Genomic DNA, 52061 nt, shown 5'->3' on the forward strand with positions numbered 1-52061 from the left:
GCGCAGTAACCTTGGCAACAGCCATCGGCACCTTTGTCTACTTCACCAGACGCAAGCAGACGACAGGCATGGAATAAGGCAAAAGGAAAAAAAGCTAAGCGAAAAACTTAGCTTTTTTCTTTTGCCCTTTTTAATAGCTGTCCTTCTTAGCATTTTATGTCGATTCTATCGAAAATAATTGTCCTATTAAAAAAGTAGAACTACTGAAAAAATCAGGGTTCTACTTTTTTAATTTTTGTTTAGATTAGTGATGCGATAATTTAATCAAACCAATAAGAGCTAATCCTGCAATAGCTGTGCCAACTAAGCACAACATTTTTTGTCTTCGTGAGCCTACTTTGGGTAAGACTACTACATCATTATTATTGCTATAATCATAATTTTCCATTTTTTACCTCACAATAATAGATCTATCATTCTTTTTTGTTGTTAAAGAATTCATTTCCTTCCAAGTATACGGTTTTCTCAGAAATAGTAAATGCATACTTAAGTTTCTTAGAATACTCCTCATCCTTAATTTCGATTGAGGAAATATGTCCTTTTTTGTAATTTACCTTATTTTTCTTTTGTTTAATATACTTCACTAAAGGTTTAACAGCTTGGACATAAGTATCGAAAATATTAGTATCCAATCTAACTACTTTGCCATCTTTAGCAAAAGTGATTTTAGTAAGCTCGTAAACTTTTCCTTTCTTCATCTGTTACCCTTCATTATTCCATAGCAATCTTCGGTTTTAACAGCTTAAGTATGCATCCCCTTTGCAAAAAAGTCTTTGTTATTCCATTTTGATAGTTTCTCCTAGTAGCAAATGTAGATTACAGCACTAATTACCACAACATAAGCCAGCATCATTGAAACTAAGCTAGCTTTACCTTTTAAAAACATTGCACCAATTCCAAATCCAGTTGCTACAATCAAAGAAATAACTAAAAAAATCAGCATTAACTTATTCCTCCCTATTTTGCTTGGATTAAGCATAATTTAAAGTTTTTTTGAGTAAAATGCTGATTATTTCTAGTTCTAAGAAAATACGCAAAAAGAAATAGCGTCCATTGCTGAACGCTATTTCTTTTTAGAAAAATTTTTAATTAAATAATTTAACATGTCTCTTTCAAAACATGAATAGCTCGAATATGATTCAAGTATTACTTATGTTATCAAAAATTTTATATTTTGTCAACGTTCAAATCCCTTGAGCCAGTTAAAGTTACAACTGCTAACCTACTCATTTTTTTGTTCTAGTATCACAAATAACAAGCCAATATTTAATAGGTTAGATATTGAAAAAACTGCATTAGAGAATTGGAATACGTCTTTGATTGGATCAAAACCAAGTATTTGCTTGATAGATATTCCGAAGACCCCTGCAACTAGATAACAAACTAATGTGAGGGATATGACTGATATGTCTGCCATTACATAATTTGTTACCATCTTTTTGAAATTTGCCTTTTGTGTTGCAAACAATAAATAACATCCAGTAATTAACAGCATTACTGACAGGAGTCCCAATGTAATTCTAGTTATATTGAACATTACTGGTAAAACATTTTTTGATAATAGATCTACAAACATTTTTTACCTCTTATTTTCTAAAATTTAGCTTTCTGTTTTTAGTAAGACTAAGAAATAGTGAATCATTAATAGGTGCATCGTGAAGAACGTGAATCCGCATTGCTTGTTTACAAATCTTTTCTATTACAGCAGGAGATAAGCCATCTGTTGCTTTTATTACGACAGTACTTGGCTCATAATCAACTTTCCAGCGTTGCATGAAGTACGTGATGAACTTACTACGATCAATACTTTCACTTGGATAACGTAGAACTAAATCAAACCTTCGTTTAATTGCAGGATCTATAATTGAATCCAGATTAGTTGCACCAATGATATAACTACTTGTATTTAGATTATCCATCCCTTTAAGGATTGTATTGACGATTTCATTGTATTCACGGTCAGCTCCTTGTGAAGCTAACGTCCTTCTTGAAACTAGCGCATCAAACTCATCAAAAAAGTAAACTCCTGGTTTTCCTGGGATTTCTTCTTCAAAAAAATACGTTATCATGTTACCTGTCTGCCCCATTTGACTACTAATTAACCTAGCAAAGTTAATCTCTTTAAGTGGCAAGCTTAATTCACTCGCTAACACCTTCGCAGTCAGTGTTTTTCCAGTACCAGGTTTTCCTAGCAACAAGATTGTATTAGTATAAGTCAATCCATATTTAGCTAAGACATCCCTCTTCTGTCGTTCTAAGACAACTTCTCGCAATTGATCTTTCAATTCTTTAGGAAGAATCAAATCATCAAAGCTTAAGCTAGGCTTTTCATACTTAATTAATCCCTCATGAGTTTCATTATTAACCTGCACATCATTGAGCCAGTCCATAATTTGTTTAGCTTCGTAGGAATGTTTTCTCTTTTTAAGATTATTAGCAATGCTTATTGCTACTTGTCGAAAATGGTCTTTATCGCCGTATATTGAATCCTGAATAAGATCCATTGCTTGTTTAGTCGTTGGCATAGACTTATTGTATTTCCTTTCATTTTTGCTGTTGCAACTATTATAGTTAAATTGAAAAGCAATTTCTGGTTTTCTCTAATTGATTAATTATTTTCAAGTACTAGTATTTTGAATAGTTGGTATTTAAAAAGGCATTCCGTAAAGGGATGCCTTTATTGTTGTTTTTGAATTTATTATTGATTTTCATTGTGTTTAAAAAAAGGAACTACAAATATGCCTAATAAGCTGATTAAACCAATGATCTTTATTCCTCCACCTATTAAGGCAAGTGATTGTGCAACAGATATATCATTGATTGCTTTAACTAGCACGTCCAAGATAATGCTTGCTACCGTGCAAATTAACCAGATACTAATTGCAATTTTGCATTGCATAATGTACTTCTTATCTATTTTGTTTAATGTAAGTATGCTATATATCTTACGAGCCATCATAATGCAAATAGCTGTTGCTACTGTCATAAACAAAGCTAAAGTAATGTTAATCATCGTCTAGTTCCTTTCATCTATTCTTTGTATCGCTAATTAGTAGCTTATCATTTTCACAGTGCCATTTCTGTTTTTTTGAGAAATTCTGCAACTGCTTTTGGAATCTCTTATACTAATGGAAAAATCAGAAAGGATTTAGGCAATGACTAATTTTATCACTCGCTTGTTTAAACAAGTCAAAGACAAAGGCAGACCTACATCTTTAGAACATGATAGCTATCCTTTCCCCAGCTTGTGCTTAGGTATTTCAAAAAAGTCTGAGGAAGTAAATCAACCAGCTAAGATTTATCTGCCTAATATTCGGACTAAACGTGCTAGACAGAATCAAATTATTTTTGCTAATGCACCTAGTGAAGCCGAAACACGCTTGTTGCGTAAATTTATTAAGCAGGATATTAAGTATCAAGAATACTTTCATTCTAATTATGATCTTTTAACTCACAAGCAGGACTGGACCAATAAGATTGGTTTTCAAACCAAATTTATTAGTGGTGTAACCGTAATTAGTCCCGATCACAATATGACTATGCAAACTTATCGTGATTCGATTGAAGCTGGCGTTCCTGAACGGGATGTACATATTTTCAATCCTATTAAAAAAGGTACGCCCACCCTTGATGTTATGAGTCTGCCTACTAATGAAATTGTAGACTTCCTAACAGGTCTTTTTAAAGACAAGAACAGCTTACGCCACGATTGGCTTACCTATCTTGTAGGGCTAGAAAAAGCGTATGCGGAATTAGATAAGCGTTCCCCTAATTTCACTGATTTGTTAGAATTTTTCCGTAATCCTGCATCAATTATGGACATTTGTCATTATGTTGAAGATAACCTAGATAAGATCAACAAAAGTAAGTATCAGAAAGTAATCGATGATTTAAGGAATCATTTCCATTTAGGTGACGCTAAGCAGAACGACATTAATTTTGAAATATATGATGTGCTATTCCATTATCAAGATGAATCTAAACTAGGCAGATACTTGTTTAACGAAAATACTAATTTGATTAAGCTCAATTCAATTATTTAGCATGGCGGTATTTGCATTTTTGAATTAGCTTCCAGCGAATTAGGCATTAAAGACGCTAAACTCTGGTCTAATCTTGTCAGCATGGCACTTCAATCCGCTTTAACAAAGCGCAGAAGTGGAGAAGCAACTCAATTACCAATTTACTTATGCAACTTTGACAACTATTTATCTGATTCATGGATTAACTTAATTAAATCAGCAACCGATTACAACTCTAACATTACACTTAATGTTGCTTCTCTCGATCGAATGAAAGATCCTGACAGTATCGACCATTTACTTTACTACTTCCCTGTCAGGACTATCTATGGTGACATGAAGCCTATATCAGAGGATTTCATTAGAAAGTATGTTAAATATTTCATTACCAACGATCAGTTTGATATTAAGTCACTAAAGCGGATCATCACGAATTTGCCAATTAATACAGCTTTTACTCGCTTGAATATTGATGAGTTTTGTCTAATCCATCCCGTTAATCAATAGCAGAAACGTAATCTTTTGCGGCTGACTTGGAATTATTAAGCAATTGGTATTTTAGTTCGCTATACTAAAAATAGGAACTAATAACACGAAGCAGGTGCAATTATGACATACTATCAAGCTCTTAGAAGCAAACACTACATTACGTTTGACAAAAAGTACAAGGTCTTGCAAGAAATCAGATACAACAATTACCAATTTGAATCTAGGTTTACAGTCACCTCTCGTTATAGTCAAAAGCAACACGTTAGCGATTGGTTTAGTTCAAATCCTAATGATGGTATTGAGTTTATCAATACGCTTTTAGAACAGTTTGATTTTCTGCAAAACAATCAAGAAACTTTTCCTATTGTGGAGGTCACCTACAAATTCAGAAAGCATCGTGTCTTATGCAGTAGTTATGTTCTTAGCAACAAAGTTGAAGTTAAGCTCTACGATCAAATTGAAATTGCAATCGTCAACTATGAACATGCTTTGCAACGCAGAGATCATTTACTGCTCTCTACTGGTGAAAACTCCCTATCTGTTCCAACATCCAATATTCTTGCAATCTTAGAAAATTAAAAGGCATCCCTTTCAAATGAAATTATCCATCAAAGGGATGTCTTTTTTGTCGATAAATTTGCAGAATTGGCTTCTGTAATTTGATAAAATAATGATGTACAGAAAGTTAAATAAGCGGTGGTACTTTCATTTCTGGGGGTGGTGCCAATGGTGTATTAACTATTGCGACAGAATCTTTTGAAAGGAGGTACATTTTGCTTCATGACAGGCTTTCTTCTGTCTGTCATTGCTGTTGTCAATTTGCTTTGTATCTTAGTTGCAAGTATGACCTTGCTTACCAAGAAACTAACAAAGTGGCTCAAAGCCTTAAAAAAAATGATGACAGCGTTCCACGATTTGTGGAAAATGTAGGGCAAACAAAAAAGCCGTGATAACTTTGGCGAGTTGAATCGGCTTTTTGTTTGATTTAACTATTGCCACCGCCCTTTTAGCGGCTCTGTACAGAAAAGAAGCATTGCACTGCTTCTCTTTTTTATTTACATTTGTATTTTAACTCATTTTAAATTTCAGTTCAATTTTGCTTCTTTATTTTTAATGTTTATTTGCATTTTCTTTCGTATGTTTCGCTACTTTTGTATGTTTTATATTTTTAATATTTTCATCTATTTGGAGCAAACAACATCTATTCATTTTTCCAGCGTATATTTAAATTAACAACTAAATATTTGATAAGCAGGTGATTTTTATGACAGAAAAAGCAAATAAATTCTATGCTGTTAAGCGTGGACGTATTATAGGGGTCTATCGCTCATGGGAAGAATGCAAAAGTCAAATTGAAGGCTTCCCCCACCCTATATTCAAAAGCTTTGAAAATGTTACGGACGCTCTTGCCTACCTAGATTGGAGCAAAGAAGATAAGATGAAATTTATTAACAGTGGACGCAAAGGTTATTATAAGGACCGTCCTGGTGGTAAAGGTAGCATGAGCTTACAAGAAGCAATTTCTTCTATTACCCAAAACGCAAAAAAGCCATCTTGACTAGATTGTCAAAATGGCTTTTTTCTATTTTAAGCTTTTAAGATTTAATGATTTCCAATTTGAATTTTTAATATCTAACATCCTTAGATTTTTAATAAACTGATCCATTTCCTCAATACTTAAATCTTCTACTAGAACGTTTCCTTGATTGTCAATTAAAGTATATCGTTCTGATTCAGAGATGGACTCACTGTCGTCTACATCATGTTTTTGCCAAACTGAATCCAAATCAAGATAATCAGTAACGGATTTAACATTTTGGAGTTCCTTATCTGTCACATCTTCAATGTCACTAGAATAAGTTAATACTCTTTTCCACTCAATGCTAAGATGCAAGCCATTCTTTTTTAATTCATTGATTTTCATATTTTTTCTACCTTCTACTCCATTTGCTATTATTTCGCTAAAGCCTTACTTTTGTAAGCGTATGTCATTCTCCAGTTACCAGCGCCGTAACCGATTCTCAGTGTTGGAACTTTTTTGCCATGACGAATCTTTTGAATCGGTAAGAAATAAGTGCCATTACCTGCCCCTGCTAACCAGCCATCAGCATTAAATCCAATAGCCCCATGTTTATGGATTGTTTTAGCCTGTAACCATTTAGCGCTGATTTTCTTTGATACCCGATAATGGTTCTTTTCGTCAGCCCTAATTAATTTAGCAGACATTTTATTAAATTCTTTTGCTGGCAAAATCTTATAAAGCTTTTTACCGCGAGAAGTATGAGCTGTAATAACCAATTTCTTGATCGTACCATTTTCTTTGTAATACCAGGTACCACGAGTTTGCTTAGGTGTGACATATGGTACTTTAGTACCCCAGGAAATTGCTTGTACCTTCGAAGCTCGCATCCCTGTTAGACCTAATCCCATTAGAATAGTAAATGAAATAACTATCAATTTTTTGTTTTTATGCATGATGAACCCCCTCAATCTTTTGTTGAATTACTAATGTTAAGAGTAATATTATCATGTCAAAATGGGCTTTTCAGATTTTCTCTATTTTTAAACAGGACCATATTTTTGCCTTTTTAGTAGAAAAACTCGGTCTTGACAAAAATGGCCTTGACTATGTTTCAATTTCAAATACCCTACCGCCCATCATTAGATGGATGGCAGGGTATCATCTTTTTTCTCATTTAAACACATCATTCAACAAGCGTTAAGTGGTCGCCCCCTGCGCCACAAATAGGGCAATGAGGATTGTCTTCTGCTTTTAATAGATCGAAAAAATCAATATTAACGGTATTATTGCAGTTGTCGCAATCAAATAGCATTGAATCTTGCCCGTGCTTAGTAATCTTCTTAATATCTGACATAATTTTCCTTTTTTTTCAATGATATATGCTTATTTTCGCTTAGAAATCCTTCTCGACTTCATAATGAGCTAATTGCTTGTACTCGTAACCACCCATTTCATTTATACTCATCGTGTATATTGAATTACGCACTTCATCTTCAACATACATTACTTTTTGACGAGGTATTTTAAAGGCTTGAAAAATGGCAATAAATCCTTGTTGTCGTTCAAGGTAGTTTGTATTGACAGTACATTGCTTTACATCTGTAATTGAGTCAATTTGAGGAAGGTTTTCGAATACGCCATCATGCCATGAAGCCTGTTTTGCAATTAATTCCTGTTTATATTTATCTAACAGCTTTTCTAATCCCTCAATAGTTAAATAGTCTTTCCATACAATTCCATTATCTACGAAGTTCTTAAGTTCTCTTTCACTATTCACAAGATTTTCGTAATGAAAAATCGTATTTTTATCGTCACTACCGATCTCTTCCCACGTAATAAGACTATCAAATAAGATTGATACGGCTATTTCACGTTGTTGAATTGCTTGATACTCATAACTACCCATGTCAGTATTTTTTAATCGCAAGTCACGCTTTTTGACCAGAACATCATATATCATCTTTCTCAACTTGTTCTTGCCTAATTCAGTTAGATATTGATTCATTTTGTACCTCTTAATTAGTCAATTATTTGTCAATTCAACATGATATTACATAGATGGTATTTTTGCAACGTTGATGATCTTTTCTGATTGCTTTAACCTTCGCTCGATGTTTCAGCAGTTTTTTCTAATTGTTGTTCCTTTTTCCTAAAAATATGTTCAACAATTAATCCACTCCAAAAAAAGACATTGCAGAAAATCGTTGCCGCAAAATCAAAGTTAATCCCATAGAGGTGAATAGTAAATAACCAATAGATCATCCCAAATATGCCAACTAAAACCAAAAAGAAGCCATAATAATAGCCAAGAACGTAGTTCCGTTGCTTATTTTGATACCCTTCACTTTTAAAGGTCTTCCACTTTTTTGTTTCAAACATAGTTTACTCCTAGTTTTTCTTTTAACTTCTTAGTCAATTTATCAGGATTACCCTTCTTAGCATCTATGAGTAGCAAGTACAAGCAATACCGTGAAAACAATCGCTTGTTACTGTGTAATACATCTACTATTTCAGTGATTAATTGATCTAATTTATCGTACTGAACTAGACAGATCCAGTGCAAGATTTTTTCTTTGCGCAGGTAAGCTTTTTCAGTTTGAAATTTAGGCTCTGGATCAATTAATACTGAATTCCAATTTGCATCATCTAGTCCGTCAATTTCATCAATTATTTTCAATTTTTTCAACTCCATATAGTTTCGTTTCTTCACTTATAGGTTACAGATTTTCAATGGAGTTTTTCTGGTTTACTCAAAAAGCAAGTTTTTCTGTATTTCGGATGGATTTTGGTATGTTAGCGTACAATTATCTTTTGTCTTAACTAGAATTGCATCATCAGACACGTTTTTGCCTAAATCAATCCAAGAATAACCAACTGATTGTGCGGGGTGATTATCATTATTATTGAAACTTTCAGCATGCTGGTTTAATAATTTAAACCATTCTTCTTTTTCAACAGGTAAGGTAGTCAGCGATGCATCACCAAGGTCAACCTCATATTTGCAGAATTTACAATCTAATTGATTTCCATCAATTGTTTCCATATGCAAACTATCATGATTCTTGTCAAAAGCTTTAAGTCTATGTGTATCGTTAAGAACTCCTAGAAATTTTAGAGCTAAATCAGTTGGAAAAATATCCAGCTGATAACCATGTAATTCATTTTTCTTATCAAAAGTCATGTCAATTAAATCATTAGCGTAAAATGCTGATTTTACTGGATTATCTTTAAAATCAATAGGTGAATCAAAATAATCTTCACCACAAAAGATAATTGGATGTTCATGATAGGTTAAACGAATATCTAAATGTACTGCTAATTCAGCTAAAATATCCTGATTATGCTTAACTTTTAGAGCTTGCTTTTGCTTGTCTGTTAATGGATATAAAACAGGCTTGCCCTCTTTAGGATCACACAATAATAAACGATCATAAATTAAATTATAGTAATGCATTTTTTATCTTCTTTCTTAATTATTTTCTTGAGTGCATATTATTACACACTGGTTAGTTTTTTCTTGCTTATAGTTTATAAGATTTAAGCGAAATTCTTATAGTTCACTCAGAAACAAGCTTTTTTCAGTTTCAAGTTTTTCTGTATTTTGGCTAAAAAAGTATATATTCTTAATTAGCTAAAAATAAGGAGTTGAAAATATGCTAAAAAAGTTACTGAACCTATTTAATTCTAAAAAAGATAAGAAAAAGGAAAACATCGCTCACGATTATAAAACGGTAGATCCCACGCAAAAAGTCAATAAACTAGATGCTAAAGTTGATTCAGATTTTGCTGATGAAGATGCCTTTATCGGGGATGCAGGCAACAAAGATGAAAATAAAATTATTAAGGACCGTACAATTCCAAAAGTGTTATTAGTAAAAGACCCTGCCATACGCAAGACATGGTTAGAAACCATTGTCACGCATGATCTTAAGACATTTCGCAACAAAACTAACCCAGATAAGAGCCATCCACAAGGAGTTATTATTCTTTCGCCAAATAAAGTATTGCTGAATAACCTGTTAGATCAAGCATTGCATGTAGGCATTGACCGCAATCAAATTCATCTAATTTTTCCTGAGCTTGAAAATACTTGCGGTATTGATCTTTGGGACGCACCTGTCGATCAAGTGGCTCATCGTTTACGCAAACTTTTTCAATTTAAAGATTGGGCCGATATTTCAATTCTAAATAACTACTGTACCCTTTACTGTTTAGTTAGTGATCTAAAAAAACAGAAGACATCAATGAATGGCTTCTTGCGCTTTTTACGCAAAGAAGAACTAGTTGCTAATGCAGTAAAAGACGTTAAGCTTAATTTTATTGATTGTAATTCTCTAGCAGAAATGGATCATCTAACAATTTTATTAAATGGTGAGAAATCCCTTCATGTAGTAGATGATAATGTGCGCCAAAATACTTATGATCGCCTTTCACAACTGATTATTTGGTTTGAGACCATGCTACATTCTTATGAAAATCACAAAGAGGATACCATGCAAACTAGTTTGGTTTATAAGGTTATCAAAGTTATTAACTCAGTTCAACGAGTTGTGGCCAAGCCATTTTTCAAAAATTTATTTTTAAATAAAAACACTGTTAGTTTTCTTAAATTGCTTAGTCCCACTGAAAAGACAGGTATTGTTTTAATTCATCTACCCGATTCTGCTCCCTATTTAGGAGAAATTCTTGTTAGCACGATTTTAAGAGACCGCCATGGCTATGAAGTTACGAACCCCAACTTAAACTTTCCACTTTTACCGCTTTATTTAAGCAATTGGGACAAATATGCGTCCCCTGAACAGCTGGTTTGGCTAAGTGAAATGAAACATGAAATCTCCTTAACTGCATCAGCAAAAGAAAAATTCAAGCTATCTGAGCATATTGCTAATCCACTGACTGATATACTTTGTTATGTTGATAAGCAAGGCTTGAATGGCAATAAGGTAGAAATTGATTATCCATTGCTAATCAAGTCTGCTAAAGTTACACCAAATAACAAATGATGCAAAAGGCTACAAATGATAGCCTTTTTTGTTTTGGAAAACTTCTCATGGAGCATTTTTGGCAAAATAGGATTTTTCAAAAATTCACTTCATTTTTCGGTATGATTTTTGTAAATGAAGTAAAGGGTGTGACGTTTTTTGGATAATTATGATGATAAAGACTTTGAAGAAAATGAGGACGAAATAATGCCACAAACCAGGTTAGGAAGAAATCATAGAAAACAGGGCTTCTGGCATTATTTTGGTCGTTTCTTATCTTGGTGCTTTCTTGTTTTGGGTTTGCTTTTTGTCAGTGGCGTAGGCGTATTTGCCTACTATGCTAAAAGTGCCCCTACGGTCACCACTACTAAGTTGCAAGCAGGTGGCTCTTCTGCTCTTTATACCAATGACGGTAAATTTCTGTTATCGCTTGGTTCTGATAAGCGAAACTATATCCGTAGCGACCAAATTCCGCAACAGTTAAAAGACGCAGTACTATCTATAGAAGACAAGCGTTTTTACAATGAGCCATTAGGAGTTGATCCAATTAGAATTGCTGGCTCGCTCGTTGCCAACATTAAAGGTCATGATATCAGCGCAGGAGGATCAGGAATTACCCAGCAGTTGATTAAGCTATCGGTGTTTTCAACAGACGCATCACAGCGAACCATTCGTAGAAAAGCCCAAGAAGCTTGGTTGGCTATGCAAATTACTCAAAGATATTCTAAAGAAAAAATCCTAGAGTACTATATTAATAAGCCTTATATGGGCTACAACAATTATGGTATTGGGACTGCATCTAACTATTACTACGGTAAACATATTAATCAATTAGATCTCTCTCAAACAGCAATGCTCGCAGGGATGTTAAATGCTCCAACTAGCTATGACCCGTATCTTTATCCCGAAGCAACTAAAAACAGACGTGATACTGTCTTATATGCAATGTACCGTAATAATAAGATTGATAAGCAAACTATGAATCGGGCAATGGCAGAGCCGATTAATTACGGATTACGCCCTCGGCATACTAATAACGATCACTCGCAGAGAAGAACAATTGACGATCCATATATCAAAGAAGTAGTTAGTGAAGCTAAAGCTAAAGGCTTTGATCCATATAACTCGAATTTGAAAATCACCGTTAACATTGACCAGAAAGCCCAAAACGAGCTTTACGAACTAGCTAACAGCAATAAGGTTCCATTTACTAATGAAAAAATGCAGATTGGAGCAACTGTGGTTGATCCTTCTAATGGTCACGTAGTTGCGATTATTGGTGGTCGTCACCTGCCAAAAGTAGCATTAGGGTATAACCGTGCAGTGCAGACTGGGCGTTCCACTGGATCATCCATTAAGCCAATCCTAGATTATGCCCCTGCTATTGAATATAAGAACTGGTCAACCGCAGAAATCTTATATGATACGCCTTACGTCTACTCTGGAACCAACGTGCAATTATATGACTGGGATAATACTTATCAAGGTGCAATGACTATGCGCTATGCCCTAGAACAATCAAGAAATGTACCTGCTGTTCGCACTTTGCAGACAGTTGGCTTGCAGAAGGCTTCCAAATTTGCTAAACAAATGGGAATTAATATTGAAAAAAGTCAAGGTCTCTCTGTAGGTATCGGGGCTAATGCTTCTACTTTGCAGATGGCAGGTGCTTATGGTGCCTTAGCTAATCAAGGTGTTTATCATGCGCCCCATTTTATCTCTAAGATTGAAACTCCTGACGGTTTAGAGCATCTCTATGATAATTCTGGTGAAAGAGTTATGAAAACCTCAACTGCTTATATGATTACCGATATGCTTAAAGGTGTTATTAGTAAAGGATCTGGTACCAAAGCTCAAATACCTAAACTTTATCAAGCAGGTAAAACAGGTACGGTTAAATATTCCGACAGCGAACTTAAAAAATTTCCTAGCTACGCAGGAACCCCAAAAGATTCTTGGTTTGTCGGGTATACTAAGGATTACTCTATTGCAGTTTGGACTGGCTATGATAACCTCAGAGACGGCAAAATTTCTGGCAACGGCGAAAACTCCGCCCAACTCTTCTATAAATCAGCAATGCAATGCCTTATGAAAGACAAGGTTAATTCCGATTGGCAAAAACCCGATACTGTCGTAGCACAAAAGTTTGCTTCCGGTCGGGCAATAACTAACGAATTGTATGTCAAAGGTCATACTCCTAAGCCTCCTAAAATACCTAAAAAGAAAAAGAGTGATGCTCGCAGGATCATCATGGGGAGAAATCAAGATAATCAGAATGAGCAAAGAACTCAGTCACAACAAGGAACTTTGCAGAAACACTACATTGTTAGACGTGACGCTTATGGTAACTTGCATTACTACTATTACTACACAAGGTAGCCAAAAAAGACCTAGCAATTTGTACTGAGACGTAAAAATTAGACAAACATTTATTCTAGCTGACTAAGGCTTGATTCCGATATTCGATCGGGGTTAAGCCTTTTAGTCTGCTCTTAATCCTTTCATTGTTATAGTATTCAATATATTCTTCAATTGCTTTGGTTAATTCATCAAGGCTATGGTATTTATATTCTTGGTCATAGAACATCTCTGTTTTAAGCAGGCCAAAGAAGTTCTCCATTAAACCATCATCCAATGAATTACCTTTGCGTGACATGCTTTGAGTAATGCCATGAAGCTTCAAAGCGCGCTGATAGGCTGGACTTTGATATTGACACCCTTGATCGGTGTGGAAGATGCAGTTATTGAGTGCCTTCTCTTTGGCAAAAGCCTTATCTAGCATAGTCATTACTAAATTCATGTCTGGATGACGAGAAATGGAATAAGAAACAATATCACCGCCGTAGCCATCAAGAATTGGCGATAAATAGAGCTTCTCGCCATTTAAGTGAAATTCAGTGATGTCAGTATACCATTTCATATTAGGCAAAGGAGCAAAGAATTTACGGTGAATCAAATTAGGAGCAATTTTGCCAATTGTTCCTTTGTAGCTAGAGTATCTACGCTTATTGCGTCTTCTACCTTTAAGATCAAATTTATGCATCCAATAGCGAACAGCACGATCAGTTACTTGATATCCTTCTTTTCTAAGTTGCATCGCTATTCTACGATAGCCATAACGCCTTTGATGATAGTCAAAGATTTCTTTGAGTCTGGTAAAGAATTTTGGCTTTTTAACCGTTGGGGCTTTAGATTTGACTACTTTGTAATAAGTGCTGCGAGCAATCAAAGGCAAGTCTTGGTTTTGTGCTAGAGTATCAAAGATATAATCCAAGCTTATGCCGAATTCTTGCCTTAGTTCAGTGATTGCCTGAGCTATTTCTCGTGATGTTTCTGATCCAAGGCGCTTAGTTTTTTTACGTAAGCATTCACGATACGCAATTTCAAGTTTTCTTCTTCTAGTTGCTTGATCCGTTTCTCTAAATCCTTGCGTGATGGGTTGAGGTTCTTGTTCATGAGCAGGATGTCGTCCTTTCTTCTTGATAACGACATTATAACCATTTTTCTTGTATTCGCGAATCCAATTGCATAAGATGCCATTACTTCTTAATCCTAGCTCCAGTGATAAATCAAAAATTGATTTTTCGCTCGTTAAGGCCTTAGTAATTGCTTCTTCTTTAAACTCTTTAGTAAATCTAGCATTAGGCTGATCAAAGATTTCAATACCGTATCGATCAATTAATCTAATCATATATCTTAAACTACTTAAATTCATTTTTCGTTCAAGAGCAATCTGATTAAATGACTTATTTCTTAATTTCCAATCATTATAAATTTCTAATTTTTGTTTTTTATTTAATTTAGACATAGTAAAAGCCGTAAAAGTGTCTAACTTTTACGGCTCACTACAATTAAGCTAGATCTTTTATTTTGACCTATTTTAGTGTACCTAGAAAGTTTGATCTGTTCTTGTGAAATTATCCCTATAATTACAGAAAAAGCATCTAAGGAGGATTATATGAGCATTCAAAGAGTTATTTTAGCTGATTTTTATCAGCAAGCACCCCAATATTATCACGCAACATTCGATCACTTGTCCCATACTAAGGCCGTTTACGGCAAAACTATACCAGTAGCTTTATTAAAAAATATCTATCTAGTTGATTCTACGGATAATCGCTTAGCAAATATCCGTGAAGATACTTACATTGACCAAGACGGCAACCCAATTATTGCCGATCATTGTTGGGTTCAGCTTAATCAGGCATGGTTCAACCTCCCCCACGAATTACTCCAAGGGGATGAAATCTATTTTAAAGCAGATGTTGAACAATACAATATTACTAGGGATGATTTAGCTAAAAAGCGCAAATTGATCTGGGAAAAAGCCAAGCAACTAAATGATGGTATCTATTCTGCTTGGCAAGGATCTAAACACATGTACCACGGAGTACGGTATCAAAGTGCTTATGAGCAAATGCGTTCACACATTCAATCAAACAATGAAATGGCAAGATTGCAACAGCAAAGCATTCCAATGGTCGATTATACTTTAGCTAATTTAAGTGACATTCAAGTTGCTAAATACCTAAATTGTACTGAACAGCGGATAAAATACAATTATAAACAATATCTCAAGCAACATTCAAAATATAGTGGTTGGTTAATTGCTCGCAGTAAATCGTTTGCACAAACTGGGCAAATTTTCTAATTGTCAAGTCAATTTCTTAATTAATACTCTATTCGTTCTTTTTTCTTTTACTCTGTAAATGGCGTGTTAGTTGTCTTCATGCTTAATATTGTAAAGGTTTTAGTGTGGGTTTTATCGGTTTCAGAAGAATTCCCCAAAATTTCAGTAATCTCTTTATTATTAGATCTGTAAACTTTAATTTATTTTAAAAAGAGGTATTTCATATGAAATTTAAGCCAAGAAATAAAAAGGTTTTAGTTCGTTCAACTGCCGCTTTGGGTGCTTTACTCATTTGTGGTGGCGCTATTACCAGTTCACCTTTGGTTATGCACGCTGATGACACTACATCAACCCATACCGAAACGGTTGCTCCTACTGGTACAACTCTTGATAACACTAAGTGGACTGCTGTTGACAAGGCTAAGACGATCACTCGTACAATTCACTATATTGATGAAGACGGCAAAACCGTTGCCCCAGATGTAGTTGAAACTCACACTGGTGAAGTATTTACTACTAAGAATGGCGATCAAACCGTAAATCGTGCATTTACTATCGTTAATGGTGTTGCTACCAATGTAGTTCCTAAGTTTGCATCAGTTGTCTCACCATCTGTTCGTGGCTATAAGCTTAAGAGTACTCAATACTCAACTATCCCTGAACAAGGTTGGTCACTTGATGGCACTCAAACCAAGGACCCTAAGACTGGTTTCTACTCAAACCTTTCTCAAGATGAAGTAATTAACGTTGTTTATACTAAGGACCCTACAACTGCTCTTAAGGATGAAGTCCCCGTTCCAGGTTATACAGTTCTTAATGTGAAGAACATGACTCGTACTATTAACTACGTTGACGAAGAAGGCAACAAGCTTGCTGATTCTGCTGTTGAAACTGTTAAATACGAAACTGTTGCTTCCGATAAGTTAACTCCAAAGGAGCAACAAGACGAAAAGAACCAAAAGGTTGCTGTTGTTCAAGTCCTTAGAGATACTAATGGCAATGTCACCTCAGAGAACACTTCAATTTTGTCTACTCCTGCTTACAAACTTAAAGATGTCAAATCACCTAAGATTGCAGGCATGAAGTTGCAAAACAAGAAATTTGCTACTCTTACTGGTCAATACATGTGGCTAAGCGATCAACCATACGTACATGCAACTCTTGACAATGGTTTGCCACAATACATGACCCAAGACGAAATTGTGGATGTTATCTATGTCAAAGCAGACGCTAAGGATACTCAGAAGAACAAGAAGAACAAGCAAAGTAAGAAAACCAAGAACTCTGTTGCAGGTGCAGTAGACAAGAATAACAATGGTGGTTCTGGTTCAGACGCAAATTGCGATGGTAAAGATTCTGGTTCGGCTTCAACTGGTTCTAGTTCAAACGCAGGCTCAGGTGATGTGGGCGGTTCTGGCTCTGCAGACGTAGGTTCTAGTGATATCGGTGGCTCTGGCTCAAGTGCAACCTTACCTCAAACTGGTAACAAGAAATCATCATCAGTTCTTTTAGGTTCTGGTGTTGCTTTAATGCTTAGCTCAGTTGCTATGGCTTGGGATGGCTTAAAGAGAAAGTTCCTTCACTAATCTTTGAATCTTGCACCAATACTATATCAGCTATACTCCATCGGCTTAAAAAAGGTACTAAAAAAGGATGTGCTAATTATGCATATCCTTTTTTTGCGTACTATTCGTTCTTTTACTGTTATCAAAGATCTTTTCTAGTCTTTCTCGCAACCATCACGTCCTTGTATGGCAGTACTGATGGAAGATAAGTAGCTAAGCAAAGAATTAATTCATTCAGGCTATCACAGCTAAAATTTAGATCATCAATGTTTTCACAATGTTTGTCTGACCATGACACATAACTAGAAACAGTGTAACGTTTAGGAAAAAGTTGAGAATAATCATGAGTTTCATCAATTCTTGGCTTTGCAACACCTTTATCATTGATTTGCCAAGTACCGTTAGCTACTTGATCGTGAGTTTCTGTTGAAAAATAGATACCTTTTTGTCGATAAAGCTCTATTACCTGTAAGGCTATATTAAGTCTATTCTTTTTAGCAATTTCCCTAAAAAATTGTGCAATGCCTTTTCTTTTATCTAGCAAAGCTTGCTCAAGCAATTCAGAACTAACATCGTCTTTTTCTAATAATAGAAATGCTTTTTTTAGACTTAAATCAGAAATTTTAGTTGTTTTTTTATTCATATTTTTTGTTTGTTTCAAAAATTTCAAATTGTTTACGTCTAGGCCCATTGCCTTTTCTAAAGTATCTTCTTTATTCATTTCTATTTCCTTCGTTACATTCGTGAACTTTACTGCTATTTAATCGTTAGAAAATAATTTCTTTCTAGCATAAAACTGATAAATTTCAATAATACTTTTAACAGCTTTGATTAATGTCATATCACTAGTCTTGTTCAATTCAACCTGCAACTTCAGTTTATCTGCTTCATTATCTTGACAGTAGATATCAACCTCAAATACATTAGGCTCTGTTTTATAAATAATGGATAAGTAGCTGTTTTTTGCATTAATTGGATATTGGTTGATTTTAAAGTTATCCGATAGCGTATTCTTCAATTCATCTGTCATTTTATCAAGTATTTTCATAGTTATTTTTCCTTTTTTTCTCGTTTTATTCGCAAGTTTTGCCATTTAACATGTTAATTTTTTGCTAGCTCACCAAATATTTTTTCATACTCATCTCTAGCCCATTTATTGTACATGCCAATGTAATCTTCACCTGGTGTATCTAAATGGACATTATTTTTAATCAAAACATAGCCAATCATCAATCTTTTAGTACTAGGTAAAGGAATATAAGTATGGTCTCCAAGGATTTCTAAACCCTTAGGATTGGTCAGCTTATAGTCCTGTTTAGAGAATCCATGTCCCTTATGATATTTTTTGGCACGGGCCACAAATTTAAGCTCTTCACCATGTCTTAATTCACCTAATTTACGAAAATCAGAAGTGTAATTAAACCACATGTGATCGGCAATAATATTTTCATCTTCATCTTGGATATTGGCTAAACAAATGGTAGGAGTCATCTCTCCATTTGTATGTCTAAAACCACAACTGCTATATTGAGCCGTATATTGCTTATTGCCTGCCTTCGCAATTAAATCATGTTTCAATTCTTTTCTCATTATTCATCATCCCTTTCATTCTCCAAAGCTTTAGCAATTTCCGCTAATGCTAATGGATCAGTAATTAAAATTTTTCTCATAGCTTTGTCAACTGGTTTATCGCCAGGGAGTTTTTGCTTCACAATTGTTTTAATAGCTTGTATTGATAAATTTGGTCTGTCACCTAGTATTTGGCTTTCATAGCGCTTATCAGCCATTTTAGCTAAGTTGCTGATAACTTCCCACTTTCCTGTTTTAAAGCGCTGAGGGTTCTGTTTTAGCCCAATCAAGGTTCTTTTAGGTACTTTTACCATTTCTGACATTTGATCCCATGTAATTCCGTTTTTAACGTGATTATTAACAAATCTCTCTGCCTTATCGGCATCAGAGCCACGTTCTGTTCTCCAATTTTTTTCAGTCATGTTGCTTCCTTTAATTGAAAATCCTAATAAACTTTGTAGCTTTAGTATAATGCAGAATGAGCCATTTGTCTACACTTAATTATCTTTTAAGATACTTTTATATCGTTTTATTATATTTGTATTTATAATTGTGGCTTTATAGTCGCTTAATATATCATTTAAGTTCTTATTTTATGTATATTATTATCTTTTAAGATAATTTGCTGTTGACTTTAGATTAATATGATCGTATTATGTATTTGTAGCAAGTATGAATCTTGACTGCAAAAGTTTAAGCATTATTTTTATAGGAGGAAAAACATGGACTTTCCATTATTTGAACAACTAAGCAATTTGACTAATTCGGTTATCGCCACTAAGCCATTGAGCTTAAATAAAAAAAGAATTGCATCCCATCCAAGTGCATTTAAACGTTGGTTGAAGAATAATTCCGATCAATACATTTATGCTAAGGTCTGCTCTCCACAGAGTGTTTTAGTGGAGAATAGCTATGAAGTCAGACGCTTATGCCTTAAGATTTACTTATCCGATAAAAGCACGGAAGAATTAATGCGCATTGCATTAAAGGAGAAGCGTAGAGTATTGTTTACTAGACCCGCCGATCTGGTAATCACTGACTTCAAAACAAATTATGCTAAAGATAGTAACGAAATCGAGCTTACTCATGCAGATGATTTCTTTTTAGATTGCTACTACGCATCGCAGTATGCAGATGAATTAGAAAATAATCTGCCTAACATTCCTTACTTGAATGACAATGTTCAGGCACAGGCAAACTAGGAATTAAGCACATAACAACAAAAAGGACTACCAGTCGCTAGGTAGTCCTTTTTTGGGCGTGTTTTTAATTTTTACTTTTAAAAATATTATAGTCTTTTTGTATCTTTGCGTGTTTTTCCTTAATAAGTAAGAAAAATGTCACCTTTGCTTATCCATTGCTTACAAAAATGACCAATTTAGTTTGTTCATCCACGAAGCATTTAAAAAATCTAAAAATTGCTCCCATTTAGTAGGTGTTAAAGTAGCATAATATTGATTCTGATTATTCAGTATACTTTGAACAATTTTGGGCTCATTAGTCAGCTTATAATTTAGTGCATCCCGTAAGCTAGATACTTCATCATCATTGAGCGTACCTTCACGCTCTGGATGTAGCAGAAACTTAGCTAAGTTATTGCGTTGCTTTCGAGGATAGGTATTGGGCAAACGAAGTAGAATACTGTCGTCTTCATCTTGACGTAAAGTTGCTCCTAGAATATTGGCAACTACCTGTTGCAAATTTCTAAAGCTCTGCTTGCTAAAAGTGATTCTAATTTGTTCTGCTCCGTCTGAACTCACAGCTATAATTACTACATCTTCATTCATAAATTTCTCCTTCTTTTGAGTGAATTTGCTGTTTTTTTGTATTTTTCAAAAATTTTTCTAAGTTTTTCTGAATTTGGCATCCATTTCTGATAATCTAAAACTATAAGAAATTAACAGAGAGGTGATCTAAATGTTTGTCTTTTTTTGGAGCTTAGTTGGAGCTGGCGCAGGTGCATCATTAATCTATGGTTTATTTGCATTGGGCTTACTGCTGTACAACCCAGACCTTTATCACACTATCGTTTCAACAATATGGTTTATAGCAATAGGCAGTTACCTTTTGATTGAAGCATTTATTCACTTGTCGGAACATCATGAGAAAAAGGTACAAAGAGAAAAAGAAAAGAATAAGTATCATAAAATAATCTGAAACTTAGCAAGCACGATGATTGATTCATCAGTGCTTTTTTGTTACCTACCTTTTAGAGAATCGCACATCGTTATCTTGGTATTCATCTGGATCCTCTGTTGGCATTTTTCCAATATCATGTTCCATCATCACATGACTCAGTGCAAGCCTAATCCCTATTTCTTCTAAACTACCCATGCAGGCTAGCTTATAAGCTACATAACGTAAAATTTCGTCATTTAAAAGCATTTGCTTTAATAGCTTATCTCCGAAAATTGGTCCAACGGTATCGTTAGGTTCCAATCCATTATCAATGCCAATTCGTTCAAACTTTTGTAGAAAACGATTGAGTGAAATCAGAGCAACATAATTGCGAAATTCACCATCAAATATTTCTATGGCAATACTTGGATGTAGAAAAGAACGGGTTTTCACTAATCTAAAGTACAAAAGATTGCCATCAAAAGTAAACTTGCCTACTCGTCTAGAATACCAACCATCTCCCAGTGCTAACCACTGATACTCAAAGTCATCGCCAGGAACAATTTGAGCTTTGGTAGCAATTTGTTTAGCAATTTTCTTTCGTTTTTGTCTTCGAATAGCATCGTAAAGTGGGGCAACAGCCATTAAGAATTTATCTTTAATCGTAAAGTTCCCTACTTTAATTTTTATTTCTTTGGTTTGCTTTGATTTGGTCATTCCTAATCCCCACCTAAATTACCATGAGCAGACTTTTATACTTAGAACTTTTGTGAGCATAGTCATAAACCATGCCATAAAGGTCTGTTACTCGATTATGAAATTTCTGATATGCATCTTGTGTTGCTTTTTGCGCATCTTTACTAAAACTTTTAAGGACGTTTTGATATTGAGCAAACTTACGTTGATACATTTTTTGTGAATGAGAATCTTTTGGCATCTTAGCATATGCAGAGTAATAGCAATGCAATAACAATAATTCCAATTCCATCGCTGATAAAGAATCCAAATATCGATACAACTCGTCAACAGTATTACTGCCACTCAAAGTATTCATATAACCACTACTTTCTCTTTCTGATTATTGTCAATTTCATTTTTCATGGTTAGATTGTATTGCTTTTTGCCTTTAAATTTAGTTTTACTCCAATCTAGTATTTTTCTAATTTCCCTCGCTTTAGAAAAAAGCCACTAAATCTCCTCTAGTTCCTTACAATTAAAGGCATCAGAAAGACTAAAGAGGTGAAAGTATGACAACTAAAGAAATGGTAATTGACAGTTATCACAGTAGCAAAATGACAATGATTGTCACTATTCTAGGAATTATGGCAATCGCATTATTTGATCTAATTTAGTGAGGTTAAAAATGAATCAGAACAATAGAATAAAGACTTGGCTAAAGAAAGCAGGCTTGTCATTAGTAGCGACCATTGCCGTAACTACAGTGCTTACTGGTTGCTCTAACAAACTAACTAAGCCCTACCAATCTCAAGCTTATCAGCAGGACAATGTTCAGAAAGCTTCTCCTGCTCCACAAAAAGGCATTGGTGGGATTACCAAATCTCAATATCAAGAGTTAGCCAACTCCAAATTTAAGAACGGCACGTACGGCTATATTGCCATTAACAACAACAAGTCAACCTTAAATCCAAAGAGTTGGAAGACCAATAAAGTGATCTATCAAAACTTAGATAGACTCAACCGTACGTCTTCATCAAATACTGGTTTTTTAGAAAAGCGCAACTTGGCTAACGGCTCCTTGCGAGTAAGGCAGTATATCAATCCAACTGGTTGGCATTACAATCATGGCGGTAATCAAATTTATAATCGAGGACATTTGATTGCTTACTCTGTTTCCGCAGGAATCGACAAAAACGGTCAATACAATCCGCAAAATGAATCAGGCGATCAAAATAATCCCAAAAATCTGTTTACTCAAACAGCGTACTCGAATCAACAGCTTCAAACAATTTACGAAACTAAAATACGCAATGCCTTGAAAGCAAATAAAAAAGTAATTTATCAAGCAACGCCTGTTTTTAAAGGATCCGATAAAATGGCAGTCGGTATTAACCTACAAGCTATTTCCACTGATAAATCACTAAACTTTAATGTCTTTATTTACAACGTACAACCTGGATACAGATTTAATCTTGCGAATGGTCGGGCTAAACGTGATTTAGATATGAGAGTTAAACAGCTTCCGCCAGCCTTGCAATCTCACTACAGCAATGACCATCAAAAACAAAACAAAAGCGATTTTAATCGTTTTAGTCGCAAACATAATCTCTACCGTCAATATAATGACAAGAACAATCACGTAGATAGTCGTGCCAGACGTGACGCTAAAGCCTTTGAGCATCAAGAATGGGAAGAAGCCAAAAAATTCGGTAAAAAACAATGGCAAACGGGTAAATCATATTTGAATAAGGCTCAAAAATGGCTCAAATCCGATTATGATCGGCAAAAGCAGGAAAATAATCGTAGAAATGAATACGGTCGCTACAAATAACGGAATTTTAGACATACAAAAAGCATTCGCACTTCTGCATTGCAGTGTGAGTGCTTTTTACTGTTCGGTATTAATTAGGCGATTGCTTTTAATAATCGTATGTATATCTTTAATAGACGGTATTTTGGAGTTGATTGGGGTAAAGCTATCATTCAATTCACAAAAGTAATCAAAGCGAGGTTTAAACTCAAAATAAATTGGAGTTGGAATTCCTCCGAAACGATTTTTAAGCATACTTAAACGTATAACCTGGCTAGGTTGCATTTGAGTTAAATTAATTCCTTCTTGAACTATTTGACCCCTATCTTTAGATTTTTTAGCATCTTTTAGTTGTGCTTCAAACCATTCTCCAACAGTTTTATTGAAAAACTTGTTGTATTCAGAAGGCGCATTCGTAATCTTGGTATGATCGAAATCATAGCTCATGGTCATAATAGCTTCCGCTGAGTAATCAATATCTCCTGACTCCTTAAACGCAGTCATACCTGCATGCAAATCAGTATATGAAGCTCGATTGTAAGAACTAATTACAAATACTGGAATTTGAAAGTCTCGTGATATTATTTTCAAATCCCAGATGGCATCTGAAACTCGTTGCTTAGCCGTTGATTGTGAAAGATCATCGCTACTTTGTAAAAGCTGTAAATAGTCAATAAATATTACAGGCTTTTCTCCAGTACGGGAAATAAAATTTCTGATATCTTCTTTGACTTGACTAACAGTAGGTTTCTTGGTCATATTATCTTTCAAATGAAGATATGGCGAAAGATCATTGTACATTTTTAACCCATTTATAAGGGCTGTCATGATCTGTTGTCCAGATTTACTTCCCCAAGTTAAATTCCAATGTCCTTTATAAACATTGAAAAAATTAGGCAACTGTTCAAGTGGATTAGCTTCTAGAACTTCATTGTAAACTTCACCATAGCCACTCAATTGAAAAGCAAAACGATTAACTGTCTTAGCAATCATTTGTTTAGCAGACATCTCAAGTGCGTAATAGAAAACATGATGTTTAGTCTGTGCCAAATAGGTTGCCATTTGCAAAGCCAATGTCGTTTTACCTAAGCCTGGTGTTGCACCTAACACATAAAGTTCATTATTGATTCCGCCACCTAAAATAGAATCCAATTTATTCCATCCTGTCCGTAAAGATGGCGCATAGCCTTGAAGAATCCAATCAAAAAATTGTTGAGCTTGATTATCTGGATTTAGATAAGTATTAATAATTGCTGATTTAAAAGCATTAGGATTTAGTTTTTTACTTTCTTCAAGTGTCTTTTGTTCCCCACTGCTTGCCAAGCTAACTGTATAAGCATTATATCCGTTGGTTCTTAACGTACTTTCAATTACATCAGAGAATCTTTCGGCATCATCTTTATCTAATGCAATTAAAAAAGTTGGATTATAGTCCACAGTCTTTCTATGTTGATCTATAACAAAACTTTCGAGCCGTTGCTTAACTGCTTCCGTGATTTCATCGAGATTCTTAGGAACACTATTGTTATTACTAGTTTTTTTATTCTGTACAGCTTGAATGTCATTTAAGAGCTTTTGAGTTACATTTGTATTTTCAACGTCTAAATTCAAACTATGAACAGAAATTGCATCGAAGATAGCCTTCCTTTTGCCCCTATTATCATGTACATCAGATATTGCTTCTGCATCTTTTGCGGTACTAACTACATAGATAGCTCCGTGCGGATTACTCAATCCTTTATTTTCAACCATTCTTTTTTCTCGCCCCAGCTTTTTTACCAAGAAGGTGACTCATCATCAGAGTTTTTAATAGCATTATTATTTAGCTCTTGAGCATTCTTTTGAGTCTCAAGTTCCTGTTTTAATCTATCTTTCTGATCCTGTAACTTTTCTATTGTTTCTAACAATTTTTGAGCGTAACTGCTTTTCTTAAAAAGTTCACTACCTACGTCAAACTTCGATAAATCCATATTTCTAATATTGATATTTTCAAAGTTAGGCATAGGATTTTCTTGTTCAGGAAGATCCAAATCACGACTCATATCAAAAATTTCAGTTTCTAACTTAATCAGCGATTTTCTTAAATTATCAACCCATTCTTGATTAGATTTTATTTGTTGCTCGATTAAATTATCAGAATTCGGTGCAACTTCCAATCTGTCGTATTGAGTCTTGAACGTAAAATAATAGCCTAGGATTTTTTGCCTTCCCCTATTGCCTGTCCTACTTTTACCGATGTCTTTAGGATTAGTTATAGGACATGCCTTAATATCCTCAAATAAATGTTTTTCCTCCAATAAATCTATTGCTTTTTTAAAGACTCTTGATTCGATATACGTAGGCTTTTTTTGATAACTCTTGGGAACCTGAAATCTAGCAATCACGTCTTTCATCGAAAGTTTTTTGGTGCGTCCTATTTGTCGGTATTGACGCAATAGTAGATAAAGTTGAGTAGCAACATAATTTCCCGTTAATGAAGCTAAATCATATGTTAACGTTTTATTATAATTTCTTTCTAAGTTCGTTAATAACGGAATTACTTTAGTATTTAATTCTATTCTTAATCTTCTAGTTTTTTGATTGTAATCGACTTCACTAAAGAAATAAATCTTGGTCCAAGCTTGACCAGTAGTTAGATCAATCGTTGTTTGCATATCATCAAATAAAGTTTTTAAAGCTTTACTTAAAGACATATGCTTTGTAGATTTAAAATTAACGGCTTTCATAACTTCTTCACCGTCTAAGTCTAACGTAGCTTGTTTTTCTTGGTTGGCATCAGAAATTATGATATTAAGAAGTACTTGACTGTATTGATGTCCGCTTTTTGCGAAGTTTGGATAAATGACATCTGTAAGTTCATTTCTAAATTTAGCCACTGCATATTTGTTATAAGGTCGCAAATTTTCAGATACTATTTTAGTGTTATTTTGCTGTCCAGACTTCTCGTTCATAATTAACCCTCTTTTTCACCAAAATGGTAAAATTTTCTAACCTAAAAATACTTTTTTAAAGTACTTTGAAAGATTTTAAGTTAACTCTACCCTTTTTTGCATGCAAAAGCAAGGTTTTCCTCTATTTTTGTTACTTTATTTGTGCATCTCGTATTATTATACTCATATTTTGTTATCCATTTTATTATTTTTCTCCTATTATGTTACTTTAATAGTTATTTTCCTCCTATTTTGCAATTTTCAAATTGCTATTTCTTTCTATTTTTAGCTATATAATTTGACTGTAAACATAGTATATTTAGCGGATTATTTTTCTCCTACTTTGTTACCTTTTTTGCAAAAATTTTAGCAATATGACCTCACAAATTGTTACTTTAATACCCGATTTTCCTCAGCCTGAGTTACTTTAATGCCTGATTTTCCTCCTATTTTGTTACTTTAATGTTCTGTATCCCTTGTGGCAGTAAGGATGCAGAATCCCTAAAGGTCCTTTAAAGGACCTTTAAAGGAAGAATGGGGGATGTAAATTTAAGAATTACCATCCCCCATTTCTAAATATGCTATTTAGCATTTCTATTTTTAAGCATCAAAAAACTGAAACATTAGCGTTCCAGTTCGTTAAAGTTTAAGCATTGAGTAAAAACATGAAAGACATGAAGAATTACTCAGTCAACTGAAAAGTTGACTCTTTTATTTTATCGTATTTCAGATAAAAAGACTAATTGCATAGATAATCATTTTAATTGTGTGTTGTGTGCATAATAATTGCCATTTTACTCGATAAATTAAATAATAAAGCGATAGAGCATTTTTTCTATTTTTAAAAAAATGACTTGGTCTTCTTTAAATTTGCTAAATTACTAACTGTTAAAAATAAATACAAACAAAGAAGGGTATTAGATGTCGAGAAAGCAAGCAAAATATAATAACGAGCATAAGAATCCTAAAGGAAAAGTTTCTACGGGTAGTTTAGTTAGGACCATTGCTAAACGTACAGGGGTTACTCAAGTAGATACCGATAAAGTTATAAAAGCACTGATTGCACAAATTCAGATGGAAGTTTTCGATAATAACAATCAAGTTTCATTAGTTAATTTAGGTAAATTTTGGAGAAAAGAAGTCAGGCCTAACAACGATGAAATTATTAAGCGAGTTAATTCAAATAAGAAAATGAAGCCAAAGTATGCTCTTACTTTTCGAACTAGCGCGAACATTCGTCATGAGCTTGCGACTAGAGTAAAAAAAGATTCTGATTCACTCATTTAAAACGTTTCGAATGCTTAAATAATTTAATTAAGATCAGCTAATTGCTGATCTTTTTTTGTATCAAAAAACCGCCTAGATAAGTTCTAGACGGTTGACTTTAGTCTTCATATTCTTCGTTTTCTACCCTAGTCCATAATTCATTAATTTGTTTTCTAAGTCCATATCCATAGAACATTAACAAACTAGCAACGAAAAAGCCAAAAAACAAATTGATAATTGTTAAAAATAATAAAGTATCAGAATACGGCCAAGAATAATAATCTAAGCAATGATTACGATAAAGTACAGCACAACCGAAAATGCAACTAGTTAATCCTTGTACTGCTAAGATTGAAAATGCGCCAAATACTGCAATACCGATTGTAATAGCTAATAGGCCATAGCCAATGTCCAACCATCCAGAGATTTTCATTATTTTGACCAATCGAATATTGTTCTGATCCATTAAATCGTAGGCTTCGTCTTTATTCACTTTGACCACCTGCTTGATAAAAATGTTTCCACTGTTTGTCGATATTATATTTGCCTTGTTCTGTAGTATTACCAGTCCACCAGAAGACTTTTACTACTCCTAAAACTTTATTGCGTGGTACAAAACCGAAATAGCGTGAGTCATTTGAAACACTTCGATGGTCTCCCATGACAAAATATTGCCCTTTTGGAACGGTTAAAGTATCATTGTTAGTTTTCCAATCATTTTTTTTAGCCAGCTTTTTGAGATTCCAATTACCGCCGCTCTTATTCTGTTCTTTTTTAGAGATATAGCTTTGATCGATTGGTCGATCATTAACGTAGATTGTGCCTTGACTACTAGTAACTTTATCACCAGGCATTCCGATTACACGTTTTACGTATAATTTTTCTGATGCTAATTCAGGATCTACCCCATAAGCATTAAAAACAATTACAGATCCATGATGAATGGGCGCTGTTTTAAAAGCCCAGACCTTTTCACCATTTTTTAGGTTAGGTTCCATTGATGGTCCATCTACTGTAGTTGGCTTAGCCACTAGTTGCGTAAAACCGATAGCAATGATAATAACTAGTAAAGGCATCCAGACCCAACTCCAGATTTTTTTAATTGTCCCCCATGGACTACCGTATGACATACTTAAAGCCCCCTTGTTTTTATTTTATTCAGTTGTCTTTACTAGCTTATCTAATTGGTCTTAATTATGTGACATTTCTTGATTTTGCTAAAAATGCGTTATGAATCGAAGAAAAAATTTTTATGTTGTGCTTTTTACTTTTAATTTAGTTTTTCCTACGTATCTTTCGCCACTTTTTAGTGTTTGCTTAATTTTGGATTGTAGATTTTGGCCTTTCTGAACATAAACGATTTCTTTGCTAAAAATCAGCTATGATTATTAGCAAGAAAGGACACACGGACATATGAATGAATTAAATCAAGAACCAAGTATTAAAATTTATAATCCACAAGATCCTAAAGCGGATCCTAACCCTTATGTACAAATAATTGATGAAGACGATGAGCCATATTCAATCGAGGATTGGGTAAAGATTGTTGCTAAAGATTGTCACGGCAAAGACATTAGTGATCGAGTCGTGTATGATGCAAGTGCAGTAGACTTCACTAAGTCGGGTGATTATCCTGTTGAAGTTTCAGTTATGGATGATAATTACAATATGGCTTCTGCTGTTTTTGTTATTCATATGCTGTCACCCAAAGAGGTTAAACAAGTCGAAAGTGGTGAGCCGCTAAGACGAGAATCAGAAATAGAGCGTGAAAAAAAGGCTTTAAAGCGTGAAAAGCTTATTGATCGTGCCTTTGGCGTTGGCTTAATCATTATCATGATAGTTTTTTGTGTTTACACTTACCTTGACGCATTTTAGGGAGGATTGACAGTATTCATGGATATTTGGTTATCACTGATATTAACGTATTTATTTTTTATCCTCTTCTGCTTCTTAATCCCATGGCAGTTTAGCTATTTAATGCATCCCCCTCTGGAGTTGCAAAAATACGCAGGACAAAGCAAGTGGGATAAGTTTAAGTATTTGTATTACAAAGATACTTTAAAATTGCTTGGAATTGGATTGCCAGTAGTTACGATCCTAATTGTTTGGATGAACGTAATTACAATCAACTTTAGCTGGCGGATTGCTCTAACGACATTAGGTTCGATTATGCTTGGCACAGTAATCATTATCAATCAAAAAACAAAAAACAAATAAAAGCACCCTGTTTGTGAATGCAGAGTGCTTTTTGCTTGCCTATGCTTTTTGAAAGCGATGTTTGAGCTTACTGAAAATATTTGTTTTGGTCTGATGTAGCTGATGCAGTTCTTTTTTCAGCAAATTGTTTTCCATTTTTAGTTTTTTATCTTTGATATAAAGCTCTTTGTACTCTTGGTAAAGCTTGCTGGAAATAGTAACTGTCTTTGCCTTTTCAGGTTTTAATTTGGGTTTGATTCCTTTAACCGCATCAACTGTTTCTTTGGGGATGTCACCTTTTCGAGCTTGGTAAGAAGCTTTTACATCATAGTAAAGGCTTGCCAACTCTTCGTCTGTCAACTTAACTACTACTATGCCATTTTTTCCGTTAATGGTGACTAAAGTCTTTTTTAAATCTGGTTGATATTGTAGAGCGATTGGACTGATTCGTTTTTTTGCCATAAAAATTCCTCCTTGCAAGTATTTTAGAGGATTTTGCATATAGGTTTTTATTTAATCTGGATTGTCACAAATGCTATCTAATTAAGCTTTTATGACATTTTAGAGGAAACTCTAGTGACCATTTTGGCTAATTTTGAGCAAGTCACAAATATTTTTTCAACTTGGTAAATTTATAACTGTAAAAAATCATTAGCATATTTTACGGAGGTTTATTTCATGGCAAACTTTTTTGGAAATATTTTTGGTGAAAAAGATAAGCATAAGCGTAATGAAGATTCACCAGTAGAAAGCAAGAAAGAGAATGGTAAGGACATTAAAGTTCCTGCAGGTCTTGGTGGTTCTACCAAAATGGCAGAATTGTTAAAGGAAGATAGCAAAGGCACTAATAATGACGTTAAGCCAACCGTTGCATCCCCAGAACAATCCAAAGCTGATTCGGATAAAAGCAATGCTGATAATACCGAAACTGCTAAGAAAGCCAGCACCGATAATCATGACACAACGGTTAAGAAAGATGATAAGCATGGTAAGACGGTTTCAGTTCAAGATGAACCTGACTTAAAGCCTAAACCAGCTAACAAGCGTCCAGAAAATCCGACCAAACCAATCGTGGTTTCATTTACTTATAAGGGCAAAAAGATTAGAAATGACTTTATTTTTACCGATAAGATGGGAACTCACTTGAAGCTATCTGACTTGCCCGAAGTTAAAGGATATAAGCTTAATTTAAAAAATGAACTTAACTATCAAATTGGCAGAACTATTCAGCATGTTACCTTGCATTACTTAAAAGACGAGGTTAAGTACGATTTGATTCCTGTAACCGAGGATTTAAAACCAATTAATCCTAAAGCAATTCGTCACTATGAAGGCAGACCAGGAACAGAAATTTCTGCAACTAAGTTTCCAGTTATTAAGGGTTATCGTGTTTACACTAGTCGTAAATATGAGGTCCCTGCTGATGGCAAAGATGTAAAAGTAGTTTATACGCCAACTACTCAGACGATTCATCTAATTTATCAAACGATTAAGGGTGAAGTTCTTGGGACTAGTACTAAGAGCGGCAAGACAGGAGAAGCTTACAGCATTGATCCTAAGAAGCGGTCTTTTGCAGGCTATCAATTATCTAAGTTACCCAAGAACTTAAAAGGCACCTTCCCTGCCGAAAGCATGGATATTACGATTGAATATGAACCAATTTCCAGCAAGATTGAAGTTAGCTTCCTTGATGAAAGTGGCAAGCCAATCCATGCACCAATGGAGTTTGAAAAGAAATACAAGGACGCATATCACATTAAATTGCCTGTCACTGATGGTTACGAATTAGTAAGCAACCCATCTTTGCTTAACGGTTTTTACGACAGAGTAACCAAGCACATTGTCTTACGTTACAAGCGAGCAACAGCAAAGTTTAATATTAATTTCTGGTTTGATAAGGATTTTAAGCATAGTGCAGGCGATCCTCGTCCAGTTTCAGGTCGAGTTGGTGATCCATTTGCTGTACAAGTTCCTGAACGTGAAGGCTACACGCCAGACAAGACTGTTGTTAAAGGAAAATTCAGTCCATATGATAATCCAGATGTAGACGTGGTTTACTCTAAGATTCCTGCCGAAGTTCATATTACTTTGGTCGATGAAGCTGATCGTCCTTTGCCAAATCAACCACAAATTGTTAAAAAAGGCTTTTGGGGCGATTACTTTGAAACTGAATTACCAGAGATTCCAGGCTTTAAGCGTCCGATGAAGGTTTTGAAGAAGAAATTTTATCGGGCACATCAAGCCGAAGAAGTACATTACGTAGCTCAAGAAGTTAGTCTCGTTGTTAATTACATTGATAACAAGACCAAAAAGCCAATTGATGGCTACCCTGCTTTCCAAAAACCAGGTCTTTCGGGGACCAGTTACTCAATCGAAGGTGAAATGATCGATGGTTACCGTCTGATTGGTTTGCCAGACAACGCTTCTGGTGTTTACACAGCTAAGCCAATCACTGTTAACTTAATGTATGATCCAAATCCATCAGAAATTGTTATTCACCGTGTAGATTCAACCTTAAATCCAATCCGCAAGACGGAAATCCGTTCAGGCTATTATGGTCAAACTTATGATATTAAGACTGATGATATTCCAGGTTTCAAATTTATCTCTGCTTCTGATGATCTTAAGGGTAAGTTCCCTGCTTCCAGACTTGATCTTTACCTCAATTTTGAAGCGGCAGATGTGACCTTTACTTTTGTGCCAGTTGACCAATTTGGTAAGCCTTTCGGGGATGAATATAATATCGTTATTTCTGGTAAAGCTGGACAAGAGTTTAGTCATGATATGCCCGATATTCCAGGCTACTTAAGTACAGCTACTGAAATTTCAGGCAAAATCAAAGCTGAATACCAAAACGAAAAAATTATGGTTCCATACAAGCCAAAGGACGAAACTATTACTGTTCATACTATTTACGCAGGTGGCAATAAAGACGGCATGCATCCATTCCATGACTTTACTCAACCTGGACCTGTTGGCAGTACATTCAAGTACGAGTCCCCTACTCTTCCAGGCTTTGAAGCAAATCCTAAGAACATCTCAGCTAAGTTTGCTCCAGAACCTCAAGAAGTGACAATTGTCTACACGGTAAAACAAGAAGAATACTTGATTCAATTTGTTGATCTTAAAGGTCAGCTTGTTGGTGGAATGCCAAAGGCTAAAGGCTATTACAAGGAAGCTATCAGTATTGGTCAAGCAATTCCTCGTGGTTTCCATCTACCAGATGGCGTTGATTCTCATGTTTATCTTGATGGCAGTGGCGACTATCGTGTACAAGTTATCCCAGACCGTTTAACTATTGAATTGATTGCTCAAACTGTTGACGGTACCGATTTAGGCTCACGCAGACAAATTGATGGTGATTACCACGAAGTTAAGACAGTTAATGCATTGCCAGTTCCAGGCTACACCCCTGTTAAAGGCGATAAAGTATCAATTAAATTTGAACTCGGTCAAACTACTTATCCAATTATCTATGAACCAGAAGACCGTACTTTGACAATTAGCTACATTAACGCCACTACTGGTAAATCAATTGCCGAGAAGAAGATTGTTCATGGCAAGTTTAACGGTGAGTATGACGAACGTGCTAAGCAGATTCCAGGCTTCGTTGCAATCAACCGTACTCATGAAGCAGGTACTTTTGGAATGCAAGATATTGAAATGGCATTCTTATATCGTGCATCTTCTGATGATTTAAACCGTGCAATTACTCCAATTGAGGAAATCATCAAAGAAAATCAACAAGCCAACAATCGGAATGCCCAAGCGGTTGTTCAAGCAACTCGTGTGCCAGAAGTAGAAACTCCACCATACGATAGTAACGACACTGTTCCATCTGCTCAACTTAAGAACACTCATGTTGAACATGTAGCAAATACTTTGCCACGACAACCACAAAGTCCAAATACTCCAACTTCAAATAGCGCAGTCCCAGACTATTACTCAAATAGCCAAGATGATCCTGCTATCAATCAAGGAGCTTCAAATTTGATGAATAAGCTTTACGGCAAACAATATTCTGATAATGGTCAAGATCAATAAAGGAGGGATCCCCATGAAAAGAGCGATTAGACTAAGTGGGGATGTCTACTCTATTGCAAGTTTTAGTAAGGAGTTTGGCTATCCCTATACCAAAGTCCTAAGCTTGTACGATCAAGGTTATCGGGATCAAGAGTTGGTAGATAAATTAAAGTCAGAGCAATTGGTCATTGACGGCAAGACTTTTAAATCATTGTTGCAGGCATCCCAATATTATGGGATTCCACCCACTACCTTTTATCGCTATGCAAAAAAAGGTAAATTGAAAAAACTTATTAAACGCAAGAAATTGCTTGATAAGTACGACCTTAATTAGAAATGAAAAGCATGGTCTTCATTTGACCATGCTTTTTTGTCCTTTTTAGAGAAAACGAGATTTGATTCCTATTACTACAGTTTAGTTTCTGGGAATCATGGAACTTAAATGGTCTGCATTTCTTGTTCGCATCCTTTCTGTTTTGTATGTTTTGGGGATGCAGGCAGTCCATCCATTTATTTCTATTTCATATCCTTATTAACAAAGCAAGTCTGTCGTCTTCTCCATAACGATGGATTTGCTTTTTTACTTATGATCTTCTTGCTGGATTAATTTGAAAGCCGTAGAAACGCAATCTCAGCATTCATTTTTAGCTTTTTGAAAAAGCATGTAATTGCTTTTAGTTTTTGTTAGTTTAGAGCTGTGCCACTGAATTTAGCCTTTCAAAAATAAAATTATTTTATTAGCAAAACAGAATAATTTCATTTTTAGGGCGGTGGGCACAATTAACTTTTTAAGAAAAAGACTGAAACGTAAATTATGGGGACTAGCCTTATCGGTAGGCGGTTTCTTTATTATCATCATTATCATTATTGTTTTCTTCGCAGGTGGAGCTATTTCCGAAGAAAGCAATGGTGGCGATTGTAGCAATGATTCCACCTCTTCTAGTGTTTCGATTAAAGGTAGCAACGGGGCTTGGACGCAGAAAGGAACCAAAGCCTATAACACTGCCAAAGCTATTTTTAATTTTTTGGTGCATAAAGAAGGATTCTCGGGTGCAGGTGCCGCAGGTGTAGTAGCTGTTGTCAATCGTGAAAGTGGTTTTAATCCATCAATTTCTAACCCTGCAGGTGGTGTAGTTGGTTTATTTCAATGGGGAGGCTGGAATGGCGATACTAGAAATAGTGATCGTATTCACTCTGGCGGCATTATCCATTCATCTAAAGATCTTACCGTAAGTAAAGAATTGAAATTACTTGATTATGAATTGCATCACGGTTATGAAAGAGCAAGAAGTACAGTTGGACGAGCTACGGATCCTAAAAAAGCGGCCGAACAATGGTCTCTGCTTTATGAAGGCGTGTCCTTGAGTGATGGTCAAACAAAAATAGATCAAATTCATGGGGATGCAGAAAGAGCCTACCGTTTATTTGGTGGATCGAAGTTCAAGGCTAAAGGTAGTCTACTTGGTAGCGGCTCTAAGACTGCTAAAGGTTCATCATCGGAAGACTCTGGTGATGATGAATGTGATGATGATGCAATCGGAAATGGTGGTCCAATTTTAAGTCAAGCTAAGCATTTAATTGGTTACTTTACCTATGGTGCGCACGGAGTCTCTGGGTATGGTGGCTGGAAGCATCCTAACAAAAATGGTCAAACGGACTGTTCAGGTTTTGTTTGGCTCTGTATGAAGCGTGCAGGCTATGATGTTGGCAACGATGCGTTCTCTACTCCTGATATGGAACGAGATGCTAGAGGTCCGCACAAATATCTTAAACAGATTAGCCCTAAAAATGCTAAGCCAGGAGATGTAATTATCATGAATGTTGGTGCAGGTTATGGAGCAAGCGGACATACAGCAGTTATTGCAGGTAAATATCACGGCTATCAAACTAAGATCATCGAAATGGGTGGAGATAATGATGGTCATGTTCATACTTCTAATATTCACGATTCTTTCTTAAGTTTGATTCCTAATGCTCGGATCACTTGGGCTAGACCTGTCAAAAGAAAGTAAGGTGTTGTAATGTGAAAAGACAGCAAAAGCAAAAAGAGCCTAAATCTCCTCTTTTGTATTTTGGCATTGCGATTGGGTGCGTAGTGATTTTTGGGATTATTGCTTTAGGTATTAATTCCTACCGCAATTCACAGGCTCAAAAAGCAAAGCAGGAAGAACAGGTTCGACAAGAAAAAATACGTAAAGAAAAAGCTCGCCCTAAATTTAAAACTTATCAAGCACAAGATGATTCTGGTAGCGATAAGTCAGAACAGCTTACTAAAAAACAAGCCACTAAACGGTTAAGTGCGGATATTAATTACGGTTTTAAATTAATGCAACAAACAGATGCATTAGTTGGAACTAAAATTACGCAAAAGCAGTTGTCCACTGCACAAAGAAAAAATGTTGCTAAATATTTTGATTCACTGACTGTATTTAACAGCTTTAATCAAGCAACAAATATCTCTACTGCTTCGGGACAAAATTTTTACGGGCAAAATGGTCATAACAAGACCTATAAAACATCCAAGCAAGGTGACCCCTACCGTGTTACTGGCGGATCAGTTGAATACAATGGCAGTTCTTATAATGACTATATATTTGATGTCCTGCTTCAATACAAGGCAGGTGCTTACAGCAGTAAGCGATGGTTGACCATTTACGTTGATAAGTCAACGGGCGTTATGACTCAAGTCAAAATGAAAGGTAATCAAAATGAGTGATAGGTATTCACACAAGCGACCGCAGAACAATCTGCCTAACATAGTAATCATTGTCACTGTTGCATTAACCGTATTGATGATTATTGCTTGCATTTACATGTGGCATAATTCGCAGAAACAGAAAGCTTTAGCAGAGCAATATGCTAGACAATACACACAGTTACAAGAAAAAGAAGCAAATTTAAAACCTGACGTTACAGCAATTACATCAGGCAAATTTGACCTGCAAGGATCAGAAAAATCTTTAGCTAAGGATTATACGGTCTTAATTAAAGCCCTGTTCGGGGATGCATCGGCAAAAGCAGTTAAGAATGCGGAAAATAGCTATCTTAATCATTTTGGAACAGATGGTTGGCATGACCTCAAGGAGATTGCCTTTGCTAATCAAAATTCATTAGTTGCAACATCAAACTCTGATACTAAAATCACTTTTAAAGATTTTAGCTTGAAAGATCAAACCATCAAAATTGTAATTTATACACGTTTTAGTGTTCCTAAATCTAAGTCATCAGCAGGCTATGGTATTGCCTATATCACAACGACCTATAATTTCAAAACTCATACAGCCAGAGATACAACTGTACAGAGTTCATTTGCAGATGATAATTAAGGCGGTGACTATTTATGACTTCTAAATGGACGAAAAAAAATATTTCTATTGAATTTGTATTAGCTACTCTGTTTGCATTTTCTCTCGCCCTATTCTTTATTTTTTCCAACTCAAACAGTAAAAATAAAACTCTAAATTTAGATCAGCAAACCAAGGTTGCACAAATAAAAATGCAGATTGATGATAAACAACGTCAGCTTAATCAAGAAGCATATCAGAAAGCTCTTGATGATCCCAGTCAAGTGGTCAAGATGAATGTTCGCCAGATTCAGGCTTCACAATTAGCTAAGACCCAAGCTAACAAGCTTTTTCCGATCTTGCTTAATTTTTCGACTTCTAAGGAATACAATTCCAGAGCTGATAAATCTCAAAATTTAGTAACTGAAAATGTTTTGCAGAATAAAAATCTGTATGGCTCTGATTATTCAGATGGCTCTCACTATGTTGACGCATCGGGGTATCATTCCAAGCTTGACAGCGTAGAAATTTCGGATGGCTTGCTTAAAGGCAATGAGTTGCCAGTAATTATGAATGTTAATTCAATTAATTGGTTCTCAGGTCAGCATAAAGGACAGACTGGTGATATTTATGTAGGTACTTTTGATTACCAAACGCATAAGTTCTCACAATTACAAATATTAAACAATCTTTACCGTGGTAATTTGACCGTTAACCAAGGACAATAGTAATTTTTAAGTTTTCCGTATTTTTCAAATTTTTTAGCTTAAAATCAGGCTAAAAATCCTATTTTAAGAAAGAGGTTTGATTAATATGTTATCTATCGTTTGTCGAATTATCGGTGTGTGGTTTGTCGCTTGTGCGTGCCTCCTATTCCTTTTTTGCTTTGCGCAAAGAAATAAATTCGATTTTCAAGATGGAAAGAATGCTGTTCAAGAGTTGTCTATCTTTTTTGAGATTTGGCTTCCCTTAAACCTAATCGGTTTTTCAGCATTCTTTTTTGCTAATTTAGGGTAAAAGTATGCAGAATGTAATTACAGTTTTAAATGCTTTGTTTTTAACTATTGGTTATCTGGCAGGTTTTTTGGGCCTGCCAGTCATTATTATTCTCAGCTTGACTTATATTTGTCGGGACGCTGAACGAACATTGGACCGTACAGTAACTCCTAAAGCGGAGATTTACTTTGGTTTTATTGGCATAATGATACATGAAGCAAGCCATTGGCTTTTGGCTAAAATTTTTAATCATCAAATTATCGATTGTAAGTTGCTAGTTATGCCATGGGAAGTTGATCTTTCTCAGCCCCACCCTCAGCTTGGTTATGTGCGTCACGCTTATAGCGATCGTTCATTTTATCAGATGGTTGGCAATGCCTTCATTGGTACGGCACCGATATACGGTTGTACAGCCATCCTGTATCTAGTTTTTCGCTTATTTATGCCCCACCTATTTAAGTTTTTGACGGATACAACTAGTTTATTACTACATCAGCCCAAATTGATAAATAGCAATTATTTGTTAACTTATCTTGGTCAAGTAGTCTCATTTACCCCTAGAAGCTTATTTTTGGCTTTTATAGGGTTTTTGCTGTTAATCAATATAACTTTAACTGGATTTGATTTAAGCGACGCAGACCTCAAAAATGCACGTACAGCAGGGATGTGGATTTTAATCATATTAGCTATAGTTATTTTCCCACTAGTTGCAAGTGGCATGACTAGTTTTCTTAATTTTTACTTAATTGCTTTTATTTCATGGCTACTCACAACATTTTCGTTATCCCTAGTAATAGCAGTCTTAGTAAATGTTGGCTGTCATGTGTTGCATTTTTTCACAAATTGAGCCTAGGTCCCATAAATTAGTAACGCACTTTAGAATTAAAAATGTGCTTAGAAAAGCATGATTTTTTAATTTCAAAGAAAGAGGCAAAGACTTTATGAGTATTTCAAAAAATATCACATCTTTGACTGGTGCTACACTTGCAGTTGCCGCAGGTGGTCTTGCTGTCGTTAATACTCCTAATATGAGTATCGTTGCTCATGCGGATGAAACTCACGATCAGAATGTCTCTACTGATCCTTCAGTAGGTGATAATCCTGTTCAAGATCCAACAAAAGTGTCAACTATTACTGACGCTTATAATGATATTCAAGGTGATACTGCACGTGATACCAATCAAATGCAACACTCAAGTATCGGCTGGGAGTACCAAGACCCTAATCAAGCGGCCGAATCATGGAAGGCTCCAGATGATACCAAGGTTGAACCAGGCACTGACAACACTCAAACTGATTGGAATATTGCTACTGGGACTAACGGTAAGAGTGCATCAGATACTTCCTATGATGTAACTGGAGATTCTTCCGAAAATAAATTTAATCCAGGTAACATTAACCTTTATGGTGTAAGTGCTGTGTCAGACAAATCTGCATCAGTTCGTGAAAATTGGCCTGCAATCGAAAAGGCTAACATGAACTACGATGACTTTATTGCTAACTATGGATCATATTGGGGTCCTATTTATTGGGGTTGGTATTCACACGGCTACCCATATGCAATTCCTTATGCTTATCCAGGCTACGGTTATGGCTACGTAGGTGGCGGTGCTACTACTGTTGTGAATAATAACAACAACAACAATAATAATAACAATAACTCATCAAACAACAATGGACTCAATAGTCTTAATGGTTTGAATGCAAGTTTGTTAGCTACTAATGGTGCCAATGGTGCTGGCGGTTCTGGTAATGGCGGCAATAATGCTAGTGGATCGAACGGTCAACAGCAAAGTGGTCAGCAACAGTCTCAATCTGGTTCTGGCAACAACAGTTCTTCAAGTTCATCATCTGCTAACTCACAAACCACTGTTTTACCTGGTGGTGCTGTAGTTCCTGGAGTTGCAGGCGGTTATTATGGTGTTGGTGGTTTAGGAGTTGTAACTTCAAACAACAATAACAACAATAATAATAATTCAAATAACAATTCCAATAACCTCAGTTCATTGTCTAACTTATCTAACCTTGCTTCTAACAATGCAGGATTAGCTAACAATGGCGGAAATGGTGGTAACGGCAACAACGGTAATGGTCTGGTAAACAATGGTGATCTTGGCAATCAAAATGATAAAGATTTATCTGCTAAGAAAGCCCCAAAAACTAAGAAGAATACTGACGCATTAACCCCTGCTAAGGATAAAACTGCTAATACGGCCGTTAGTGATAATGGTGCGCAAACTCCTTCAACGGATGCAAACGCAACCTCAACTACTGGCTCAGGTTCGGGCGATGGTTCAGGTTCAGGTAATGGTGATGTTGTTGGTTCAGGTGTAGTTGCTTCAACTGGTTCTAACGCAGGTTCAGGTAGTGCTGTATCTGACGGTGGTTCTGGTTCATCATCATCTGCTCTGCCTCAAACTGGCAATTCTCTTAAGTTGCAAAAGAGTTCCGCTTTGGGTGCAGGAATGATCGCTATGACTTTAATGGCAATGGGCGTTTCAAAAAAGCGTCAAAAGTAAAAAAATTGATACGTTTCACAAAATACATGTGTGTGTAATACAAAAAGACGGCTTTTAATGTCGCCTTTTTTTTGATTTTGAGAGAAAAACAAATTCATTCTGAAAAGTTATAGATTATGGTCATACCTTTTAAAAATGTCAGAAGGAGTTAAGAATTTAATATGAATGCAAGATTTTTAGTAGATTTATATAATTGGTCTAATCCTGCTACTGGCTATATTGCTATGGTTAATATCGGTTGGATCGTTATTGTAATTATTATGGCTTTAGTTCAACATAAGGACCTAAATAAATGGGTTGCCAATGATCCTAATCATCAACCCGATAATTGGCAGATTCCATTGGTCATTATTTTTGTTCTTGCTTGTTCTGCCCTTGCAGTATACTTTACCCCTTATTGGTTGCCTGGTGGACTTGGTTGGTCAACATTCATTATCCCTGTTGCTTGCTATGGAGCTGAGTTGTTCTTTACCAATGATTATCGAAAGATTTTATCAAAGCATGTTTGGAAAACTTGGTATTGGCGTATTGTGATGTGGGGTGAATGGCTAGTTGCAATTAATTTTGTTTTTGCCACAGCCTTTATGGTTTTATCACGGATTGTCACTAACTATTAAGCTGAGGTGTTTGATATGTCGATTTTTAGTAAATTCTTTCATCATTCAAAAGCAAAAAAGTCTGAGGTACGTAAATTAAACGGAAAAGTACAAATTACCCCCCCTGTAACGGGCTATGATAAGCATTTTGACAAAACGAGCTATTTTGTCAATTACACTGGCGTAGCAAACGAAAATAATCCTCGCTTGTCCGCACCGTATAAGCCAAGTAATTCTAATTAGCTAGAGCAGGACTAGACGCAGAAAGGAACTTAGTAAATGGCGTCTCGTCGCACCCTAGATTTAAAGGTCGAATTTGAAAACTACAAAAGTGAAATTTATACCATGCTGATTGCACTTGGTTGTACGCAAAAACAAGCAATTGCTTATATTGCCGACAATGAGGGAACCATCCGTAGCTGGCTTGATCCAAAGAGAGGTCGCATTATTAACGCTCAAATGGGAGCTAGATTATTGCTACGAAAGGCATAACAATCATGAATCATCGTCATTTCAATTTTATCGGTCTAATTACTACTTTGATTGTGATCGCAATTATTGCAGGTATGTTATTTTACATTTATTCTTTAAGCAAATCTGAATCGGGTAATCCTTTGACTACTCCGATTCAGCAAGAAAATATTTTTGATAATCTTAAAGACATTGTATTTTCTAAATTCAACATTAAGTAGAAAGTCCTTAGGGGCTTTTTTTATTTTGCTTTTTTGATTTTTCGCTGAATCGAGCCAAGAACGTGCATTTTCTCTTTTCCACTTACAGTTAAAAGTACGGAAAGGAGAAAATTTTATGATAAAAAAAATCCGAGAATGGATCGAAAGCTTAGTTTCTAATAAGGAAAAAGCAATATCTTTCCTAGATTCACTTGATTTAGACCAGGCGATTATGACTCTTGAAAGCTTGCAAAAGTTCCTTTGGATCGTTCCCTGCGTAGTTTGGGGAATCCATGTAATTCTGTTGCTTGTCCCTGTCCTTAATACTCTGAACTTTCAGTTTATTTTGTTATTGCTGTTTCTAGTATGCGTTTTAAATATTATGGCGTGTTTAATCATTAACCGCTATTTGTTTTATTTTTATTCCAGACAACCAAAACTAGATCCAGTTGAAAAGATTAATACTCTTTGGTCAATCCAAAAGGTATCAGATTTACAAAGCTGTATAACTGAAGGGGCAATTGTTGGTCTGCCTGTTACCTTTACTATCCTGCCCTATTTAGAGTTTTTACGCTTGCATCCATCTATTGCAGGTTGGACTACGGCAATGACCGATCAATTAAGCGGTAATCCGCTTATTTTGCGTGTGTTTATCTTTACACTTCCTGTTATTGCAACTTTCTACTTTTTTGAAAGAGTTCGAAACCAGGAACGGCAACAAAAGAAAAACATTGATGATTGGATGGGACGTTTCCAGTATCACAAACGAGAATTGCACTCTGTTTTGTCCAATCGTCCTAAAGAAACGCAAAAAATAGCTTCTCCAGAGCCTTACTTAACTTTAGGTACTTCGATACTTAATGGTGATATTGTAGAACAAGCTCCTGTTAATCGACTGCAAAATGCCTGCTATTTTGGACCAGTTGGTGCAGGTAAAACCTCTACAATTTTTATTCCGCAGATCAAGCAGGATATTGATCACTATTTGCGTTTTATTCGAGATTATCCCAAGATTTCAAGAGATCCCGATTTTATGAAGCGTAAAGGCAATGTTGCTACTCGCTATCTAAATGGTTTGATTGTCATTGAAACATCTAATGACCTTTGTGCTAGTGTCTATGATTTAGCAATTAAAATGGGCGTGCCAAAAGAAAAAATCACCTGGATTGATCCATCAAATCCAGAATCACCTGCCTTAAACCTATTGCGTGGGCCTGTAGACACGGTTGTAGAAACCGTTACTAACATCATTGCAGGGGTTAAAGCTGATAACAACGATTTCTTCAAACAGTCGGAAAGATCACACTTAAAGAACTTTATCTTTTTGCTTAAACTGTCTTGCGTAGTTGAAAACAAGATTGCCACTTTTACTGATTTAATGGCTCTATACAATGATATATACGTAGTTGTAGATCGGATGAAGGTATTGGATAAGTACGTTCAAGCATTAAAAACCAAGATGGATGACGCTAAAGCCGATTATGATGCTAATCCCGATAGCAAAGTTTATAAGACTCGTTATCAAGAAATCTTTGATAAGTACGAGATTGCGTATGGTACTAGTCAATGGTTCCACAACAATATTAAAGTTGCTACTTTTGGTCAAGGTGTCCTCAAACAAAAGTCAGGTCCACATGAAGGCGAAGTAATGTACATTGACGAACAAGCCGAAAATGTACAAGGTTTAAAAAACTCGCTAGACGACTTATCCAAGAACCAATACTTGCGTAGAGTATTATTTAGAGATAGTGGCGACTTTAACTTTGACGATCAATTGCGTAATGGTGGGATTATCCTTTGCAACACCGCTAAAGCAGAGTTGCAAGATCAGTTGGCAGGACGTTTAGGTCAAATCTACCTAATGAGTTTCCAATCTGCTACTTTTAGACGAATGCCAAACCGTATGCCACTGTTTGCTTTGTATTGTGATGAGTTTCCAGATTTTATCTCAGAAGCCTTCAAATCATTTGTCAGTCAAGCTCGTAAGTATTCGGTAAGTACCACTATTTGTGCGCAGTCACCGAGTCAGTTATCATACAGCTTTGGTCCTGACTTCTTTAACACGTTAATGACTACAATGCTGACACGTGGGACTTTCGGAGACTTAGGTGCTTCGGACGCTAAATTGTTGGAACCGTTCTTTGGGGAACATTCCGAAGTAGAAGAATCCATCAATGAACAGCAAGTTGATCTGACTGCCGATCAAAACAGCAATCGAAAGATGATTTCTGCTCGCAGACAAACGGTACCAAATATTACTGCTGATGAAATTATGGCTTTGCCTAAATTTACGATTGCTTTGCGGCACCCTAATCCACAAGGCTCAGTGATGTTTGACCTAATTAAGACGCATTATCTTAAAGACGAAGACATTGCCAATGATCCAAATATCTTTGATATTCATAATTCTAGGGACTATGAAGCATTTGAAGATATGATGGCTCATGCCTACCATGGTAATGCCGACTTTGACAAGGTAGATCTAGAGATCATTGATGATATTAAGTCAGGTAAAATTGAATTTAGAGATACTGGTAAAGGCAAAAAGACTCATAAAACCGTAGGTGCCTCGGCAGATGATGATTTAAAAAATCTGCATCAGAAACATAAAGAAAACAGCCCTAAATCAAATAGTGAATCTGATAATAAATTTGTTTCAAATGATTCTGATACTCAAAACGAACAAGGGGTACCACAAATTTTTAGCGATTTTGATCCTGATGATAGTGGTCCTGACCTTAGTTTGGTACATCAAGGTGAATCGAATGCTGAAAAAAGATCTAAGTTTAGAGCTTTGGCTAGCGAAGCAGTAAACAAGACTCTAAATCATAGCGGACAGAATCGTCTTGATAATGGTGTAGAACAAGATGAACACTTACCTACTACCAAACCTGAGACTCAAAACAATGAATCTGCTGATGATAATACAGATTTTTATCAAGATATGATTGATAACATTTCTACGAATGATACGTTAGAAAAACCTAATGAAGAGGTGTCTGAAAAAGATATGATTTTTGAAAAAGACGGTAATTTATACGAGACCAAAAAGGACCGTAGTCAATTGCACCAACAACAAGCAGGTTCTGAAGAAGCCCAAATGAAGGCTATCAGAAATCAAACCTTGCATGACTTAGAACGGAATATCAAAGACATTCAAACTGACTCTGCTTTAACTAATGCAGTCAAGCTTGATCGTTTGAAGAAGCTATATAACAAGAATTACGAGCAAATTGTGACCATCTGGCCCAAAGATCATGATCGAATTCTAAATAGCATTAAGCATCAGATTTCTAAAATGAAAACACGAGTAGACTCCGCCCCTGCTCCAATTAATAAAGACGATAATTTAGATTCAATTATGAAAAAGAGCCGTGAAGCTGGCTCAAATCAAGCCTTAGCAGATGAATTGTCTAAAATGCTTGATGATTTTGAAGACCGACCAGTAACCGTTGATCCTGGGAAACTTAAAGATATTGCAGATGATGGATTTATCAATTCCAGTGACCCATTTAATCAACAGCATGGAATGGATGATGAATAATGGCTAAATTAACTTTAAATGTCGAAGCCTTAGTTAGCCAAGATTTGACTAAACGTTTATTGTTTCAGCAGGCAATTTCTCAGAACAATTCTGCTTGTGTTCTTGCTTTAAATGATATTTATTTAGCCGAAGCAAAGAAATTATTGCAAGGCAAGGCCTTATTTGTGGATGATTATCCTAATGACTTCTTTTTAGATCACAAAATCCTAAATGATACTGCTAAACGTAATGCCTTAGCTAGGGCTTATATCGTGTCCTTCAATTCCATAAGAGAAGTTAAGTTGGCACCTGTCTTTATATCGGGGATGCTTCTTTTATTAGATCAAATTAGTTTAGCAAAAAAAGTAACTGTCTTTGATGTCCTTACGCAGTGGCAACAGAGTGATGATGAACAAATTCTGCATGAGATTAATCATATGAATGTAGAAGGACTTAATAAAACCCAAACCGATATTCTAATGGCGATTATTCAATCATTGGGCGTTGACCGTATGCAATCATTTAGAAGCTTACTCAAAAAGTTTTGGCGCATCCATGCTAAATATGCTACTGGCGGTAAGTTTCATTCTCCGACAGATTGGATTGGCAAAAATCAATTAGTTATTATTCCTGCTTCAAAAGCAGATGTTAATTCCTATGCAAGATTAGTCTTTAATTTTGCTTTAGAAAATCGTATGGTTACTCTAATTGATTCTGATGTTCCTCAAAAGGCTTATTTGCCTTTTATAGCTGATTTAAAGTCAACTATGTATATTTCCTCTACAAAAGATTTAAGTGGCTTACAAGTCTCCAATTTGGCATATCAAGCTTCTAAACTTAATATGTCTATTCAGAGTTTTGATGCAGAACTATTTACAAATTGGCTAGGACGTTACTATCCTGCTTTAATTGGTGATTATTCTTTACGAGACTTTGAGCGAGTATTTGAAGAATTTAAGCTTGCAGGCTATCTTAATGCTTTTATCGGTGTGGAAGATAATACGTTAATATTAACCAGAATTGATGAAAACAATCAGTTAGTTAAACAAAGATTCAGTCTTAAGCCGATTTTGGATCAATTAGAGAAAGCTGTATCTGCTAAAGTGACCAAGCAAGATGGTAGTCAAGACATCATGGCTCAGTTACAAAACGTTCTTAAGAATCAGAGTGATTTACAGACACTCATTCTTAACAAATTGCAAGAAATTGAACAGGAATTTAATGCTCATAATCAGCAACAACTTACCCCTGCTAAATTACCTGATATTATGAGCGATAGTGAGGTTATTAATGATGAATTTGAAAAAGCTCTAGCAAGGCAACGAGAAAAAAATTAGCAAATAAAACAAAAAGTGTCTGAAAAAAACTCAGAAATTTAAAAATCCTACTAAATCTTGGTATTAATAAACCTTGATTTAATAGGATTTTTTTGAGTAAAAGTCCAAAATTAACTAAAAATGGACTTTTTTCCCAGACACCTCATTATTTGATTTTCTTTTTTCGAGAAATATGATGATTAAATTCCGTGCGTACTGTTCTTGATGGCTTAAATCTGATAGTCATACTGGGTTCTGCTTTTTCTTTTTTATTGTAATTTTCTAGTTTATGAGCAGGAGATACAACTTTTCGTGGAATAAAAGCTCCAAAGTTTCTAATTAGGATCTTGTCGCCTTGATAGACATGTTCATTGATATATTCAAACAACTGATCTAGCAATTGATTTAAATCTTGTTTACTAAATTTAGGATTTTGATTCGCTAACTCATCAATTAATGTCGTACGGTTAATCTGTTTATGAATAGTTGGATTATTTCTATCAACAATTAGTTTACGTTGTGTCATAAAAAACTTCCTTTTCCAAAATTATTGAAACATGTTTGAAAGATCGGTGATTTTAGCATTTTAAAGTTAAAAATGTTAAAAAAATAATCAAACTGACTGGCATTACAATTATTGCAATAGAGAACAGCTTTTTGTGCCTAGACTTTACGAACTGGATTGGCTAATTTGCTTAATTGTCATCCGCAGGGATAATCGGAATGTATTTAAGCCACATTTGCATATACATTGGTGTATTGACTTCGGACGCACAGATTGGCTTTAAACTCTTGACTAATTGTGCTAAGTCAAGATCATGATAGGCAAAGTGATATTTGTTTTTGATTAAATCAGTTGCCTTTGCTCCTTGGTCTAGCCATGCCTTAGGTGCAATAGTTAATGTAGTACCGTCCGCAAAGATCAGAATGATAAATTGACTTTGACCAATAATTACTGATTGCAACAAATTGAGCGTTCTACGATTAAGTGGGATATATGTCTCACTATTGTCTTTAAGATCAAGCAATTTTAGAGTTTTGACTGTCATATTGTCCAAGTTTGCGTTCAGTTCTACTTTGAGTTTATTAGCTTGTTCAAGCCATTCAGTAGTTTCAAAAGTAGCCTGCAAATTTAAGAAGTCATTGGGTAGAGTTTTTCTTTCGTTTGTTTCGGGACTTTTTATTGTTTCTTGTCTTTTTTGTAGACGTGTTTCTGATGTGAAATTATGTTTCTGTTCGACACGATTAATTTTTGACTGTCTTTTTTCATCGTACCTATTCTGAGATATGAAGTTTTCGTTTTCAGATTGCTCTTTTTTCATAGGAGTCGATTTATTAGTTGGTCGTGGCTTGGCAACAGCCGTCTTTGGCTCCATAACGTTGTGATTGATTCGTGGACCTCTGTTATTAGGTGATTCTGTATGGGTAGAGTTCTTGGGAACTGGTGGAAGTGTCTCAAAATGACTTGTAGTTGGTAACTTCTGTTCGTTTTCAATTCTTGGTGCTTTAGTATTAGGTCCCCAATCTTTGGAATCCCAACCTGCTTTGCTAAATTGTTCTTTTTCTGCTTGGGGCTTAGGCTGGTATCGTGGTTGCGTATTTTTTCTTTGCTCATTTTGTAATTTAGAAATAGTGCTTTGTGCATCTGCATTTTCTTCTGATTTAGGCACATAGTGAGTTAAGACATAATGAAAATGATCGCTATTTGCCCGATAACTTCTCAGCAGTTTGTATAAATAACTGTTTTTATAAGCAGTTAATTTCTTAGATGTTACTAGACTCATTTGATTTCTTCCTTTTCCTTAAATTTTGAACTGAATTTAGTTTAGCAGGCTTTGGAGAGCATTTTTCCCCTACTCAAATAAAGCTAAAATTCAAGTCATTTTTTCTTATAATTTTCTAAAATGGATAATTTAGAAAAGGAGTCGTTTATGTCAGAAGTTTCTGAACAAATTGAATTTAACTTAGCCCATGATGGTGGTAACGGCTATATGAAGGACAGGCTTAATGGGCAAACTACTATTTTTCCTTCTGTATTAGCCCGTTTTTTGCCAGGAATGCAAAACAATATTATCAAGGCTAGCGATACTAAAGAAGTTCAAAATTTATTAAATAATTACCTTGACGATATGGATATTACTGTGCAAAGCAATGGAATTAATTCTAATGGTCGATACTTAGTCGGTAAAGCTGGAATTAATAGTGGTGCTCCTCTTATGACCTTTAATGTGTCGAGCGTTGAGGGAAAAAGTACTTCGGATATTAGTATTATTTCCGCTCTCTCTTTAGTAGCTTACAATGCAGTAAAAGTCTACTATGAGCAGTACAATAATTTGCCTGAAAATTTAAAAGTGGAAGTAGCTAAAATGGCAACCGATTTACCAATTGATGAGACAAAAAATAGATCAATTAGGGAGTCTTACATTACTAGATTTACTGGTAATCAACATATCGTTGTAATTAATAACTTTGATAATCCCATTACCGTTAATATCACCTTTAAAAAAGCTTTTTTGGAAGCAGAAGGTGTTGTTGGTGAACGTGGATTAATTATGTCGCCCACTAACGCAGGGATGTTAAGAGATGATGATGTTTTTCAGCCATTAATTGAAGACTATCAATTAGATAGTTTTGACGGACAGGATTTAATGGAAGCAGGCAATGCTATTGGTGTTGATATTGGTGACGGAACGGTAGATTTTTCAGCAATGAATGGCTTAGCTAGTTTACCTAATATGAACGATTCACTGAATACTGGAATTGGTAATATTGCCGAAGAAGCAATTAACGCTTTGCATCAGGCCTATCCAGCTATTAGACGATTGAATCGACAAAAATTTATGGAAATAGCTAACCGTGGCAATGATGAAGAAAGCAGAACTTATCATTCTTTTCTGGATCAGCAAATGATTGTTTTGAATCAACAAATCATCTCTAAAATTAGTACTTTGTACAGTCGATTAGACCAGCAAGTTGGTATGATTATTGTTAGTGGTGGCGGTGCTGTTGCGCTAAAGCCTACATTAAGTGCCAGTCTCAAAGAGACAATGAAGCAATTAGATAGTTTTAATAAAACTAAAATTTTTTGGGTAGGTCCTAAATATGCTCAAACTCTCAATTTAGATGGACTGGAAGCTAGAGTTTTGATAATGTAAGGTGATTTTTGATGGTAAATCAAAAACGAAATAAACGCTCATCTTCAAAGCAACTACATATCTTGCTAAATGAGACTAAAGATCAGGATATTATCGATTTTCTAGCTAAACAAACAGTTTTTAATCATACTGCACTAACTAAACTAGCTTTGCGTAACTTAATTACTAGTTATGGTAATGTTGATTTAATGTCTCTTTTTAATAATTTGGGATCAAATTCAAGTAAGTCCACTTTAGAAAATGCTTTAAGTGATGTTAAGTCAAAAAAACATACTAATAAAGAGCATCATTATAGTCCAAAGCAAAAAAATAATGAGGAAACAGGTAGAAAGCAAAAGAAGAAAAGTAATATTGGTTTCAATAAAAAGGCTAAACCTATTCCAATGGATCAATTAAAATTTTTAGATCCCGATAATCTTGACGATCTATAATTTGGCTATTGTCTTAATGAATGATGTCTTAAAAATATGATATTTATATAATTTTTATTTATCTGCTTTGAAGTGTAAAATCAAGGCTTGGCGAAGCAACACTATCTTTTTTATAGGCTTTTAGTATAGTGACTTTATAATATATACTTTTTCTACTTTATTTCTACTATCAAAATAAAAACATATAAAAAAGGAGTATCAGCGTCTGCTGATACTCCTTTTTTTTTTTTAACATAATGCCATATGACTATTGTATAGCATTATACTTGCTTTCTCAACTTTTAAGACAAGCCTGCGTCGTTTAACAGATCATTATCTGTATCATTATGACTAATTTTTTTTGGAGATTGTGATGGCTTTTGAACCTTTTCTCTCGATTCTATCTTCGTATTTTTATTTTGCTGATTTACTTCTTTTCTCTCTTCTACTTCATGTTTGGATTCAGTTAAATCGTTAAAATCAGATTTTTTTCGTTTTAATTGTGCCTCATCAGACGTAGTAGAAGATGTAATATCATCTAAACTTAACTTCTGGGTTTTAGCGACCTGAGAAAGCGATATTTTAATCAGATCTTCATAGCCATAGTTTTGGATAGCTAAATCTATTAAATGCTTAAGAGACAAAGTCTTGTTACTTTGTGCTTGTGCCCATCGAAACTCAGGACTTTTAGGATCAAGTTTCAAATTTAGTTGTTTAGCCATTTTTCACATCTCCAATATGTTTAAGTCAATATTATTATTATTCAAATTTCTTAGCTAAAGCTTCGGCAAGTAGTTGGAGTCCAATTTCATTTAATTTTTGAGCATATTCTTTATCTACCCAAACAAGTACTGCCGAACTCATAAAGCTTTCCAGTGCTGATTGCAGTTGTTCTTTTAAGTCTGTTTGTTCTCCTAAAGGAATACTGCCACCACCGAAAACATAAATTACTTCTAAGCGATTGTTTTCGTTTAAAGCGTCATTTAAGTTCTGTTTTATACTTTCTACCAAAGAGCCAGTACTCGAAGCAACCGCTTCTGTTGCAATTTCTTGTTTTTCTTTGTCTAATTTAGTTTTAGCAGGCTCGTTTAAAACATTGGTAAATTCAATTACGTCTTTACATGGAAAATGTCTTCTCATTTTTGGTAAGTTCTTCCAAGCATAGCGTAGAACTGTGCCATATCCTTCTTGAATAGAATTGGAAGCCGCAAGATCAGCTTTACCGTTACTAGTCATTGCCATGTCAGTAGTCCCTTGACCAATATCAATTCCTAGCACATTCTTAGAATCTTTGATTAAGTCTTCTGCATCGTCCGCACGGTCTGGATAGTTTTTCTTAATATATTTCACTAGAGAATTTATAAGCTCTCTAGGGCCATGTTGAATGCCGATTACAGTAGCAACTTCTCCTTCTTTGAAGACTCTTACGGCTACAAATTCAATCGTAACACTAATTGGCGTGTCAAAATTGTTTAACACAACTACATGCTTTCCTTTGGTAAATCTATTAGCGTATTGTTCTCTAATTGTACTTTCAGCTGATCCTACTTCGTTGATTGGCAATGCGGTGGTCATGACTACTTTTACGGAAATAGGATCAAAAATATTTTCACCTTTTTCGTAAGCTTCTTGAACCGCTTTACCTGCAATAAGGCTTAATGGCAAAATAAGTGATAAATCGGTAGATGATTTGCCATTTTGCGAATTAATATCGAAAGTAGTACGTGCAAGAGTTGAATTGCTTGCTAAGAGTCCTACTAGGTATCGCTTCATGTTAATAGTCGCATCCAA

The 52061-nt window shown here is 35.2% G+C and carries 60 protein-coding genes and 1 pseudogene; 31 read left to right on the forward strand and 30 right to left on the reverse strand.

The window, feature by feature from the left end; genetic code table 11:
* Positions 1-244: 244 nt before the first annotated feature.
* The 6 genes from Q0Y84_RS04320 to Q0Y84_RS04345 all read right to left on the reverse strand — a co-directional run bounded on the left by Q0Y84_RS04320 (position 245) and on the right by Q0Y84_RS04345 (position 3013).
* Positions 245-388, reverse strand: coding sequence for a hypothetical protein (locus Q0Y84_RS04320; protein WP_297951297.1), 144 nt, complete (start codon positions 386-388; stop codon positions 245-247).
* Positions 389-413: 25 nt separating this feature from the next.
* Positions 414-698 (reverse strand): hypothetical protein, encoded by a 285-nt coding sequence (locus Q0Y84_RS04325; RefSeq protein WP_297951298.1) that lies wholly within the window; start codon positions 696-698, stop codon positions 414-416.
* A 101-nt stretch (positions 699-799) separates the two neighbouring features.
* Complete coding sequence (locus Q0Y84_RS04330) at positions 800-943, reverse strand: hypothetical protein (RefSeq protein WP_005729942.1); 144 nt, start codon at positions 941-943, stop codon at positions 800-802.
* 279 nt (positions 944-1222) lie between these two features.
* The gene (locus Q0Y84_RS04335; protein ID WP_297951300.1) at positions 1223-1576 is read right to left on the reverse strand and encodes a hypothetical protein; all 354 of its coding nucleotides are present in this window, start codon (positions 1574-1576) and stop codon (positions 1223-1225) included.
* Between the two features lie 10 nt (positions 1577-1586).
* Positions 1587-2525, reverse strand: a complete 939-nt coding sequence (locus Q0Y84_RS04340) for an ATP-binding protein (protein WP_297951301.1) — start codon at positions 2523-2525, stop codon at positions 1587-1589.
* 173 nt (positions 2526-2698) lie between these two features.
* A complete protein-coding gene (locus Q0Y84_RS04345) occupies positions 2699-3013 on the reverse strand; it encodes a hypothetical protein (RefSeq protein WP_297951302.1) in 315 nt (104 codons plus the stop codon).
* Positions 3014-3155: 142 nt separating this feature from the next.
* Here Q0Y84_RS04345 and Q0Y84_RS04350 point away from each other — a divergent pair, with 142 nt between their 5' ends.
* The 5 genes from Q0Y84_RS04350 to Q0Y84_RS04370 all read left to right on the forward strand — a co-directional run bounded on the left by Q0Y84_RS04350 (position 3156) and on the right by Q0Y84_RS04370 (position 6069).
* The gene (locus Q0Y84_RS04350; RefSeq protein WP_297951303.1) at positions 3156-4043 is read left to right on the forward strand and encodes a hypothetical protein; all 888 of its coding nucleotides are present in this window, start codon (positions 3156-3158) and stop codon (positions 4041-4043) included.
* A gap of 81 nt (positions 4044-4124) precedes the next feature.
* On the forward strand, positions 4125-4529 hold the full coding sequence (locus Q0Y84_RS04355; protein ID WP_297951304.1) for a hypothetical protein: 405 nt from the start codon (positions 4125-4127) through the stop codon (positions 4527-4529).
* 102 nt (positions 4530-4631) lie between these two features.
* Positions 4632-5090, forward strand: a complete 459-nt coding sequence (locus tag Q0Y84_RS04360; RefSeq protein ID WP_297951305.1) for a hypothetical protein — start codon at positions 4632-4634, stop codon at positions 5088-5090.
* A gap of 201 nt (positions 5091-5291) precedes the next feature.
* On the forward strand, positions 5292-5441 hold the full coding sequence (locus Q0Y84_RS04365; RefSeq protein WP_297951306.1) for a hypothetical protein: 150 nt from the start codon (positions 5292-5294) through the stop codon (positions 5439-5441).
* A gap of 334 nt (positions 5442-5775) precedes the next feature.
* Positions 5776-6069 (forward strand): RNase H1/viroplasmin domain-containing protein, encoded by a 294-nt coding sequence (locus Q0Y84_RS04370; RefSeq protein WP_297951307.1) that lies wholly within the window; start codon positions 5776-5778, stop codon positions 6067-6069.
* 24 nt (positions 6070-6093) lie between these two features.
* Here the strand turns inward: Q0Y84_RS04370 and Q0Y84_RS04375 are convergent, their stop codons facing one another.
* The 7 genes from Q0Y84_RS04375 to Q0Y84_RS04405 all read right to left on the reverse strand — a co-directional run bounded on the left by Q0Y84_RS04375 (position 6094) and on the right by Q0Y84_RS04405 (position 9487).
* Positions 6094-6435: a hypothetical protein gene (locus Q0Y84_RS04375; RefSeq protein WP_005729931.1), complete on the reverse strand. Its 342-nt coding sequence runs from the start codon at positions 6433-6435 to the stop codon at positions 6094-6096.
* Positions 6436-6464: 29 nt separating this feature from the next.
* On the reverse strand, positions 6465-6986 hold the full coding sequence (locus tag Q0Y84_RS04380; protein WP_297951308.1) for a hypothetical protein: 522 nt from the start codon (positions 6984-6986) through the stop codon (positions 6465-6467).
* A gap of 230 nt (positions 6987-7216) precedes the next feature.
* Positions 7217-7387, reverse strand: a complete 171-nt coding sequence (locus Q0Y84_RS04385; protein ID WP_297951309.1) for a prepilin peptidase — start codon at positions 7385-7387, stop codon at positions 7217-7219.
* A gap of 39 nt (positions 7388-7426) precedes the next feature.
* Positions 7427-8038, reverse strand: coding sequence for a hypothetical protein (locus tag Q0Y84_RS04390; RefSeq protein WP_297951310.1), 612 nt, complete (start codon positions 8036-8038; stop codon positions 7427-7429).
* 92 nt (positions 8039-8130) lie between these two features.
* Positions 8131-8412 (reverse strand): hypothetical protein, encoded by a 282-nt coding sequence (locus Q0Y84_RS04395; RefSeq protein WP_297951311.1) that lies wholly within the window; start codon positions 8410-8412, stop codon positions 8131-8133.
* Positions 8405-8710 (reverse strand): hypothetical protein, encoded by a 306-nt coding sequence (locus tag Q0Y84_RS04400; RefSeq protein ID WP_297951312.1) that lies wholly within the window; start codon positions 8708-8710, stop codon positions 8405-8407. The genes Q0Y84_RS04395 and Q0Y84_RS04400 overlap by 8 nt, the downstream gene beginning before the upstream one ends.
* 69 nt (positions 8711-8779) lie before the next feature.
* A complete protein-coding gene (locus Q0Y84_RS04405; protein ID WP_297951313.1) occupies positions 8780-9487 on the reverse strand; it encodes a hypothetical protein in 708 nt (235 codons plus the stop codon).
* Between the two features lie 199 nt (positions 9488-9686).
* Between Q0Y84_RS04405 and Q0Y84_RS04410 the strand changes: the two genes are divergently transcribed.
* Both Q0Y84_RS04410 and Q0Y84_RS04415 read left to right on the forward strand, forming a co-directional pair.
* On the forward strand, positions 9687-11036 hold the full coding sequence (locus tag Q0Y84_RS04410; RefSeq protein ID WP_297951315.1) for a hypothetical protein: 1350 nt from the start codon (positions 9687-9689) through the stop codon (positions 11034-11036).
* 186 nt (positions 11037-11222) lie between these two features.
* Positions 11223-13394: a transglycosylase domain-containing protein gene (locus tag Q0Y84_RS04415; protein WP_297951359.1), complete on the forward strand. Its 2172-nt coding sequence runs from the start codon at positions 11223-11225 to the stop codon at positions 13392-13394.
* A 55-nt stretch (positions 13395-13449) separates the two neighbouring features.
* On the opposite strand, the gene Q0Y84_RS04420 is transcribed toward Q0Y84_RS04415, so the two are convergent.
* Positions 13450-14823, reverse strand: a complete 1374-nt coding sequence (locus Q0Y84_RS04420; protein WP_366791439.1) for an IS3 family transposase — start codon at positions 14821-14823, stop codon at positions 13450-13452.
* Between the two features lie 150 nt (positions 14824-14973).
* Here Q0Y84_RS04420 and Q0Y84_RS04425 point away from each other — a divergent pair, with 150 nt between their 5' ends.
* Both Q0Y84_RS04425 and Q0Y84_RS04430 read left to right on the forward strand, forming a co-directional pair.
* Positions 14974-15666, forward strand: coding sequence for a hypothetical protein (locus Q0Y84_RS04425; RefSeq protein WP_297951316.1), 693 nt, complete (start codon positions 14974-14976; stop codon positions 15664-15666).
* Positions 15667-15869: 203 nt separating this feature from the next.
* Entirely contained in the window at positions 15870-17231 is a 1362-nt protein-coding gene (locus tag Q0Y84_RS04430; protein ID WP_297951317.1) for a MucBP domain-containing protein, read from the forward strand.
* Between the two features lie 121 nt (positions 17232-17352).
* On the opposite strand, the gene Q0Y84_RS04435 is transcribed toward Q0Y84_RS04430, so the two are convergent.
* The 4 genes from Q0Y84_RS04435 to Q0Y84_RS04450 are packed head-to-tail and all read right to left on the reverse strand — an operon-like array spanning position 17353 to position 19201.
* Positions 17353-17931 (reverse strand): hypothetical protein, encoded by a 579-nt coding sequence (locus Q0Y84_RS04435; protein ID WP_297951318.1) that lies wholly within the window; start codon positions 17929-17931, stop codon positions 17353-17355.
* Positions 17932-17970: 39 nt separating this feature from the next.
* Positions 17971-18258 carry a hypothetical protein gene (locus Q0Y84_RS04440; protein ID WP_297951319.1) on the reverse strand — a complete coding sequence of 96 codons (288 nt, stop codon included), beginning with the start codon at positions 18256-18258 and terminating at the stop codon, positions 17971-17973.
* Between the two features lie 53 nt (positions 18259-18311).
* A complete protein-coding gene (locus Q0Y84_RS04445; protein WP_297951320.1) occupies positions 18312-18800 on the reverse strand; it encodes a hypothetical protein in 489 nt (162 codons plus the stop codon).
* Positions 18800-19201: a hypothetical protein gene (locus Q0Y84_RS04450; protein WP_297951321.1), complete on the reverse strand. Its 402-nt coding sequence runs from the start codon at positions 19199-19201 to the stop codon at positions 18800-18802. Before Q0Y84_RS04450 ends, Q0Y84_RS04445 begins: the two co-directional genes overlap by 1 nt.
* A 300-nt stretch (positions 19202-19501) precedes the next feature.
* Here Q0Y84_RS04450 and Q0Y84_RS04455 point away from each other — a divergent pair, with 300 nt between their 5' ends.
* The gene (locus Q0Y84_RS04455; RefSeq protein WP_297951322.1) at positions 19502-19981 is read left to right on the forward strand and encodes a hypothetical protein; all 480 of its coding nucleotides are present in this window, start codon (positions 19502-19504) and stop codon (positions 19979-19981) included.
* A gap of 159 nt (positions 19982-20140) precedes the next feature.
* Here Q0Y84_RS04455 and Q0Y84_RS04460 read toward each other — a convergent pair whose 3' ends face one another.
* Positions 20141-20566, reverse strand: coding sequence for a hypothetical protein (locus Q0Y84_RS04460; protein ID WP_297951323.1), 426 nt, complete (start codon positions 20564-20566; stop codon positions 20141-20143).
* 130 nt (positions 20567-20696) lie between these two features.
* Here Q0Y84_RS04460 and Q0Y84_RS04465 point away from each other — a divergent pair, with 130 nt between their 5' ends.
* A complete protein-coding gene (locus tag Q0Y84_RS04465) occupies positions 20697-20936 on the forward strand; it encodes a hypothetical protein (protein ID WP_297951324.1) in 240 nt (79 codons plus the stop codon).
* Between the two features lie 45 nt (positions 20937-20981).
* On the opposite strand, the gene Q0Y84_RS04470 is transcribed toward Q0Y84_RS04465, so the two are convergent.
* Together Q0Y84_RS04470 and Q0Y84_RS04475 are read right to left on the reverse strand one after the other, a co-directional pair.
* Positions 20982-21614 carry a hypothetical protein gene (locus tag Q0Y84_RS04470; protein WP_297951325.1) on the reverse strand — a complete coding sequence of 211 codons (633 nt, stop codon included), beginning with the start codon at positions 21612-21614 and terminating at the stop codon, positions 20982-20984.
* Positions 21615-21627: 13 nt separating this feature from the next.
* Positions 21628-21951: a hypothetical protein gene (locus Q0Y84_RS04475; RefSeq protein WP_297951326.1), complete on the reverse strand. Its 324-nt coding sequence runs from the start codon at positions 21949-21951 to the stop codon at positions 21628-21630.
* A gap of 309 nt (positions 21952-22260) precedes the next feature.
* On the opposite strand from Q0Y84_RS04475, the pseudogene Q0Y84_RS04480 reads away from it, so the two are divergent.
* Positions 22261-23094, forward strand: a pseudogene (locus Q0Y84_RS04480) (DNA/RNA non-specific endonuclease); the annotation flags it as partial.
* A 369-nt stretch (positions 23095-23463) separates the two neighbouring features.
* Here the strand turns inward: Q0Y84_RS04480 and Q0Y84_RS04485 are convergent.
* Positions 23464-25137, reverse strand: a complete 1674-nt coding sequence (locus tag Q0Y84_RS04485; RefSeq protein ID WP_297951327.1) for a DnaB-like helicase C-terminal domain-containing protein — start codon at positions 25135-25137, stop codon at positions 23464-23466.
* A gap of 23 nt (positions 25138-25160) precedes the next feature.
* Positions 25161-26336: a RepB family plasmid replication initiator protein gene (locus tag Q0Y84_RS04490; protein WP_297951328.1), complete on the reverse strand. Its 1176-nt coding sequence runs from the start codon at positions 26334-26336 to the stop codon at positions 25161-25163.
* 900 nt (positions 26337-27236) lie between these two features.
* Between Q0Y84_RS04490 and Q0Y84_RS04495 the strand changes: the two genes are divergently transcribed.
* Entirely contained in the window at positions 27237-27602 is a 366-nt protein-coding gene (locus Q0Y84_RS04495; RefSeq protein WP_297951329.1) for an HU family DNA-binding protein, read from the forward strand.
* A gap of 97 nt (positions 27603-27699) precedes the next feature.
* On the opposite strand, the gene Q0Y84_RS04500 is transcribed toward Q0Y84_RS04495, so the two are convergent.
* Both Q0Y84_RS04500 and lepB read right to left on the reverse strand, forming a co-directional pair.
* A complete protein-coding gene (locus Q0Y84_RS04500; protein WP_297951330.1) occupies positions 27700-28074 on the reverse strand; it encodes a hypothetical protein in 375 nt (124 codons plus the stop codon).
* Complete coding sequence (lepB, locus tag Q0Y84_RS04505) at positions 28067-28711, reverse strand: signal peptidase I (RefSeq protein WP_297951331.1); 645 nt, start codon at positions 28709-28711, stop codon at positions 28067-28069. Before lepB ends, Q0Y84_RS04500 begins: the two co-directional genes overlap by 8 nt.
* Before the next feature lie 283 nt (positions 28712-28994).
* Here lepB and Q0Y84_RS04510 point away from each other — a divergent pair, with 283 nt between their 5' ends.
* Positions 28995-29456 (forward strand): hypothetical protein, encoded by a 462-nt coding sequence (locus Q0Y84_RS04510; protein ID WP_297951332.1) that lies wholly within the window; start codon positions 28995-28997, stop codon positions 29454-29456.
* A gap of 18 nt (positions 29457-29474) precedes the next feature.
* Complete coding sequence (locus Q0Y84_RS04515) at positions 29475-29798, forward strand: hypothetical protein (RefSeq protein WP_297951333.1); 324 nt, start codon at positions 29475-29477, stop codon at positions 29796-29798.
* Between the two features lie 39 nt (positions 29799-29837).
* On the opposite strand, the gene Q0Y84_RS04520 is transcribed toward Q0Y84_RS04515, so the two are convergent.
* On the reverse strand, positions 29838-30239 hold the full coding sequence (locus Q0Y84_RS04520; RefSeq protein WP_297951334.1) for a hypothetical protein: 402 nt from the start codon (positions 30237-30239) through the stop codon (positions 29838-29840).
* A gap of 216 nt (positions 30240-30455) precedes the next feature.
* On the opposite strand from Q0Y84_RS04520, the gene Q0Y84_RS04525 reads away from it, so the two are divergent.
* From Q0Y84_RS04525 to Q0Y84_RS04590, 14 genes are all read left to right on the forward strand, one after another.
* Positions 30456-33821: a MucBP domain-containing protein gene (locus Q0Y84_RS04525; RefSeq protein ID WP_297951335.1), complete on the forward strand. Its 3366-nt coding sequence runs from the start codon at positions 30456-30458 to the stop codon at positions 33819-33821.
* A 13-nt stretch (positions 33822-33834) separates the two neighbouring features.
* Positions 33835-34134, forward strand: a complete 300-nt coding sequence (locus Q0Y84_RS04530) for a helix-turn-helix domain-containing protein (protein ID WP_005729893.1) — start codon at positions 33835-33837, stop codon at positions 34132-34134.
* 436 nt (positions 34135-34570) lie between these two features.
* Positions 34571-35812 carry a phage tail tip lysozyme gene (locus Q0Y84_RS04535; protein ID WP_297951336.1) on the forward strand — a complete coding sequence of 414 codons (1242 nt, stop codon included), beginning with the start codon at positions 34571-34573 and terminating at the stop codon, positions 35810-35812.
* Between the two features lie 11 nt (positions 35813-35823).
* Positions 35824-36516: a hypothetical protein gene (locus Q0Y84_RS04540; protein ID WP_297951337.1), complete on the forward strand. Its 693-nt coding sequence runs from the start codon at positions 35824-35826 to the stop codon at positions 36514-36516.
* Positions 36509-37126 (forward strand): hypothetical protein, encoded by a 618-nt coding sequence (locus Q0Y84_RS04545; RefSeq protein ID WP_297951338.1) that lies wholly within the window; start codon positions 36509-36511, stop codon positions 37124-37126. Before Q0Y84_RS04540 ends, Q0Y84_RS04545 begins: the two co-directional genes overlap by 8 nt.
* Before the next feature lie 14 nt (positions 37127-37140).
* Positions 37141-37812, forward strand: a complete 672-nt coding sequence (locus Q0Y84_RS04550) for a hypothetical protein (RefSeq protein ID WP_297951339.1) — start codon at positions 37141-37143, stop codon at positions 37810-37812.
* A 293-nt stretch (positions 37813-38105) separates the two neighbouring features.
* Positions 38106-38927 (forward strand): hypothetical protein, encoded by an 822-nt coding sequence (locus Q0Y84_RS04555; protein WP_297951341.1) that lies wholly within the window; start codon positions 38106-38108, stop codon positions 38925-38927.
* Positions 38928-39021: 94 nt separating this feature from the next.
* Positions 39022-40599, forward strand: a complete 1578-nt coding sequence (locus Q0Y84_RS04560) for a hypothetical protein (RefSeq protein ID WP_297951342.1) — start codon at positions 39022-39024, stop codon at positions 40597-40599.
* A gap of 161 nt (positions 40600-40760) precedes the next feature.
* Positions 40761-41216, forward strand: a complete 456-nt coding sequence (locus Q0Y84_RS04565) for a hypothetical protein (protein ID WP_133477981.1) — start codon at positions 40761-40763, stop codon at positions 41214-41216.
* Positions 41217-41231: 15 nt separating this feature from the next.
* Positions 41232-41438 carry a hypothetical protein gene (locus Q0Y84_RS04570; RefSeq protein WP_297951344.1) on the forward strand — a complete coding sequence of 69 codons (207 nt, stop codon included), beginning with the start codon at positions 41232-41234 and terminating at the stop codon, positions 41436-41438.
* Positions 41439-41474: 36 nt separating this feature from the next.
* Positions 41475-41687 carry a hypothetical protein gene (locus Q0Y84_RS04575; RefSeq protein ID WP_297951346.1) on the forward strand — a complete coding sequence of 71 codons (213 nt, stop codon included), beginning with the start codon at positions 41475-41477 and terminating at the stop codon, positions 41685-41687.
* 5 nt (positions 41688-41692) lie between these two features.
* Entirely contained in the window at positions 41693-41887 is a 195-nt protein-coding gene (locus tag Q0Y84_RS04580) for a hypothetical protein (protein WP_297951347.1), read from the forward strand.
* 115 nt (positions 41888-42002) lie between these two features.
* Positions 42003-45410 carry a TraM recognition domain-containing protein gene (locus Q0Y84_RS04585; protein WP_297951349.1) on the forward strand — a complete coding sequence of 1136 codons (3408 nt, stop codon included), beginning with the start codon at positions 42003-42005 and terminating at the stop codon, positions 45408-45410.
* On the forward strand, positions 45410-46726 hold the full coding sequence (locus Q0Y84_RS04590; protein WP_297951350.1) for a hypothetical protein: 1317 nt from the start codon (positions 45410-45412) through the stop codon (positions 46724-46726). Before Q0Y84_RS04585 ends, Q0Y84_RS04590 begins: the two co-directional genes overlap by 1 nt.
* A gap of 145 nt (positions 46727-46871) precedes the next feature.
* Here Q0Y84_RS04590 and Q0Y84_RS04595 read toward each other — a convergent pair whose 3' ends face one another.
* Positions 46872-47231 carry an HU family DNA-binding protein gene (locus Q0Y84_RS04595; RefSeq protein WP_297951351.1) on the reverse strand — a complete coding sequence of 120 codons (360 nt, stop codon included), beginning with the start codon at positions 47229-47231 and terminating at the stop codon, positions 46872-46874.
* A gap of 169 nt (positions 47232-47400) precedes the next feature.
* Positions 47401-48489, reverse strand: a complete 1089-nt coding sequence (locus tag Q0Y84_RS04600) for a hypothetical protein (RefSeq protein ID WP_297951352.1) — start codon at positions 48487-48489, stop codon at positions 47401-47403.
* 147 nt (positions 48490-48636) lie between these two features.
* Here Q0Y84_RS04600 and Q0Y84_RS04605 point away from each other — a divergent pair, with 147 nt between their 5' ends.
* Entirely contained in the window at positions 48637-49860 is a 1224-nt protein-coding gene (locus tag Q0Y84_RS04605) for a hypothetical protein (RefSeq protein WP_297951353.1), read from the forward strand.
* A gap of 11 nt (positions 49861-49871) precedes the next feature.
* Positions 49872-50291 carry a hypothetical protein gene (locus Q0Y84_RS04610; protein WP_297951354.1) on the forward strand — a complete coding sequence of 140 codons (420 nt, stop codon included), beginning with the start codon at positions 49872-49874 and terminating at the stop codon, positions 50289-50291.
* A gap of 281 nt (positions 50292-50572) precedes the next feature.
* Here the strand turns inward: Q0Y84_RS04610 and Q0Y84_RS04615 are convergent, their stop codons facing one another.
* Positions 50573-50992, reverse strand: coding sequence for a hypothetical protein (locus Q0Y84_RS04615; RefSeq protein WP_297951356.1), 420 nt, complete (start codon positions 50990-50992; stop codon positions 50573-50575).
* 37 nt (positions 50993-51029) lie between these two features.
* A partial coding sequence (locus tag Q0Y84_RS04620) for a hypothetical protein (RefSeq protein ID WP_297951358.1) occupies positions 51030-52061 on the reverse strand: 1032 nt, incomplete at its 5' end.

The organism is uncultured Lactobacillus sp. (genome assembly GCF_947367125.1).
GTDB lineage: Bacteria > Bacillota > Bacilli > Lactobacillales > Lactobacillaceae > Lactobacillus.

Excerpts from the sequence above, each read along its gene's own strand:
- Q0Y84_RS04320 (WP_297951297.1), bottom strand. The coding sequence starts at position 388 with ATGGAAAATTATGATTATAGCAATAATAATGATGTAGTAGTCTTACCC.
- Q0Y84_RS04325 (WP_297951298.1), bottom strand. The coding sequence starts at position 698 with ATGAAGAAAGGAAAAGTTTACGAGCTTACTAAAATCACTTTTGCTAAA.
- Q0Y84_RS04330 (WP_005729942.1), bottom strand. The coding sequence starts at position 943 with ATGCTGATTTTTTTAGTTATTTCTTTGATTGTAGCAACTGGATTTGGA.
- Q0Y84_RS04335 (WP_297951300.1), bottom strand. The coding sequence starts at position 1,576 with ATGTTTGTAGATCTATTATCAAAAAATGTTTTACCAGTAATGTTCAAT.
- Q0Y84_RS04340 (WP_297951301.1), bottom strand. The coding sequence starts at position 2,525 with ATGCCAACGACTAAACAAGCAATGGATCTTATTCAGGATTCAATATAC.
- Q0Y84_RS04345 (WP_297951302.1), bottom strand. The coding sequence starts at position 3,013 with ATGATTAACATTACTTTAGCTTTGTTTATGACAGTAGCAACAGCTATT.
- Q0Y84_RS04350 (WP_297951303.1), top strand. The coding sequence starts at position 3,156 with ATGACTAATTTTATCACTCGCTTGTTTAAACAAGTCAAAGACAAAGGC.
- Q0Y84_RS04355 (WP_297951304.1), top strand. The coding sequence starts at position 4,125 with ATGGCACTTCAATCCGCTTTAACAAAGCGCAGAAGTGGAGAAGCAACT.
- Q0Y84_RS04360 (WP_297951305.1), top strand. The coding sequence starts at position 4,632 with ATGACATACTATCAAGCTCTTAGAAGCAAACACTACATTACGTTTGAC.
- Q0Y84_RS04365 (WP_297951306.1), top strand. The coding sequence starts at position 5,292 with ATGACAGGCTTTCTTCTGTCTGTCATTGCTGTTGTCAATTTGCTTTGT.
- Q0Y84_RS04370 (WP_297951307.1), top strand. The coding sequence starts at position 5,776 with ATGACAGAAAAAGCAAATAAATTCTATGCTGTTAAGCGTGGACGTATT.
- Q0Y84_RS04375 (WP_005729931.1), bottom strand. The coding sequence starts at position 6,435 with ATGAAAATCAATGAATTAAAAAAGAATGGCTTGCATCTTAGCATTGAG.
- Q0Y84_RS04380 (WP_297951308.1), bottom strand. The coding sequence starts at position 6,986 with ATGCATAAAAACAAAAAATTGATAGTTATTTCATTTACTATTCTAATG.
- Q0Y84_RS04385 (WP_297951309.1), bottom strand. The coding sequence starts at position 7,387 with ATGTCAGATATTAAGAAGATTACTAAGCACGGGCAAGATTCAATGCTA.
- Q0Y84_RS04390 (WP_297951310.1), bottom strand. The coding sequence starts at position 8,038 with ATGAATCAATATCTAACTGAATTAGGCAAGAACAAGTTGAGAAAGATG.
- Q0Y84_RS04395 (WP_297951311.1), bottom strand. The coding sequence starts at position 8,412 with ATGTTTGAAACAAAAAAGTGGAAGACCTTTAAAAGTGAAGGGTATCAA.
- Q0Y84_RS04405 (WP_297951313.1), bottom strand. The coding sequence starts at position 9,487 with ATGCATTACTATAATTTAATTTATGATCGTTTATTATTGTGTGATCCT.
- Q0Y84_RS04410 (WP_297951315.1), top strand. The coding sequence starts at position 9,687 with ATGCTAAAAAAGTTACTGAACCTATTTAATTCTAAAAAAGATAAGAAA.
- Q0Y84_RS04415 (WP_297951359.1), top strand. The coding sequence starts at position 11,223 with ATGCCACAAACCAGGTTAGGAAGAAATCATAGAAAACAGGGCTTCTGG.
- Q0Y84_RS04420 (WP_366791439.1), bottom strand. The coding sequence starts at position 14,823 with ATGTCTAAATTAAATAAAAAACAAAAATTAGAAATTTATAATGATTGG.
- Q0Y84_RS04425 (WP_297951316.1), top strand. The coding sequence starts at position 14,974 with ATGAGCATTCAAAGAGTTATTTTAGCTGATTTTTATCAGCAAGCACCC.
- Q0Y84_RS04430 (WP_297951317.1), top strand. The coding sequence starts at position 15,870 with ATGAAATTTAAGCCAAGAAATAAAAAGGTTTTAGTTCGTTCAACTGCC.
- Q0Y84_RS04435 (WP_297951318.1), bottom strand. The coding sequence starts at position 17,931 with ATGAATAAAGAAGATACTTTAGAAAAGGCAATGGGCCTAGACGTAAAC.
- Q0Y84_RS04440 (WP_297951319.1), bottom strand. The coding sequence starts at position 18,258 with ATGAAAATACTTGATAAAATGACAGATGAATTGAAGAATACGCTATCG.
- Q0Y84_RS04445 (WP_297951320.1), bottom strand. The coding sequence starts at position 18,800 with ATGAGAAAAGAATTGAAACATGATTTAATTGCGAAGGCAGGCAATAAG.
- Q0Y84_RS04450 (WP_297951321.1), bottom strand. The coding sequence starts at position 19,201 with ATGACTGAAAAAAATTGGAGAACAGAACGTGGCTCTGATGCCGATAAG.
- Q0Y84_RS04455 (WP_297951322.1), top strand. The coding sequence starts at position 19,502 with ATGGACTTTCCATTATTTGAACAACTAAGCAATTTGACTAATTCGGTT.
- Q0Y84_RS04460 (WP_297951323.1), bottom strand. The coding sequence starts at position 20,566 with ATGAATGAAGATGTAGTAATTATAGCTGTGAGTTCAGACGGAGCAGAA.
- Q0Y84_RS04465 (WP_297951324.1), top strand. The coding sequence starts at position 20,697 with ATGTTTGTCTTTTTTTGGAGCTTAGTTGGAGCTGGCGCAGGTGCATCA.
- Q0Y84_RS04470 (WP_297951325.1), bottom strand. The coding sequence starts at position 21,614 with ATGACCAAATCAAAGCAAACCAAAGAAATAAAAATTAAAGTAGGGAAC.
- Q0Y84_RS04475 (WP_297951326.1), bottom strand. The coding sequence starts at position 21,951 with ATGAATACTTTGAGTGGCAGTAATACTGTTGACGAGTTGTATCGATAT.
- Q0Y84_RS04485 (WP_297951327.1), bottom strand. The coding sequence starts at position 25,137 with ATGGTTGAAAATAAAGGATTGAGTAATCCGCACGGAGCTATCTATGTA.
- Q0Y84_RS04490 (WP_297951328.1), bottom strand. The coding sequence starts at position 26,336 with ATGAACGAGAAGTCTGGACAGCAAAATAACACTAAAATAGTATCTGAA.
- Q0Y84_RS04495 (WP_297951329.1), top strand. The coding sequence starts at position 27,237 with ATGTCGAGAAAGCAAGCAAAATATAATAACGAGCATAAGAATCCTAAA.
- lepB (WP_297951331.1), bottom strand. The coding sequence starts at position 28,711 with ATGTCATACGGTAGTCCATGGGGGACAATTAAAAAAATCTGGAGTTGG.
- Q0Y84_RS04510 (WP_297951332.1), top strand. The coding sequence starts at position 28,995 with ATGAATGAATTAAATCAAGAACCAAGTATTAAAATTTATAATCCACAA.
- Q0Y84_RS04515 (WP_297951333.1), top strand. The coding sequence starts at position 29,475 with ATGGATATTTGGTTATCACTGATATTAACGTATTTATTTTTTATCCTC.
- Q0Y84_RS04520 (WP_297951334.1), bottom strand. The coding sequence starts at position 30,239 with ATGGCAAAAAAACGAATCAGTCCAATCGCTCTACAATATCAACCAGAT.
- Q0Y84_RS04525 (WP_297951335.1), top strand. The coding sequence starts at position 30,456 with ATGGCAAACTTTTTTGGAAATATTTTTGGTGAAAAAGATAAGCATAAG.
- Q0Y84_RS04530 (WP_005729893.1), top strand. The coding sequence starts at position 33,835 with ATGAAAAGAGCGATTAGACTAAGTGGGGATGTCTACTCTATTGCAAGT.
- Q0Y84_RS04545 (WP_297951338.1), top strand. The coding sequence starts at position 36,509 with ATGAGTGATAGGTATTCACACAAGCGACCGCAGAACAATCTGCCTAAC.
- Q0Y84_RS04550 (WP_297951339.1), top strand. The coding sequence starts at position 37,141 with ATGACTTCTAAATGGACGAAAAAAAATATTTCTATTGAATTTGTATTA.
- Q0Y84_RS04555 (WP_297951341.1), top strand. The coding sequence starts at position 38,106 with ATGCAGAATGTAATTACAGTTTTAAATGCTTTGTTTTTAACTATTGGT.
- Q0Y84_RS04560 (WP_297951342.1), top strand. The coding sequence starts at position 39,022 with ATGAGTATTTCAAAAAATATCACATCTTTGACTGGTGCTACACTTGCA.
- Q0Y84_RS04565 (WP_133477981.1), top strand. The coding sequence starts at position 40,761 with ATGAATGCAAGATTTTTAGTAGATTTATATAATTGGTCTAATCCTGCT.
- Q0Y84_RS04570 (WP_297951344.1), top strand. The coding sequence starts at position 41,232 with ATGTCGATTTTTAGTAAATTCTTTCATCATTCAAAAGCAAAAAAGTCT.
- Q0Y84_RS04575 (WP_297951346.1), top strand. The coding sequence starts at position 41,475 with ATGGCGTCTCGTCGCACCCTAGATTTAAAGGTCGAATTTGAAAACTAC.
- Q0Y84_RS04580 (WP_297951347.1), top strand. The coding sequence starts at position 41,693 with ATGAATCATCGTCATTTCAATTTTATCGGTCTAATTACTACTTTGATT.
- Q0Y84_RS04585 (WP_297951349.1), top strand. The coding sequence starts at position 42,003 with ATGATAAAAAAAATCCGAGAATGGATCGAAAGCTTAGTTTCTAATAAG.
- Q0Y84_RS04590 (WP_297951350.1), top strand. The coding sequence starts at position 45,410 with ATGGCTAAATTAACTTTAAATGTCGAAGCCTTAGTTAGCCAAGATTTG.
- Q0Y84_RS04595 (WP_297951351.1), bottom strand. The coding sequence starts at position 47,231 with ATGACACAACGTAAACTAATTGTTGATAGAAATAATCCAACTATTCAT.
- Q0Y84_RS04600 (WP_297951352.1), bottom strand. The coding sequence starts at position 48,489 with ATGAGTCTAGTAACATCTAAGAAATTAACTGCTTATAAAAACAGTTAT.
- Q0Y84_RS04605 (WP_297951353.1), top strand. The coding sequence starts at position 48,637 with ATGTCAGAAGTTTCTGAACAAATTGAATTTAACTTAGCCCATGATGGT.
- Q0Y84_RS04610 (WP_297951354.1), top strand. The coding sequence starts at position 49,872 with ATGGTAAATCAAAAACGAAATAAACGCTCATCTTCAAAGCAACTACAT.
- Q0Y84_RS04615 (WP_297951356.1), bottom strand. The coding sequence starts at position 50,992 with ATGGCTAAACAACTAAATTTGAAACTTGATCCTAAAAGTCCTGAGTTT.